This is a genomic window from Pseudomonas sp. JC1203, assembly GCF_056175065.1.
On the sequence record NZ_JBWCAM010000020.1, the window covers coordinates 66,695 to 121,622 of the forward strand.

52 protein-coding genes and 1 tRNA gene are annotated in these 54,928 nt (G+C 63.2%); 28 read left to right on the forward strand and 25 right to left on the reverse strand.

Annotated features, from left to right (window positions below; genetic code table 11):
• Window positions 1–112: 112 nt before the first annotated feature.
• Complete coding sequence (gene recO, locus AC0SZ7_RS25490; protein WP_475506980.1) at window positions 113–796, forward strand: DNA repair protein RecO; 684 nt, start codon at window positions 113–115, stop codon at window positions 794–796.
• A gap of 42 nt (window positions 797–838) precedes the next feature.
• Window positions 839–1,579 (forward strand): pyridoxine 5'-phosphate synthase, encoded by a 741-nt coding sequence (pdxJ, locus tag AC0SZ7_RS25495; RefSeq protein ID WP_416426606.1) that lies wholly within the window; start codon window positions 839–841, stop codon window positions 1,577–1,579.
• Between the two features lie 117 nt (window positions 1,580–1,696).
• On the opposite strand, the gene AC0SZ7_RS25500 is transcribed toward pdxJ, so the two are convergent.
• The 5 genes from AC0SZ7_RS25500 to AC0SZ7_RS25520 all read right to left on the reverse strand — a co-directional run bounded on the left by AC0SZ7_RS25500 (window position 1,697) and on the right by AC0SZ7_RS25520 (window position 8,179).
• Window positions 1,697–2,878, reverse strand: coding sequence for a M20 aminoacylase family protein (locus AC0SZ7_RS25500; RefSeq protein WP_475506981.1), 1,182 nt, complete (start codon window positions 2,876–2,878; stop codon window positions 1,697–1,699).
• A gap of 34 nt (window positions 2,879–2,912) precedes the next feature.
• Window positions 2,913–4,214 carry an MFS transporter gene (locus tag AC0SZ7_RS25505; protein ID WP_475506982.1) on the reverse strand — a complete coding sequence of 434 codons (1,302 nt, stop codon included), beginning with the start codon at window positions 4,212–4,214 and terminating at the stop codon, window positions 2,913–2,915.
• 411 nt (window positions 4,215–4,625) lie between these two features.
• Entirely contained in the window at window positions 4,626–5,546 is a 921-nt protein-coding gene (locus tag AC0SZ7_RS25510; RefSeq protein WP_475506983.1) for a LysR family transcriptional regulator, read from the reverse strand.
• Between the two features lie 86 nt (window positions 5,547–5,632).
• Window positions 5,633–6,886 carry a serine hydroxymethyltransferase gene (glyA, locus tag AC0SZ7_RS25515; protein WP_475506984.1) on the reverse strand — a complete coding sequence of 418 codons (1,254 nt, stop codon included), beginning with the start codon at window positions 6,884–6,886 and terminating at the stop codon, window positions 5,633–5,635.
• A gap of 219 nt (window positions 6,887–7,105) precedes the next feature.
• Window positions 7,106–8,179 (reverse strand): AbrB family transcriptional regulator, encoded by a 1,074-nt coding sequence (locus AC0SZ7_RS25520; protein ID WP_475506985.1) that lies wholly within the window; start codon window positions 8,177–8,179, stop codon window positions 7,106–7,108.
• A 115-nt stretch (window positions 8,180–8,294) separates the two neighbouring features.
• Between AC0SZ7_RS25520 and AC0SZ7_RS25525 the strand changes: the two genes are divergently transcribed.
• A complete protein-coding gene (locus tag AC0SZ7_RS25525) occupies window positions 8,295–9,194 on the forward strand; it encodes a LysR family transcriptional regulator (RefSeq protein WP_475506986.1) in 900 nt (299 codons plus the stop codon).
• Here the strand turns inward: AC0SZ7_RS25525 and nadE are convergent.
• The 3 genes from nadE to AC0SZ7_RS25540 are packed head-to-tail and all read right to left on the reverse strand — an operon-like array spanning window position 9,191 to window position 11,875.
• The gene (gene nadE / locus AC0SZ7_RS25530) at window positions 9,191–10,018 is read right to left on the reverse strand and encodes an ammonia-dependent NAD(+) synthetase (protein ID WP_475506987.1); all 828 of its coding nucleotides are present in this window, start codon (window positions 10,016–10,018) and stop codon (window positions 9,191–9,193) included. The two genes, AC0SZ7_RS25525 and nadE, sit on opposite strands and share 4 nt — an antisense overlap.
• Window positions 10,019–10,040: 22 nt before the next feature.
• Entirely contained in the window at window positions 10,041–11,234 is a 1,194-nt protein-coding gene (gene pncB, locus AC0SZ7_RS25535; RefSeq protein ID WP_475506988.1) for a nicotinate phosphoribosyltransferase, read from the reverse strand.
• Window positions 11,235–11,236: 2 nt separating this feature from the next.
• On the reverse strand, window positions 11,237–11,875 hold the full coding sequence (locus tag AC0SZ7_RS25540; RefSeq protein WP_475506989.1) for a nicotinamidase: 639 nt from the start codon (window positions 11,873–11,875) through the stop codon (window positions 11,237–11,239).
• 188 nt (window positions 11,876–12,063) lie between these two features.
• On the opposite strand from AC0SZ7_RS25540, the gene AC0SZ7_RS25545 reads away from it, so the two are divergent.
• The 4 genes from AC0SZ7_RS25545 (at window position 12,064) to AC0SZ7_RS25560 (ending at window position 15,793) form a co-directional block, all read left to right on the forward strand.
• Window positions 12,064–12,744 (forward strand): NUDIX hydrolase, encoded by a 681-nt coding sequence (locus tag AC0SZ7_RS25545; protein ID WP_475506990.1) that lies wholly within the window; start codon window positions 12,064–12,066, stop codon window positions 12,742–12,744.
• 84 nt (window positions 12,745–12,828) lie between these two features.
• Window positions 12,829–13,974: an ABC transporter substrate-binding protein gene (locus AC0SZ7_RS25550; protein WP_475506991.1), complete on the forward strand. Its 1,146-nt coding sequence runs from the start codon at window positions 12,829–12,831 to the stop codon at window positions 13,972–13,974.
• On the forward strand, window positions 13,971–15,029 hold the full coding sequence (locus tag AC0SZ7_RS25555; protein ID WP_475506992.1) for a FecCD family ABC transporter permease: 1,059 nt from the start codon (window positions 13,971–13,973) through the stop codon (window positions 15,027–15,029). The genes AC0SZ7_RS25550 and AC0SZ7_RS25555 overlap by 4 nt, the downstream gene beginning before the upstream one ends.
• Entirely contained in the window at window positions 15,029–15,793 is a 765-nt protein-coding gene (locus AC0SZ7_RS25560; protein WP_475506993.1) for an ABC transporter ATP-binding protein, read from the forward strand. The genes AC0SZ7_RS25555 and AC0SZ7_RS25560 overlap by 1 nt, the downstream gene beginning before the upstream one ends.
• A gap of 77 nt (window positions 15,794–15,870) precedes the next feature.
• Here AC0SZ7_RS25560 and cmoB read toward each other — a convergent pair whose 3' ends face one another.
• The 4 genes from cmoB to lon all read right to left on the reverse strand — a co-directional run bounded on the left by cmoB (window position 15,871) and on the right by lon (window position 20,584).
• Window positions 15,871–16,827: a tRNA 5-methoxyuridine(34)/uridine 5-oxyacetic acid(34) synthase CmoB gene (gene cmoB / locus AC0SZ7_RS25565; protein WP_475506994.1), complete on the reverse strand. Its 957-nt coding sequence runs from the start codon at window positions 16,825–16,827 to the stop codon at window positions 15,871–15,873.
• Complete coding sequence (cmoA, locus tag AC0SZ7_RS25570; protein ID WP_475506995.1) at window positions 16,824–17,567, reverse strand: carboxy-S-adenosyl-L-methionine synthase CmoA; 744 nt, start codon at window positions 17,565–17,567, stop codon at window positions 16,824–16,826. The genes cmoB and cmoA overlap by 4 nt, the downstream gene beginning before the upstream one ends.
• Before the next feature lie 95 nt (window positions 17,568–17,662).
• On the reverse strand, window positions 17,663–18,055 hold the full coding sequence (locus AC0SZ7_RS25575) for a protease inhibitor I42 family protein (protein ID WP_475506996.1): 393 nt from the start codon (window positions 18,053–18,055) through the stop codon (window positions 17,663–17,665).
• A 111-nt stretch (window positions 18,056–18,166) separates the two neighbouring features.
• Window positions 18,167–20,584: an endopeptidase La gene (gene lon / locus AC0SZ7_RS25580; protein WP_475506997.1), complete on the reverse strand. Its 2,418-nt coding sequence runs from the start codon at window positions 20,582–20,584 to the stop codon at window positions 18,167–18,169.
• 328 nt (window positions 20,585–20,912) lie between these two features.
• On the opposite strand from lon, the gene AC0SZ7_RS25585 reads away from it, so the two are divergent.
• The 4 genes from AC0SZ7_RS25585 to AC0SZ7_RS25600 are packed head-to-tail and all read left to right on the forward strand — an operon-like array spanning window position 20,913 to window position 25,201.
• Window positions 20,913–21,581, forward strand: coding sequence for a methylamine utilization protein (locus tag AC0SZ7_RS25585; protein ID WP_475506998.1), 669 nt, complete (start codon window positions 20,913–20,915; stop codon window positions 21,579–21,581).
• Complete coding sequence (locus AC0SZ7_RS25590; RefSeq protein WP_475506999.1) at window positions 21,565–23,913, forward strand: putative bifunctional diguanylate cyclase/phosphodiesterase; 2,349 nt, start codon at window positions 21,565–21,567, stop codon at window positions 23,911–23,913. The genes AC0SZ7_RS25585 and AC0SZ7_RS25590 overlap by 17 nt, the downstream gene beginning before the upstream one ends.
• A gap of 3 nt (window positions 23,914–23,916) precedes the next feature.
• Window positions 23,917–24,774, forward strand: a complete 858-nt coding sequence (locus AC0SZ7_RS25595; protein ID WP_475507000.1) for a DUF3034 family protein — start codon at window positions 23,917–23,919, stop codon at window positions 24,772–24,774.
• 1 nt (window position 24,775) lies between these two features.
• Complete coding sequence (locus AC0SZ7_RS25600) at window positions 24,776–25,201, forward strand: group I truncated hemoglobin (protein ID WP_475507001.1); 426 nt, start codon at window positions 24,776–24,778, stop codon at window positions 25,199–25,201.
• Between the two features lie 172 nt (window positions 25,202–25,373).
• Here AC0SZ7_RS25600 and AC0SZ7_RS25605 read toward each other — a convergent pair whose 3' ends face one another.
• On the reverse strand, window positions 25,374–27,794 hold the full coding sequence (locus tag AC0SZ7_RS25605) for a glucose/quinate/shikimate family membrane-bound PQQ-dependent dehydrogenase (protein WP_475507002.1): 2,421 nt from the start codon (window positions 27,792–27,794) through the stop codon (window positions 25,374–25,376).
• 95 nt (window positions 27,795–27,889) lie between these two features.
• Complete coding sequence (locus AC0SZ7_RS25610; protein ID WP_475507003.1) at window positions 27,890–29,269, reverse strand: carbohydrate porin; 1,380 nt, start codon at window positions 29,267–29,269, stop codon at window positions 27,890–27,892.
• Between the two features lie 518 nt (window positions 29,270–29,787).
• Between AC0SZ7_RS25610 and AC0SZ7_RS25615 the strand changes: the two genes are divergently transcribed.
• A complete protein-coding gene (locus tag AC0SZ7_RS25615) occupies window positions 29,788–30,024 on the forward strand; it encodes a VF530 family protein (RefSeq protein WP_475507004.1) in 237 nt (78 codons plus the stop codon).
• A gap of 5 nt (window positions 30,025–30,029) precedes the next feature.
• Entirely contained in the window at window positions 30,030–30,686 is a 657-nt protein-coding gene (locus AC0SZ7_RS25620) for a Pr6Pr family membrane protein (RefSeq protein ID WP_475507005.1), read from the forward strand.
• 106 nt (window positions 30,687–30,792) lie between these two features.
• Here AC0SZ7_RS25620 and AC0SZ7_RS25625 read toward each other — a convergent pair whose 3' ends face one another.
• From AC0SZ7_RS25625 to AC0SZ7_RS25640, 4 genes are all read right to left on the reverse strand, one after another.
• A complete protein-coding gene (locus AC0SZ7_RS25625; RefSeq protein ID WP_475507006.1) occupies window positions 30,793–31,578 on the reverse strand; it encodes a siderophore-interacting protein in 786 nt (261 codons plus the stop codon).
• Window positions 31,575–32,159: a PadR family transcriptional regulator gene (locus AC0SZ7_RS25630; protein ID WP_475507007.1), complete on the reverse strand. Its 585-nt coding sequence runs from the start codon at window positions 32,157–32,159 to the stop codon at window positions 31,575–31,577. Before AC0SZ7_RS25630 ends, AC0SZ7_RS25625 begins: the two co-directional genes overlap by 4 nt.
• Before the next feature lie 176 nt (window positions 32,160–32,335).
• Window positions 32,336–35,443 carry a transglycosylase domain-containing protein gene (locus AC0SZ7_RS25635; protein WP_475507008.1) on the reverse strand — a complete coding sequence of 1,036 codons (3,108 nt, stop codon included), beginning with the start codon at window positions 35,441–35,443 and terminating at the stop codon, window positions 32,336–32,338.
• A 223-nt stretch (window positions 35,444–35,666) separates the two neighbouring features.
• Window positions 35,667–37,103 (reverse strand): M48 family metalloprotease, encoded by a 1,437-nt coding sequence (locus AC0SZ7_RS25640; protein WP_475507009.1) that lies wholly within the window; start codon window positions 37,101–37,103, stop codon window positions 35,667–35,669.
• A gap of 129 nt (window positions 37,104–37,232) precedes the next feature.
• On the opposite strand from AC0SZ7_RS25640, the gene AC0SZ7_RS25645 reads away from it, so the two are divergent.
• The gene (locus AC0SZ7_RS25645) at window positions 37,233–37,472 is read left to right on the forward strand and encodes a sulfurtransferase TusA family protein (RefSeq protein ID WP_475507010.1); all 240 of its coding nucleotides are present in this window, start codon (window positions 37,233–37,235) and stop codon (window positions 37,470–37,472) included.
• 35 nt (window positions 37,473–37,507) lie between these two features.
• Window positions 37,508–38,578, forward strand: a complete 1,071-nt coding sequence (locus tag AC0SZ7_RS25650) for an AI-2E family transporter (protein ID WP_416426560.1) — start codon at window positions 37,508–37,510, stop codon at window positions 38,576–38,578.
• A 67-nt stretch (window positions 38,579–38,645) separates the two neighbouring features.
• Here AC0SZ7_RS25650 and AC0SZ7_RS25655 read toward each other — a convergent pair whose 3' ends face one another.
• Complete coding sequence (locus AC0SZ7_RS25655; RefSeq protein WP_416426558.1) at window positions 38,646–39,119, reverse strand: peroxiredoxin; 474 nt, start codon at window positions 39,117–39,119, stop codon at window positions 38,646–38,648.
• Window positions 39,120–39,132: 13 nt separating this feature from the next.
• Window positions 39,133–39,693, reverse strand: a complete 561-nt coding sequence (locus AC0SZ7_RS25660) for a glycine cleavage system transcriptional repressor (RefSeq protein ID WP_475507011.1) — start codon at window positions 39,691–39,693, stop codon at window positions 39,133–39,135.
• Between the two features lie 319 nt (window positions 39,694–40,012).
• Between AC0SZ7_RS25660 and dapA the strand changes: the two genes are divergently transcribed.
• The 8 genes from dapA (at window position 40,013) to AC0SZ7_RS25700 (ending at window position 46,419) form a co-directional block, all read left to right on the forward strand.
• Window positions 40,013–40,891 carry a 4-hydroxy-tetrahydrodipicolinate synthase gene (dapA, locus tag AC0SZ7_RS25665; protein ID WP_475507012.1) on the forward strand — a complete coding sequence of 293 codons (879 nt, stop codon included), beginning with the start codon at window positions 40,013–40,015 and terminating at the stop codon, window positions 40,889–40,891.
• Window positions 40,892–40,908: 17 nt separating this feature from the next.
• The gene (gene bamC, locus AC0SZ7_RS25670) at window positions 40,909–42,027 is read left to right on the forward strand and encodes an outer membrane protein assembly factor BamC (protein ID WP_475507013.1); all 1,119 of its coding nucleotides are present in this window, start codon (window positions 40,909–40,911) and stop codon (window positions 42,025–42,027) included.
• Entirely contained in the window at window positions 42,028–42,786 is a 759-nt protein-coding gene (locus AC0SZ7_RS25675) for an MBL fold metallo-hydrolase (RefSeq protein WP_475507014.1), read from the forward strand.
• Between the two features lie 28 nt (window positions 42,787–42,814).
• Entirely contained in the window at window positions 42,815–43,525 is a 711-nt protein-coding gene (gene purC / locus AC0SZ7_RS25680) for a phosphoribosylaminoimidazolesuccinocarboxamide synthase (protein WP_416426552.1), read from the forward strand.
• 93 nt (window positions 43,526–43,618) lie between these two features.
• Window positions 43,619–43,708: transfer RNA gene (locus AC0SZ7_RS25685), tRNA-Ser, on the forward strand.
• 213 nt (window positions 43,709–43,921) lie between these two features.
• Entirely contained in the window at window positions 43,922–44,539 is a 618-nt protein-coding gene (locus AC0SZ7_RS25690) for a hypothetical protein (RefSeq protein WP_475507015.1), read from the forward strand.
• Window positions 44,540–44,640: 101 nt separating this feature from the next.
• On the forward strand, window positions 44,641–45,141 hold the full coding sequence (locus tag AC0SZ7_RS25695; RefSeq protein WP_475507016.1) for a biosynthetic peptidoglycan transglycosylase: 501 nt from the start codon (window positions 44,641–44,643) through the stop codon (window positions 45,139–45,141).
• Window positions 45,142–45,402: 261 nt separating this feature from the next.
• Window positions 45,403–46,419, forward strand: coding sequence for a restriction endonuclease (locus AC0SZ7_RS25700; protein ID WP_475507017.1), 1,017 nt, complete (start codon window positions 45,403–45,405; stop codon window positions 46,417–46,419).
• A 99-nt stretch (window positions 46,420–46,518) separates the two neighbouring features.
• On the opposite strand, the gene AC0SZ7_RS25705 is transcribed toward AC0SZ7_RS25700, so the two are convergent.
• Window positions 46,519–46,743: a helix-turn-helix domain-containing protein gene (locus AC0SZ7_RS25705; RefSeq protein ID WP_475507018.1), complete on the reverse strand. Its 225-nt coding sequence runs from the start codon at window positions 46,741–46,743 to the stop codon at window positions 46,519–46,521.
• Window positions 46,744–46,953: 210 nt separating this feature from the next.
• On the opposite strand from AC0SZ7_RS25705, the gene AC0SZ7_RS25710 reads away from it, so the two are divergent.
• Entirely contained in the window at window positions 46,954–47,196 is a 243-nt protein-coding gene (locus AC0SZ7_RS25710) for a hypothetical protein (protein WP_475507019.1), read from the forward strand.
• Window positions 47,197–47,469: 273 nt separating this feature from the next.
• Here AC0SZ7_RS25710 and AC0SZ7_RS25715 read toward each other — a convergent pair whose 3' ends face one another.
• The 3 genes from AC0SZ7_RS25715 to AC0SZ7_RS25725 form a co-directional block, all read right to left on the reverse strand.
• Window positions 47,470–47,850, reverse strand: coding sequence for an addiction module antidote protein (locus AC0SZ7_RS25715; protein ID WP_475507020.1), 381 nt, complete (start codon window positions 47,848–47,850; stop codon window positions 47,470–47,472).
• On the reverse strand, window positions 47,843–48,157 hold the full coding sequence (locus AC0SZ7_RS25720; protein WP_475507021.1) for a type II toxin-antitoxin system RelE/ParE family toxin: 315 nt from the start codon (window positions 48,155–48,157) through the stop codon (window positions 47,843–47,845). The genes AC0SZ7_RS25715 and AC0SZ7_RS25720 overlap by 8 nt, the downstream gene beginning before the upstream one ends.
• A 220-nt stretch (window positions 48,158–48,377) precedes the next feature.
• Complete coding sequence (locus tag AC0SZ7_RS25725; RefSeq protein ID WP_475507022.1) at window positions 48,378–49,409, reverse strand: fatty acid desaturase; 1,032 nt, start codon at window positions 49,407–49,409, stop codon at window positions 48,378–48,380.
• A 467-nt stretch (window positions 49,410–49,876) separates the two neighbouring features.
• On the opposite strand from AC0SZ7_RS25725, the gene AC0SZ7_RS25730 reads away from it, so the two are divergent.
• Together AC0SZ7_RS25730 and AC0SZ7_RS25735 are read left to right on the forward strand one after the other, a co-directional pair.
• Window positions 49,877–51,481 (forward strand): response regulator, encoded by a 1,605-nt coding sequence (locus AC0SZ7_RS25730; RefSeq protein ID WP_475507023.1) that lies wholly within the window; start codon window positions 49,877–49,879, stop codon window positions 51,479–51,481.
• Window positions 51,478–52,170, forward strand: a complete 693-nt coding sequence (locus AC0SZ7_RS25735; protein ID WP_475507024.1) for a sensor histidine kinase — start codon at window positions 51,478–51,480, stop codon at window positions 52,168–52,170. The genes AC0SZ7_RS25730 and AC0SZ7_RS25735 overlap by 4 nt, the downstream gene beginning before the upstream one ends.
• Here AC0SZ7_RS25735 and AC0SZ7_RS25740 read toward each other — a convergent pair whose 3' ends face one another.
• Window positions 52,171–53,727, reverse strand: a complete 1,557-nt coding sequence (locus AC0SZ7_RS25740) for a glycosyltransferase family 39 protein (protein WP_475507025.1) — start codon at window positions 53,725–53,727, stop codon at window positions 52,171–52,173.
• A gap of 163 nt (window positions 53,728–53,890) precedes the next feature.
• On the opposite strand from AC0SZ7_RS25740, the gene mntA reads away from it, so the two are divergent.
• Together mntA and hepT are read left to right on the forward strand one after the other, a co-directional pair.
• A complete protein-coding gene (gene mntA, locus AC0SZ7_RS25745) occupies window positions 53,891–54,286 on the forward strand; it encodes a type VII toxin-antitoxin system MntA family adenylyltransferase antitoxin (protein ID WP_475507026.1) in 396 nt (131 codons plus the stop codon).
• On the forward strand, window positions 54,276–54,707 hold the full coding sequence (gene hepT, locus AC0SZ7_RS25750; protein ID WP_475507027.1) for a type VII toxin-antitoxin system HepT family RNase toxin: 432 nt from the start codon (window positions 54,276–54,278) through the stop codon (window positions 54,705–54,707). The genes mntA and hepT overlap by 11 nt, the downstream gene beginning before the upstream one ends.
• Window positions 54,708–54,928 lie beyond the last annotated feature (221 nt).

Genomic DNA, 54,928 nt, shown 5'->3' on the forward strand with positions numbered 1-54,928 from the left:
TATTTTTTTTTGGTGGGGCGTGGGGTGCCCCCCTTGTTTTGCCCCCCAAAAAGCTCGCGGGCAAGCCAGCTCCCACAATTGTTTGGAACGCCTGAAAACCGAGTGCTGACCGATGTCCACCCTCGTCCTTCACCCCGCCTACGTGCTGCACTCGCGTCCCTACCGCGAGAACAGTGCCCTGGTCGACTTCCTCACCCCCGGCGGGCGCCTGCGCGCCGTGCTGCGCAGTGCCCGGGGCAAGGCCGGCAGCCTGGCCCGGCCGTTCGTGCCGCTGGAAGCCGAGTTTCGCGGCAAGGGCGAGCTGAAGAACGTCGGGCGCATGGAAGCAGTGGGGGTGGCGGCGTGGATGGTCGGCGATGCGCTGTTCAGCGGCCTGTACCTCAACGAACTGCTGATTCGCCTGCTGCCCGCTGAAGACCCCAACCAGGTGATCTACGACAGCTACGCCGCCACGGTGCAGGCGCTGGCGGCCGGCCTGCCGCTGGAGCCGCTGCTGCGCGCGTTCGAGTGGCGGGTGCTGGATGAACTGGGCTACGGCTTCGCCATGGACAGCGACGTCAACGGCGACCCGGTAGAGGCCGACGGCCTGTACCGCCTGCAGGTGGACGCCGGCCTTGAGCGCGTGTGGCTGATCCAGCCGGGGCTGTTCAAGGGCACGGAGCTGTTGGCCATGGCCGAGGCCGACTGGACGGCACCCGGTGCATTGAGCGCCGCCAAGCGCCTGATGCGCCAGGCATTGGCCGTGCACCTGGGCGGTCGTCCGCTGGTCAGTCGGGAACTGTTTCGCAAGCCGTGAGCACCACGTATCCTTGGGGTCTCAATTCCAAGGAGCGCTCCCGTGACCACCAGCAATCGCATTCTTCTCGGCGTCAACATCGACCACGTGGCAACCCTGCGTCAGGCCCGCGGCACCCGCTACCCTGACCCGGTCAAGGCTGCGCTGGACGCCGAGGAAGCAGGCGCCGACGGTATCACCGTGCACCTGCGCGAAGACCGCCGGCACATCCAGGAGCGCGACGTGCTGCTGCTCAAGGACGTGCTGCAGACGCGCATGAATTTCGAGATGGGCGTGACCGAGGAGATGCTGGCCTTCGCTGAACGCATCCGCCCGGCCCACGTGTGCCTGGTGCCGGAAACCCGCCAGGAGCTGACCACCGAAGGCGGTCTCGACGTGGCTGGCCAGGAAGCGCGCATCCAGGCGGCGGTAGAGCGCCTGAGCAAGATCGGTTGCGAGGTGTCGCTGTTCATCGACGCCGACGAGCGCCAGATTGCTGCGTCCAAGCGCGTTGGCGCGCCGGCCATCGAACTGCACACTGGCCGTTATGCCGATGCCGAAACCCCGGCGGAGGTGGCTGAAGAGCTTAAGCGCATCGCCGATGGCGTGGCGTTCGGCGTGGCCCAGGGGTTGATCGTCAATGCCGGCCATGGCTTGCATTACCATAACGTGGAAGCGGTGGCGGCCATCAAGGGTATCAACGAACTGAACATCGGCCATGCGCTGGTGGCCCATGCGTTGTTCGTTGGTTTCAAGGCGGCGGTGAGCGAGATGAAGCAGTTGATCGTGGCTGCTGCTCGCTGATCGCGTAGGCCTTGGACGCGGCCTGCGGCCGCTGCTACAGGTTGCGGTTTCGGACGCGGCCTGCGGCCGCTGCTACGCGGATCCCCGTAGCAGCGGCCGAAGGCCGCGTCCGCGATCTCAACCTTTCAAATAACCTTCCACCAACCCCACCCAGCACGCCGCGCCCAGCGGAATCACCGCGTCATCGAAGTCGTAGTGGTCGTTGTGCACCGAGCACCCGGTGAACTCGCCGGTGCCGTTGCCCAGGATGAAATAACAGCCCGGCTTCTCGTCCAGCATCCAGGCGAAGTCCTCGCTGCCCATGATACGCACCGGCATTTTCTCCAGCACGTTCTCGGCGCCCAGCACATCGCGGGTAACCCCCAGCATGCGCTCGGTCTCGGCTGCGCTGTTGACCAGCACCGGGGCCAGCAACTGGTAGTCGATAGCGGCCTTCACGCCAAAGCTTGCGGCTTGCCCCTCGACGATCTCGCGAATGCGCTTCTCCACCCGCTCACGCACGGCCGGGTCGGCGGTACGCACGCTGAGCATCACCTTGGCGGTCTCGGGAATGATGTTATAGGCAGTGCCGGCCTGCACCATGCCCACGCTGAGCACGGCGGCGTCATCGGTGGACAGGTTGCGCGAGATAACTGTCTGCAGCGCGGTAATGATGCTGGCCAGCGCCGGCACCGGGTCGATGGCGCGCTCGGGCATGGCGCCATGGCCGCCACGGCCGGTCAGGGTGATGGTCACGCGTTCGGAAGAGGCCATGAAGCCGCCGGCCTGCACCACCGCCTTGCCCACCGGCACGCCCGGCATGTTGTGGTAGGCGTACACCGCGTCGCAGGGGAAGCGTGTGAACAGGCCGTCGTCGATCATCTGCTTGGCGCCGCACAGGCCTTCTTCATCCGGCTGGAAAATCAGGTTCAAGGTGCCGTCGAACTGCGCGTGCAGCGCTAGCTGTTCAGCCGCTGCCAGCAGGGTTGCAGTGTGGCCGTCGTGGCCGCAGGCGTGCATGCGCCCCTGGTACTGGCTGGCCCAGGGCAGGCCGTTCTTTTCCAGGATGGGCAGGGCGTCCATGTCGGCGCGAATACCCAGGCTGCGGGTGCCGTTGCCACGTTTCAGCACGCCCACCACACCGCAGCCGCCCACCCCGGTGTGCACCTCGTAACCCCAGGCACCGAGCATCTCGGCCACCAGGCCGGCGGTGCGTGGCACCTCGCCGCCCAGCTCGGGGAAGCTGTGGATGTCGCGGCGAATGGTGGCGAAATGTTCAGCGCTGGCTTGCAGTTTCTGGTTGATGATCAGGTTGCTCACGGTTGCTTCCTTTTTCTGGCAGTAAAGGGGGGAGTCAGTCGCGGCCCGGATGTTCCGGGAACAGGCGCAGGGCGATCAGGCTCATGATCAGGGTAGCGATCAGGTACAGGGCCGGGGTCAGCGGGTTGCCCGTCAGGCCGATCAGCCAGGTCACCAGCAACGGCGAGAAGCCGCCGAACAGGGTCACGCCGAAGCTGTAGATCACCGACAGCCCGGTGACGCGCTGCTCGCGGGGGAAGGCCTCCATCAGCATGGCGAAGCTGGCACCCACGCCTACGGCCATGGGCATGATCAGCAGGGTGATGGCCAGCATGCACAGCCAGGTGCTTTGCAGGCCCAGCAGCAGGAACGCGGGGTAGGCGAACACCAGCGCCAGGCCGGCTATCCAGTACAGCAATGGCTTGCGCCGGGGCAGGCGGTCGGCGTAGCGCGAGGCAATGGGCGGAATCACCGCCAGCAGGGCGCTGGCCAGGCCCACCAGGGCGAAGGCGAAGCTGCTCGGGTAGTGCAGGGTGCGCACCAGGTAGGTGGGCATGTAGAACACCACCATGTACATGCTCACGGTGGAGGCGGCCATCCACATGATGCCCAGCAGCAGCGTGCCTTTGTGCTCGCGCAGCAGTTGCATCAGCGAAGGCGTGTTGGTGGTTTCAGTATGGGTTTCCTCCAGGTGCTGGCGAATGAACCAGCCCACTGGGCCAATCAGCAGGCCGATCACGAACGGCACGCGCCAGCCCCAGCTTTCGAGCGCTTCGGGGCTCAGGTTGCTGCTCAACAGCAGCCCGGTAAGTGCGCCCAGCAGCGCCGCCGCGCCTTGGCTGGCGCCCTGCCAGCTGACCATGAAGCAGCGGTTGGCGGTACTGCCCGATTCCATCAGGAACGCCGAGGCGCTACCCACCTCGCCACCTGCCGACAGGCCCTGCAGCAGCCGGCCGAACACCAGCAGCAGGGTGGCGGTGATGCCGATGCTCGAATAGGTGGGGGTGAAGGCGATGATGCCGGTGCCCAGGGTCATCAGCGCGATGGTCAGCGACAGCGCCGCCTTGCGGCCTTTGCGGTCAGCCACCCGGCCGATCACCACTGCGCCCAGCGGGCGCATCAGGAAGCCTACGGCGAAGGTGGCCAGCGACATCAGCAGCGAGGCCAGTGCCGACTCGCCAGGGAAAAACAGCTTGCCGATGATCACGGCGAAGAAGCTGTACACGGTGAAATCGTAGATCTCCAGGCCGTTGCCCAGGGACGAGGCGACCACCACGCGGCGCATCTTGCGCGCTTGCAGCGACGCCATGGCGGGGCTGGGTTGAAGGGGCAAATCACTGGCGGGGGTGCTCTTCATGGCGATGTTCCTGTACCCGGGATCGTGGTGGTCCGCAGTGTTGAACAGCGCCGGGGAAAGTGCACATCGCTTTTATGCAAGCCCCCAACCGTTGGTGCGGGTCAGGGGCGGGGCGCAAAACGCCAGGCGCGTGGGCTGGGCACTTTCCACCCGGGATGCGCGAATGTGGTGCCCTTGAGGTGGGCAGATGGGTAACGCGAGACGTCTGGTTGGCAGGGCTGCGGTGTCGGCGTATCAGAGCAAGGCCCGTGACAGAGGCCCCAACCACCTCATCCGGCGCTCCGCGCAACCCCTTGCGCAATGCTCCATCGGATGTTGCATCGTGTTGGTGGGAGCTGGCTTGCCAGCGAGCTGTTCAGGCCCCAAAAGCTCGCTGGCAAGCCAGCTCCCACCCTGTGTCGTTGTTACGCGTCAGACGATGGCGGGTTTGCCGGCGAGCTGCTCTTGCAACTGGGCAAACAGCTGCCCGGCGGTCTTGGTCAGGTAACTGCGGTTCACGCACACCAGGTTCACCGAGTACTCGGGCACCGGTTCCTGGATGTCGACCTTGAGCAGGTGCTTGGACATGTCACTCATCCCCACCAGGTCATGCCCCAGCGCCGGCTGGCTCATGATCATCACCGCGTCGCTGTCGATCAGCATCTTGATCGCCAGGTTCATGGCCGTGCACTCGAACACCTTGCGCGGGCGGCCCAGGGCGCTGCCCTCGAACAGCTGGTTGAACTGCGACTGGCTGTCGGTGAGCGGGTCGACGCTGATCCAGTGCGCCTGCTGCAGCAGCCGCAGCGAGCGCACCATGCGCAGTGGGTGGTCCTTGCGCACCACCACCACGCCGGGGATGCGGCACAGCGGCTGCCAGTCCAGGCCCACGGCGTTGGCCGGCACCTGGGAGGTCAGGGCGAAGTCCAGCAGGCCGTCGCGCAGGTGCTGCAGCAGCTGGGTGGGGCGCATCTCCAGCACCTTCAGCGTGGCGTTGGGGTAGCTGTGCTGGAAGTCCAGCAGGCTCTGCTTGAGGGGTTGCAGCAAAGCGGTGACCGGCGTCACGCCGATGGTGATCTCGCTCACCACCAGGCCCTTCATGTCTTCGATTTCCTGGCGCGCGCGGCGCACGCTTTCCAGCGCCTGGCGGGCGTGGCCAAGCATGCGCTGGCCGTATTCGGTGAGGGTCATGCCCTTGTTGGAACGCACCAGCAAGGTGATGCCCAGCTCGTTTTCGAGCTCCTTGATGGCCCGGCTCAGGGCCGACTGGGTCAGGTGCAGCACTTGCGAGGCGTCTTGCAGGCTACCGGTTTCGTGGATAGAGACTAATGCGCGGAGTTGATGCAGTTTCATTGTTATTCCCGACAACGGCCCGCAGGCCTGTTAGGTTGCCCTTCTGGACACTTGGGGGAAGTGTGCCAGAGGGCAACCCGGCGCGACTAGCGGCCGTACACGGGGAAGTCGCGGCTTAGTGCCGCAACCTGGGCGGCAACCTCGGCCTCCACGTCGGCGTCGCCCAGATGGTCCAGCACATCGCAGATCCAGCCCGCCAGGCGCGTGCACTCGGCCTTGCCGAAGCCGCGGGTGGTGACCGCCGGGGTGCCGATGCGCAGGCCCGAGGTCACGAACGGCGACTGCGGGTCGTTGGGCACGGCGTTCTTGTTGACGGTGATGTGTACGCGGCCCAGGGCGGCGTCAGCGTCCTTGCCGGTGATGCCGCGGCGAATCAGGCTGACCAGGAACAGGTGATTGTCGGTGCCACCCGACACCACGTCGTAGCCGCGTGCCACGAACACCGCGGCCATGGCCTGGGCGTTGTCGATGACCTGCTGCTGGTAGGCGGTGAACTCAGGCGCCAGGGCCTCCTTGAAGCACACCGCCTTGCCGGCGATGACATGCATCAGCGGGCCGCCCTGGCCGCCGGGGAATACCGCCGAATCAAGCTTCTTCTCCAGCGCCGGGTTGCTGCGCGCCAGAATCAGCCCGCCGCGCGGGCCGCGCAGGGTCTTGTGCGTGGTGGTGGTGACCACGTCCGCGAACGGCAGCGGGTTGGGGTACAGGCCGGCGGCAACCAGTCCGGCCACATGGGCCATGTCGACGAACAGGTAGGCGCCGACCTTGTCGGCAATGGCGCGGAAACGGGCGAAATCCAGGGTGCGGGAATAGGCCGAGAAACCGGCAATCAGCAGCTTTGGCTGGTGCTCCACGGCCAGGCGTTCCACCTCGTCGTAGTCGATCAGGCCCTGGTCATCGATGCCGTACTGCACGGCGTTGTACAAGCGCCCCGAGAAGCTCACCTTGGCGCCGTGGGTCAGGTGCCCGCCGTGGGCCAGGCTCATGCCCAGCACCGTGTCGCCCGGTTGCAGCAGGGCCAGGAAGACCGCGGCGTTGGCCTGGCTGCCCGAGTGCGGCTGCACGTTGGCGTAGTCGGCGCCGAACAGCTGCCTGGCGCGGTCGATGGCCAGTTGCTCGACCACGTCGACGAACTCACAGCCGCCGTAGTAGCGCTTGCCCGGGTAACCTTCGGCGTATTTGTTGGTCAGCACCGAGCCCTGGGCCTCGATGACCTGCGGGCTGGTGTAGTTCTCGGAAGCGATCAGCTCGATGTGCTGCTCCTGGCGGCGCGCCTCCAGGGCGATGGCGTCGTGCAGGGCGGGGTCGAAATCGGCGAGGGTGAGGCTTTTGGAGAACATGGCGCGGTCCTTGTGTTCTGTCTGGAATGAAAATGAACAAAGCAAAGGCGGTGCCATAAATTAAATCTATATAAATCAACTAGTTACGTTTTAATGTTTTTAAGATCGGAATGAAATCATTACGTCTGCAAAGCTACCGAGGCCTGGTATCGCTCGATAAGCCGGACGCCTGGTTCATTTCGTATTGATTTCATTCCTGTGGAGTGAAATCAATACGAGCTACCGCTCCGACAACCGAATCACCCACCGCGCCAGCCATGCGCCGGTCACGATCACCCCGAACAACCGCAGCGTCTGCATCGCCAGCACCAGCCCCACGTCCGACTGGGTATCCACGGCGATGATCGCCATCGAATCCAGGCCGCCCGGGCTGGTCGCCAGGTACACCGAGAGGAAATCCTTGCCCAGCAGCCCCGCCACCAGCCACGCCGACAGGGCGCACAGCACAATCAGCAGCAGCGAGCCGCTGATCATCGCCGGCAGCCGCTTGAACACGTAGCGGATGGTGCTGCGGTCAAAGCGCAGGCCCACGTAGCAGCCCACCGTGGCATAGGCCAGGCTCAGCACCGGCGCCGGCAGCACGATGTGGATCAGCCCGCACAACTGCATCACGCCGCCCAGCAGCAACGGCCCCAGCAGGGCGCCGGCCGGCAGGCGCGCGCCCAGCAGCACGCCGGTGACAATCACCGCCAGGCTCAGCGCCAGGTCCGGCAGCGGCGCGCCCTGCAGGCTGAACACCGCGCCGTGGGCCTGGGTGCCGCTGCCATCGGCGCCCAGCAGGCGGCTGACCAGCGCGCCGATCATCACCACGCACACCACCCGCACGTACTGCATGGTGGCGACGATACGGCCGTCGGCGCCGTTGTCCTCGGCCATGGAAACCATGGCCGAAGCGGCGCCGGGCGAGGTGCCCCAGGCCGCGGTGCGGGCGCCGATGCCGCCATAGCGGGCCATCACCAGGCCCACCGCGGTGCTCAGCAGCACCGTCAGGGCGGTGGCGAACAGCATCACCGGCCACGACTGCACCAGGGCGCTCAGCACCGCCATGCTGATGGAATGCGCCACCAGCAGGCCGATGGTGCCTTGGCATAGGCGGAACGCCTGGCGGTGGATGCGCAGGGTGGTGCCGCACACGCCAAAGCCGATGGCCACCAGCATGGGGCCGACGAATTGCCCGGCGGGTAGTTGCAGGTGGTTGAGCAGTTGGCCGGCGCTGCCAGCCAGGATGATCAGGGCGAGCCACTGGGCCCAGGTGGGCCAGTAGCGTAGAGCGAGGGAAGGGGCACGCGACACGATTTCAAGTCTCCAGGCGCCCCGGTCAAGGCGGGGCGCAAGAGAATTATCGACGTGGCAACCGATCAAGTCTATTTTCTAATACTGATGAAACGATAACTGGCAGTTATGAATTATGGACCTGCGCGACCTTACGTATTTTGAAACCATCGCCGAACTGGGCCACCTCGGGCGTGCCGCCGAGAAGCTCAACCGCAGCCAGCCGGCGCTGACCAAGAGCATCCAGCGCCTGGAAGAATCGCTGGGTACCCAGCTGTTCCGGCGCGAAGGGCGTGGCATCAAGCTCACCGACGTTGGCGAGCTATTGCTGGCGCGTGGCCGCGAGCTGCGCCAGAGCATCGCCGAGACCGAACGCGAGGTGAAGGACTTTGCCAGCGGTGCGGTGGGTACCATTCGCCTGGGCTGCGCGGCGTCCATGGCCGACCACCTGCTGCCGCAGCTGACCGCAGCGTTGTTGGCGCGCGCGCCGGACATCACCCTGAGCCTCACCATCGGCCAGGACGACGTATTGCGTGAATCGCTGGTGGCGGGGCGCCTGGACATGATCATCAGTTCGTTCATCGCCAGCGAAGGGCCGCTGGCCAGCTACCCGTTGCTGCGCGACGAGGCCGTGGTGGTGGCCAGCGCCAGCCACCCGATCTTTGCCGGGCCCTACACCCTGGCCGACCTCAACCGCTACCGCTGGGTGCTGCCGGGGCCCACGGTGTCCTCGCGGCGCTGGCTGGACAACCTGTTCACCAGCCGCGAACTGCCGCCGCCGGTGGTGCAGGTGGAAAGCAACACGGTGTCGGTGCTGCCCCGGCTGATCGCCCACACCCACCTGCTCAGCTTCTTCTCGCGCGAGTCGCTGGAGCACGGTATTGGCATGAATTTACTGCGTGAGGTGGTGCTGGCGGAGACCACGGTGACACGCACCATGGGGGTCACGGTGCGCATCGATGGCTACCTGTCGCCGGCGGCGCAGGTGCTGCTGGCCTTGCTCAAGGAGCGCGGCCAGCACCTGCTGGCGGGTTAAGGCGCGAACGGCAGCTCGCGTTTGTGCTGGCTGTTGTCGTAGGTGCGGACGATGATGGCGTAGGCTTCGTCGCTGACCTTCAAGCCGTGCAGGAAAGCGTCGATCTGCGCGTAGGTAACGCCGTGGGCTTCTTCGTCGGGCTTGCCCGGGCGCAGTTCTTCGAGGTCGGCGGTAGGCACTTTCTCCACCAGGTTTTCCGGCGCGCCCAGGTGCCGGGCAATGGCCCGTACCTGGTGTTTCACCAGGCCGCTGAGTGGCGCCAGGTCGCAGGCGCCGTCGCCGAACTTGGTGAAGAAACCCATCACCGCTTCGGCGGCGTGGTCGGTGCCGATCACCAGGCCGTTGTTGGCGTTGGCGATGGTGTACTGGGCCACCATGCGGATGCGCGCCTTGGTGTTGCCGATGACGAAGTCGCGGCGGGCGTCGGTGAGGCCGTGCAGGTGGGCTACCTGCTCGGACAGGCCCAGCACGGCGCCGGCGATGTTCACGGTGTCTTCGACGTCGGCGCGGATGAACTGCATCGAGGCGGCCGCGTCGTGCTCGTCGTGCTGGATGTTGTACGGCAGGCGCACGGCGATGAATTTATAGCCCTGGTCGCCGGTCTCGGCGCGCAGCTCTTCCACCGACAGCTGGGCCAGGCGGCCGGCGGTCAGCGAGTCGACGCCGCCGCTGATACCCAGCACCAGTACCTTGACGTGGGCGTTGCGCAGGCACTGCTTGATGAAGGCCTTGCGGCGCTCGACCTCGGCTTCCAGCGCCGTGGCGTCGGCGAACGGCGGCACGACGTTGAGGGCCTTGGCGATTTCGATTTGACGGTTGCTCATGTCGAACTCCTGAGTGTGCAATTCAGACGCGAAATACATGTTTGAGGTAGGTGACGAAGTTCTCGTCCAGGCATTGGGTCTTGCCTGGCGTGTCGGAAATCTTTGCCACCGGATGGCCGTTGCAGGCGGTCATCTTGATCACGATGTTCATGGGCTCGACCCCGGGTATGTCGCAGGTCAGGTTGGTGCCGATGCCGAAGCTTACATTGATCCGCCCGTGCAGCGCTCTATACAGTTCCAGCGCCTTGGGCATGTTCAGGCCGTCGGAGAAGATCAGGGTTTTGCTCAGCGGGTCGATGCCCAGCGTTTCATAGTGTTGGATGGCCTTTTCCGCCCACTGCAGCGGGTCGCCGGAATCGTGGCGCAGGCCGTCGAACAGCTTGGCGAAGTACAGGTCGAAGTCGCGGAGGAAGGCGTCCATGGTGATGCAGTCGGTCAGGGCTATGCCCAGCAGGCCTCGGTATTCGCGCACCCAGCAGTCGAGGGCGGCGATCTGGCTGTCGATCAGCCGCGGGCCCAGCTGCTGGTGGGCCATGAACCATTCGTGGGCCATGGTGCCGATGGGCTTCACGTCCAGCTCGCGGGCCAGGTGCACGTTGCTGGTGCCGACGAAGCGGCCAGGGAAGTCGCGCTTGAGGATGTGCACCACCTCTTCCTGCACCCGGTAGCTGAAGCGCCGGCGGGTGCCGAAGTCGGCCAGCTGGAAGCCGGCCAATTCGCTGGTGCTGGCTTCGCCTTTCAGCCAGTCGAGCTTCTTGTACAACTGCTCGCTGACTTGCTCCATGATGATGTTGCCGTAGCGCTGGCGGTTGCGCACCTCGCTGATGATCGCCAGCAGCGGGATCTCGTAGAGGATCACGTGCAGCCACGGCCCGCGCAGGCGGATGCATAACTGGCCGGCCTCGATGCTGGTGTGCACGTAGCGCAGGTTGAAGCGGAACAGGCTGAGGAAGCGGATGAAATCCGGCTTCATGAACGGGATGCGCTCAAGGAACGCCAGCTGGTCGTGGGTGATGGAAATGTCGGCCAGGCGTTCGATCTGGTAGCGGATCTCGGCAAGGTAGGGGGTGAGGTCCTCGGCGTTGCGGCAGCGAAACTCCCACTCCACCTCGGCATTGGGGTAGTTGTGCAGTACCGCCTGCATCATGGTCAGCTTGTAGAAGTCGGTGTCCAGCAGGTTCTGCACGATACGGTCGGCAAATACGCTCTCGGCCATGCTCAGGCCTCCTTGTTCACGGCCGCGGCCAGGTCGGTGGCGCTGGCGTAGAGTTCAATACCGGCGGCCTGCATCTGTTCGCAGGCGGCCTGCGCGGTGGGTTCGGCAATGGCGCGGCAGGCGGGCAGGTACACGCCAACGCGAAAACCGGCGTTGCGCAGTTGCAGGGCGGTGGTCTTCACGCAGTAGTCCAGCGCCAGGCCGCCCACCAGCACGAAGCCCACCGTGTGCTGGCGCAGGAACTCGATGGCGCCGGTGCTGCGGGTGTCGGCCAGGTCGTGGTAGCAGGCGCCGTAGGGGTGCAGGTCGGGCTCGATGCCTTTCCACACGAAGAAGTCGTAGTCCAGCGGCTTGGGCAATTCGTCCAGCAGTTCGAAGCCGGGGGTGCCGGGTACGCAGTGGCTGACCCAGGTGATGTCGGCGTTGGGCAGGCCCAGCGGTTGCAGCATCTGCGCCGGGCTGTCGACCACCCAGGCGGCCTGCGGCGAGTGCGCGTCCTTGCTGCCCAGGCGCAGGCTGGCGAAGCTGGCCAGATGGTTGAGCGCCGCGCCGATCAGATGGCCTTCGGGCACCGGCAGCTCGGCCGGGCAGAGGGGCGTGAAGCCCTTTTGGGCGTCGATGTCGAAACTGGCGATCTTCATGGGGCAACTCCTTGCTTCGCTGTGCGTGACTACATATTCCACCTGATGTAATATGTGGTCAAGCAATTTCATCATGATCACCCCCAACCCCGTAGCAGCTGCCGCCAGGCGGCGTCAGCGTTCTACGGGTACCGCGGGGGTGTCAGTGGACGCGGCCTGGCGGCCGCTGCTACGAGTAGGGGATGCCCATGAACAACGCCCAGATACTGGCCAGCGTCGACATCGTCGCCTTGCGCCTCAACCCGCAGCAGCGCCTGGAGCTGCTGCTGATACGCCGCGCCCGCGAGCCGTTCAAGGACCAGTGGGCGTTGCCCGGCGTGCTGGTGAATGGCCGCTGCGCCGACGCCAGCCTGGACGCCGCCGCCACCCGTGCCCTGGACGAGAAGGCGCGGGTAGTGCCACGGCACCTGGAGCAGGTGGCCACCGTGGGCAGCGCCACGCGCGACCCGCGCGGCTGGTCCATGAGCACCATTTACCTGGCGCTGCTGTGCCCGACCACCGTACTTGAGGGCGACGACCTGCGCTTCTTTGCCCTGGACGCCATCCCGGCGCTGCCCTTCGACCACGCCGAACTGGTGGCCCAGGCCCACGCCCGCCTGTCGGCAAAAGCGGTGTACACGGCGTTGCCGCTGCACCTGTTGCAGCCGCGCTTCACCGTCACCGAGGCCCTGGCCGCCTTCGAGGCCAGCCTGGGCCAGGCGGTGCAGCACACCACCTTGCGCGGGCGCCTGGAACGCATGAAGGACAAGGGCTGGATCGTCGACACCGGGGCCAAGAACCGGCCGCCCATGGGCCGCCCGCAGACGTTGCTGGAGCACCGGCCAGAGCCGGGCAAGGTGTTCGTGTTCGACCGCAGTGTGCTGGTGTGAGCCGCACCTGACGCATGTTTCACGTAGTTGGGAATCATTGGCAGTTAAAATCGGCGGCGTTTTTCATCCGACCGAGGTGTCCCGATGCAACGCCGTGCTACCCGTTCCACCCGCGCCAAAGGCCTGCTGGCCGCCTTGGCCCTGAGCCTGTTCAGCCCGTTGCTGCTGGCGCAGACGGTCACAGACATCGCCGGGCGCACGGTGCAGGTGCCCGATAACCCCCAGCACGTGCTGCTGGGCGAGGGGCGGATGATCTACGCCTTGGCGCTGCTGGAAGGTAAACAGCCGTTCAAGCGCGTGGCCGGCTGGCAGGGTGAGTTGAGCTCGGTGGACAAGCCTGGCTACGAGGCCTTCAAGGCCATCTACCCGGCCATTGCCAAGGTACCGACCATCGGTACCACTTCGGAAGCCAGCGTCAGCGCTGAGAAAGTCCTGGCGTTGAACCCCGACGTGGCTATCTTCGGCATCGCCGGCCACGGCCCAAGCCTGGACAACCCCATCGTCAAGCAACTGCAGGACGCCGGCGTGCCGGTAGTGTTCATCGACTTCCGCCAGCACCCGCTGCAGAACACCGTGCCGAGCATGCGCCTGCTCGGCCAGGTACTGCACCGCGAGCCCCAGGCCAAGGCCTACGTCGATTTCTACCAGCAGCACCTGAAGCGGGTGCAGGATGTGGTGGCGACGATTCCGCGCGAGCAACGCCCCAGCGTGTTCATCGAGATGCTGGCCGGCGTCGGCAAGGGCGGCATTCCCTGCTGCCACACCGCCGGCAACGGCAACATGGGCGAGTTCATCGAGGCCGCCGGCGGCAACAACATCGCCGCCGGGCTGCTGCCGGGCATCATCGGTGACATCAACCTGGAAAAACTCATCGCCGCCGACCCGCGCTTCTATCTGGTCAGCGGTACCCGCGACAACACCGCCACCGACGCCGGCTACAAGGCCGGTGGTGGCGTGAGCGTGGCCAACGCCCGCGCCAGCCTGCAGACCCTGGTGGCCCGCGAGGGCATCAGCAGCCTGACCGCCGTACGCGAGGGCCGGGTGCATGGCGTGTGGCACAACTTCTACAACTCGCCGCTGAACATCATGGCGGTGGAAGCCATGGCCAAGTGGTTCTACCCGCAGCAGTTCAAGGACCTTGACCCGCTGAAGACCCAGGCCGAGCTGCAGAAAATGCTGCCTGAAGACATCAGCGGCGCCTTCTGGGCCGACCTGCAGGCCACGCCATGAACATGGAAGTCATGACGCAGCAGGCGATCACCGACGACTACCAGCGCGTGCTGCGTCGGCGCCTGATGCTGCTGGGGCTGTTCGTGGTGGCCATCGTCGCCTCGCTGCTGCTGGACTTCACGTTGGGGCCGTCGGGCCTGACCCTGCATGACCTGTGGCAGACCCTGCTGCACAAGGCCTCGGTGAACCCCGGCCAGCAGGTGATTGTGTGGAGCATTCGCCTGCCCCAGGCGCTGATGGCGGTGCTGGTGGGCGCGGCCCTGGGCCTGGCCGGCGCCGAGATGCAGACCATCCTCAACAACCCGCTGGCCAGCCCGTTCACCCTGGGCGTGTCCCATGCCGCGGCGTTTGGCGCGGCGCTGGCAATTGTGCTGAACCTGGGCATTCCCGGCGTGCCGGACGAGTGGCTGGTGGCGATCAACGCCTTCATCTTCGCCCTGGTCGCCACCCTGGCGCTGGACCTGCTGGCGCGCTGGCGCAAGGCCGACACCAGCGTGGTGGTGCTGTTCGGCATTGCCCTGGGCTTCACCTTTGGCGGGCTGGTGTCGCTGATTCAGTTCGTGGCCACTGAGGACTCGCTGCAGGCCCTGGTGTTCTGGACCCTGGGCAGCCTGGCCCGGGCCAGCTGGATGAAGGTCGGCCTGTTGGCGCTGGCAGTGGCGGTAGCACTGCCCATGGCCCTGCGCCGGGCCTGGCAATTGACCGCGCTGCGCCTGGGTGAGGACCGCGCGGCCAGCTTCGGCATCGACGTCAAGCGCCTGCGCCTGGGCACCTTGCTGCGGGTCAGCGTGCTGTCGGCGCTGGCGGTGGCTTTCGTCGGCACCATTGGTTTCATTGGCCTGGTAGGCCCGCACATCGCGCGGCTGCTGTTTGGCGAGGACCATCGTTTCTACCTGCCGGGCAGCGCCCTGGCCGGCGCGTTGATTCTGTCGCTGGCCTCGGTGGCGTCGAAGAACATCATTCCCGGGGTGCTGATTCCGGTGGGTATCGTCACCTCGCTGGTGGGTATCCCGTTCTTCCTGTCGATTGTGCTGCGCCGCAACGGAGGCCACTGATGTTTGAAGTACGGCAACTGGACGTCAGCTACGGCAAGCGTCGCATCATCGAACAACTGTCCCTGGCCAGTGTTGGCCGTGGCCAGGTCACGGCGCTGCTGGGCCCCAACGGCTGTGGCAAATCCACCCTGCTGAAGGCAATCGCCGGCCTGACACCCGCCAGCGGCCAGGTGTTGCTGGAAGGTGAAGACCTGCTCAAGGCCAGCTACGCCGCCCGCGCCGAGCGCGTGGTGTACCTGCCCCAGAGCCTGCCGGCCAGCGTGCACCTGCGGGTGTTCGAATCGCTGCTGGTGGCCCGCCGCGCCAGTGGCAACACCCCGCGCCAGCAGGACATCGACGAAGCGCAAGCGCTGCTGGAACGGCTGGGCATTGCCCACCTGGCCATGAGCTTCCTCGACCAGCTGTCGGGCGGCCAGAAGCAGCTGGTGGGCCTGGCCCAGGCGCTGATCCGCAAGCCCCTGCTGCTGTTGCTGGACGAGCCGCTGAGTGCGCTGGACCTGAACTACCAGTTTCACGTGATGGAGGTGATCGGCCAGGAGACCCGCGAGCGCAACATGGTGACCTTGATCGTGCTGCACGACATCAACATCAGCCTGCGCCAGACCGACCGGGTACTGATGCTCAAGGGCGGGCAACTGATTGCCCACGGCGCGCCGGCCGAGGTCATCGACAGCGCGACGCTGGCCACGGTGTACGGCGTGCGTGGGCGGGTGGAACGCTGCTCGCAGGGCAGCGCCCAGGTGATGATCGACGGGTTGGTGTAACCCTTGTGGGAGCTGGCTTGCCAGCGAGCTTTTCGGGGCAGCCACAGCTCGCTGGCAAGCCAGCTCCCACAGGTGGATTACTTGCGGGCCTTGATCACCGCGCGCATTGGCGCCGGCAGGCCTTCGATGGTGCGGCTGTGGTCGTTGGGGTCGAGGAAATCGCCCAGCGACTGGTACTTCATCCACTCGGTGCTGCGCTGTTCTTCCACGGTGGTGACGCTCACGTCCACGCACTCGACGTCAGTGAAACCGGCGCGCCGCAGCCACAGCTCCAGGGCTGGCACCGACGGCAGGAACCACACGTTGCGCATCTGCGCGTAGCGGTCCTCGGGCACCAGCACCTGGTGCTTGTCGCCTTCCACCACCAGGGTTTCCAGCACCAGCTCGCCACCTTTCACCAGGCAGTCCTTCAGCGCCAGCAGGTGCTCGATGGGCGAGCGGCGGTGGTAGAACACGCCCATGGAGAACACCGTGTCGAAGCCTTCCAGGTTCGCTGGCAGGTCTTCCAGGGCGAACGGCAGGTGCCAGGCGGGCAGCTCCGGCAGGTAGCGCTGCACGGCCTGGAACTGGCAGAAGAACAGCCAGTTGGGGTCCACGCCAATAACGCTGTCGGCGCCGGCGCCGAGCATGCGCCACTGGTAGTAGCCATTGCCGCAGCCCACGTCCAGCACGCGCTTGCCTTTGAGGTCGAGGTGCGGGGCCACCCGCGACCATTTCCAGTCCGAGCGCCATTCAGTGTCGACGTGCACGCCGAACAGGTTGAACGGGCCCTTGCGCCAAGGCGACAGGCCCATCAGCGCGCTGCGCATCTGGGCGCGGGTGGCGTCTTCGCAGGCGCAGTCCAGGGTCAGGCTGCTGGCCAGCTCGATTTCGCTGGGTACCAGGGCGGGCAGGGCGTCCAGGGCCGCTTGCCAGCGCTCCAGGTCACCGTGGCCTTTTTCCATCTTGGCGTCGAGCTGGGCCTGCAGGCCCTCGCTCCACTTGGCCAGGGGCGTGCCCGCCATGCGGCGGACCAGGGGGGCTAGATCAATCATGGCAGGGCAATCAACGAGGCAAAGTTAAGGCATTGGAACCAGGGCACTACCTTGGTGAAACCGGCGGCCAGCAGGCGCTCGCGGTTTTCCTCCAGGCTGTCGGGCTTCATCACGTTCTCGATGGCGCTGCGCTTCTGGGCAATTTCCAGTTCGCTGTAGCCATTGGCACGCTTGAAGGCGATGTGCAGGTTGGTGAGCAGTTCGTGTTCCTGTTCATCGGCGAAGCGCAGCTTCTCCGACAGAATCAGTGCACCGCCGGGCACCAGGGCCTGGCGGATACGTTGCAGCAGGCCCAGGCGCTGGTCGGGGGCGATGAACTGCAGGGTGAAGTTCATGGCGATGACCGACGCCGGGGCGAAGTCCAGGCTGAGGATGTCGCCTTCGATGACCTGCACCGGCAGCAGCTCCTGGAACATCGAGTCCTGGGCGTTGAGGTATTCGCGGCAGCGCTCGACCATGGCGCTGGAGTTGTCCACCGCAATCACCCGGCAACCATCGGTCCGCACATGGCGGCGCAACGATTGGGTCACGGCGCCCAGGGAGCTGCCCAGGTCGTACAGCGTAGTGTGCGGCTGGGCAAATTGCGCGGCCAGCACGCCGAGGTTCTCGACAATGGTCGGGTAGCCGGGCACCGAGCGCTTGATCATGTCCGGGAACACCCGCACCACGTCTTCGTTGAAGGCGAAGTCGGGCACCTGGGCCAGGGGCTGGGCGAAAATGCGGTCGGGTTCTTTGCTCACGGCGGTTCCGGCGGGTCGGTAAAAAACGAAGGCCGGGATTTTACCGGGATTGGCGGTTTATTGCAGGTGAGATAGACAGGCAGCTCCCACAAGGGCTAATTGACCTTGATGGAACAATCAAACACCTGCACCGGCTTCACCTCCGGCGCCCACGGCTGCTGCAACACCAGCAGCAGATGCCCCTCGCCCGCAGCCTTGGCCTGGAAGCGCCACACCGACTGGCCTGCAGCGCCCACCAGCCCCGCGTCCTCGGGGTTGGTGTAGACCTCCGGGCTCAGCACCTGCAGCACGTTGGGCGCAGGGTTCTGCACCAGCCAGCGGTAGCCGGTGGTGGGGTTGCTGGGCAGGGCCAGGGTCAGGGTCTGGCCGGTGACCAGTTTCAGCGGGCATTGGCTTTGCTTGGCCAGGTCGACGTTGTGCGTTGGTTGCTGGGCGCAGGCGGCCAGCAGCGCAAGGCTGGCGGGCAGGAGGAGGCGGGCAGCGGTCATGGGCGGCTCCAGGTGAACGGGATGGCCGTCAGCATAACTGAAGATGTGCGTCATGACGCGACCTGCGGCCGCTGCTACGGCTGTAGCAGCGGCCGCAGGCCGCGTCCGCGGTCAGAACAGCACTTTCGCTACATCAGCAAAGCGCTTGGCGAAGTGCACCGTCAGTCCCTGCTTGAGGTAATCGGGCAGCTCCTCGAAGTTGCCACGGTTGGCCTCCGGCAGAATCAGTTCGTTGATCTTCTGCCGGCGCGCGGCGATGACTTTCTCGCGCACCCCGCCAATGGGCAGCACGTGCCCGGTCAGGGTCAGCTCGCCGGTCATGGCCACGCCCTTCTTCGGCGCCTGGTCGCGGGCCAGGGACAGCAGGGCGCTGGCCATGGTCACCCCGGCGCTGGGGCCGTCCTTGGGCGTGGCGCCCTCGGGCACGTGCAAATGCACGAAGGCTTCGTCGAAGAAGGTGGTGTCGGCGCCGAACTGCTTGAGGTTGGAGCTGATGTAGCTGTGGGCGATTTCCGCCGACTCCTTCATCACCTCGCCCAGCTGCCCGGTCAGCTTGAAACCGCGGTTGTGGGTGTGGATGCGTGTGGCCTCGATGGGCAGCGTGGCGCCGCCCATGCTGGTCCAGGCAAGGCCGGTGATCACGCCCTTGCCCGACAGCATCTGCTCGCTGCGGAACACCGGCATGCCCAGCGACGCCTCCAGGTCCTTGGGCCCCAGTTTGATCACCGCGTCGGGTTCATCCAGCAGTTTCACCACGGCCTTGCGCACCAGCTTGCCCAACTGTTTCTCCAGCTGCCGCACCCCTGCCTCGCGGGCATAGCCCTCGATCACGGTGCGCAGGGCACTGTCGCTGATGCTCAGCTTGCTCTTGTCGACGCCAGCCTTTTCCAGCTGCTTGGGCCACAGGTGACGCTTGGCAATGGCCAGCTTTTCCTCGGTGATGTAGCCCGACAGGCGAATCACTTCCATGCGGTCCAGCAACGGCCCGGGAATGGAGTCCAGGGTGTTGGCGGTGCACACGAACAGCACCTTGGACAGGTCCAGGCGCAGGTCCAGGTAGTGGTCGAGGAAGTCGACGTTCTGTTCCGGGTCCAGGGTTTCCAGCAGCGCCGAGGCCGGGTCGCCCTGGTAGCTCTGGCCCATCTTGTCGATCTCGTCGAGCATGATTACCGGGTTCATCACCTCCACATCCTTCAGCGCCTGCACCAGCTTGCCCGGCTGGGCGCCGATGTAGGTGCGGCGGTGGCCCTTGATCTCGGCCTCGTCGCGCATGCCGCCAACGCTGAAGCGGTAGAACGGCCGCCCCAGCGATTCGGCGATGGACTTGCCGACGCTGGTCTTGCCCACGCCCGGCGGGCCCACCAGCAGCACGATGGAACCGCTGATCTCGCCCTTGTAGGCGCCCACGGCGAGGAATTCGAGGATGCGGCTCTTGATGTCATCCAGGCCAGCGTGGTGCTGGTCCATTACCTTGCGGGCGAACTTGAGGTCCAGCTTGTCCTTGCCATACACGCCCCAGGGCAGGGCGGTGGCCCATTCCAGGTAATTGCGGGTAACGGCGTATTCCGGCGAGCCGGTTTCAAGAATCGCCAGCTTGCCCATTTCCTCGTCGATGCGCTTCTGCGCCTGGGCGGGCAGGGTCTTGCCTTCCAGGCGCTGCTGGAACTGTTCGAGGTCGGCGCTGCGGTCGTCCTTGGTCAGGCCCAGCTCCTGCTGGATGACCTTGAGCTGTTCTTTCAGGAAGAACTCGCGCTGGTGCTCGCCGATCTGCCGGTTCACCTCGGCGGAAATCTCTTTCTGCAGCCGCGCCACTTCCACTTCCTTGCGCAGCATGGGCAGCACTTTTTCCATGCGCTTGAGCATCGGCACGCAGTCCAGCACCTGCTGCAGCTCGGCGCCGGTGGCCGAGGTCAGGGCCGCGGCGAAGTCGGTAAGCGGCGAGGGGTCGTTGGGGCTGAAGCGGTTGAGGTAGTTCTTCAGCTCTTCGCTGTACAGCGGGTTCAGTGGCAGCAGCTCCTTGATCGCGTTGATCAGGGCCATGCCGTAGGCCTTCACCTCATCGGTGGGCTCGGCGGGCTGGTGCGGGTATTCGACTTCCACCAGGTACGGCGGGCGGTGGTGCTTGAGCCACGAGCGAATACGCACCCGCGACAGGCCCTGGGCCACGAACTGCAGCTTGCCGTTCTCGCGGCTGGCGTGGTGGATCTTCACCAGGGTGCCGTACAGCGGCAGGTTGGAGGTGTCCAGGTGGCGGGTGTCCTGGGGCGTTTCCATGAAGAACAGCGCCAGCGAGTGGTGCGGCTCCTTGGCCACAAGGTCGAGGGTCTCGGCCCAGGGTTCCTCGTTGACGATCACCGGCAACACTTGGGCCGGGAAGAACGGCCGGTTGTGGATAGGGATGATGTAGACCTTGTCCGGCAGGTTCTGGTCGGGCAACGCCAGCTCGGTGCTGGAATGGGTCGAGTGCTCGATGTGGTCGTTTTCCAGATGATCGTTCGGGTGTTCGGGGAAATCCTGCTGGTCGCTCATGGGGCACCTGCGCAAATGACTATGGCGGTTAGATGGGGCAGATGCCCGGTGGTTTCAATGGCGGCACTCCAGCTTTACCAAAAGCTGACGATAACCTTCATATACCCCCGGCACCTGCACACAAGCTGCCGTGCAGGCCGCGAAATAGACGATCAAGTGCTATTCTCGCCGGCCTGGCTCGCCGCCTTTCGTCGGGAAAATTCAGTGATGGCTATTTGCCGCTTTTTTCCGCGTGATCTCTTTGTCCGGTACGGTTAACCTGCCGGGGCACGCGATTGCCAAGGCTGGCGCATTCTGATTTCTGACCTTGGGTGCCGCTATGGCGAAAATGTTCAAGCATGTTGCTGCAACGCTCCTGGGCCTGTACGTGTCCGCCGCGTGCGTGGCCGCGCCATTGAAAGTGCAAATCGTCGACCCCGCCGGCAAGCCGCTGCCCGGCGCCGTGCTCAGCCTGCAGGGCCAGGGCCCGGGCAACGCGGTGGCCAACGCCGACATGGACCAGGTCAAGCAGGAGTTCGTGCCCCACGTGCTCGCCGTGCACACCGGCACCAACATCAAGTTTCCCAACAGCGACAACATCCGCCACCAGGTGTATTCGTTCTCAACCCCCAAGCGTTTCGAACTACGCTTGTACGAAGGGACGCCGACCAAGCCACTGCTGTTCGATAAACCCGGGGTAGTGGTGCTGGGTTGCAACATTCATGACTGGATGCTGGGTTATATCTACGTGACCGATGATCCGTGGTTTGCCGTCAGTGGTGCCGACGGCAGCCTGAGCCTGGACGTGCCGCCAGGCCATTATCAGGTCACCCTGTGGCACCCGCAGTTGCCCGACATGCAAACCGTCAGCGGTGGCGCCATCGACGTCGCCGCCAGCGGCCTGCAGCGTTCCTGGAACCTCACGGTGGCGCCGTCCGCGGCCGACACCCCCCATGCTCCTGAAACGAGTGGCTTCGGCGATGCCTTCAATAAAGCTGTCCGTGAAACTGAGAAGTAGTTTCCAGGCACGCATTGCCTGCGTCCTGATTCTGTTGCTGCTGGTGGTGATTGCCGCGCTGACCCTGTCGGTGAAGTTGGCCACCACCGACGCGGTGCGGTCCCAGGCCACCGATCAGCTGCAGCTGGGTGCGCGGGTATTCGAGCGCCTGTTGGACGCGCGCGGCAAGCGCCTGAAGGACGCCGCGCAGCTGCTGGCCGCCGACTTTGGCTTCCGCGACGCGGTGGCCAGCGGCGACTCGGCCACCATTCGCTCGGCCCTGGCCAACCACGGTTCGCGCATCGGCGCCAGCGACATGATCCTGCTAAGCATGGACGGCAAGGTCATGGCCAGTACCGTTGCCGAATTGCAGGATGGCAGCCCCTTCCGTTTCGACCAGGCGCTGCGCGATGCGCGGCGGCAGAACCAGTCGATGTTGATCGTGCCCTTGCGCGGTGAGCCGCACCTGCTGGTGGAAGCGCCGGTGATGGCGCCGCTGCCCATCGGCCGGGTGGTGGTGGGCTTCGTCATGGACGCCGCGCTGGCGCAAGAGCTGCATACCCTGACCAACCTGCAGGTGTCGTTCCTGTCCCGTGACAGCGGGCAACTGGGCAAGCTGGTCAGCACCCAGCCCGACGAGCTGCAGGGCTCCATCACCGAGTGGATGCTGGCCAACGGCGCCAGCCACCAGGTGTCGCTGGCCACCCATGACCACCGCCGCTACCTCAGCCAGCCGCTGATGCTCGATGACAGCGACGGCGGCCAGGTCATCGCCCTGCTGCAAAGCCCGCTGGACGAGGCCCTGCATGCCTTCGCGACGCTGGATAACACCATTCTGGTGATCGCCCTGGCGGCGCTGGCGGCGTCCCTGGCCGGCGCGCTGCTGCTGGCGCGCAGCGTCTCGCAGCCGGTGCAGGTGCTGGCCCAGGCGGCCCAGCGTATCGGCAATGGCGACTACCAGAGCCCGGTGGACCTGGAACGTCGTGACGAGCTGGGGGTACTGGCCAAGGCCTTCAACCACATGCGCGAAGGCATTGCCGAACGCGAACAGCAGCTGGCCCACAACGCCCTGCATGACAGCCTCACCGGCCTGCCCAACCGCACGCTGGCCATGGAACGCCTGAGCAGCGCCATCGCTGCCAACCGGCCCATGGCCCTGCTGTACCTGGGCGTGGACAACCTGCGGGCACTGAGCGAAGGCGCCGGCCCGGCGTTCGTCGACGGCCTGCTGAAACAGGTGGGGCAACGCCTGCAAGCCACGCTGACGCCCGGCGACACCCTGGCGCACTTGATCGCCGATGAATTCCTGCTGCTGTTGGAACACACCGACAGCGACAGCGCCGTGGCCCGCGCGGACAAACTCCAGCAGCTGCTGCTCAAGCCCCACCGCTTCAACGGCCACGACGTGGCCCTGGACTGCCGCATCGGCATTGCTGCGTTCCCCGCCGATGGCGCCAATGCCGAAGAGCTGCTGGGCCGCGCCGCCGTGGCGCTCAAGGATGCCTCGCAGATGCCCGGCCGCCTGCAGGTGTACGAGCAGGGCCGCGACCTGGCGCACCAGCGCCAGATTCGCCTGATCCGCGACCTGCGCCGCGCTGCCGACAACGGCGAGCTGCTGCTCAACTACCAGCCCAAGCTGGACATCCGCCAGGGCCAGGTGCGCCAGGCGGAGGCGCTGCTGCGCTGGCACCACCCGCAGCTGGGCATCGTCTCGCCCGGCGAGTTCATCGAGCTGGCCGAGCGCACCGGCAGCATCCAGTTGCTGACCCGCTGGGTGATCGAGGAAGGTATCCGCCAGCTCAGCGAATGGAACGGCCGCGGCATGCGCGTGCAGCTGTCGCTAAACATCTCCGCCGATGACCTGCTGGGCCAGGACCTGGCCGACCGCGTCTCGGCGCTGCTCAAACTGTACAGCGTGCCCGCCGGGCAGCTGATATTCGAGATCACCGAAAGCGCCATCATGCGCGAGCCGGAGTCGGCCCTGAAGGTGCTTCACCGCCTGCGCGAGTGTGGCATCAGCCTGTCGGTGGACGACTTCGGCACCGGCTATTCGTCGCTGGCGCACCTCAAGCGCCTGCCGGTGCAGGAGCTGAAAATCGACCAGTCGTTCGTGCGCAACCTGGATGAAACCAGCGAGGACGCGGTGATCGTGCGTTCCACCATCGAGATGAGCCACAACCTGGGCCTCAAGGTGGTGGCCGAGGGCGTCGAATACGAACACAGCCTGCGCCTGCTGGAGCGCTGGCACTGCGACACGGCCCAGGGCTACCTGATCAGCCGCCCGCTCACCGCCGCGGCCTTCGAGGCCTGGCTGAAGAAACCCCTGCCTTCCTTGTCTGCCATGGTCCATTGAAATATGACACGTCGATTGTCCCTGCTGCTGTGTTCGTTGTGCCTGTCTTCGGTCGCCGTGGCGGACCAGGGGCGCCTGTTGGCCACCGGTGGCGCGTCCAGCCTGGATGGCGCGGCGGGTGGTGGCATCAACCCCTGGGCGGTGCTGGCCGGCTATGGCGAGCAGGGTGAGTGGGGCGCCACGGCGTTCGGCACCCATGTCGACCTGCCCGACTACAACCTCGATGTGGTGGGGTTGGCGGCCAGCTACGACAACCGCGTGGAAGTCTCCTACGCGCACCAGCGCTTCGACCTCGGCACCCTGGGGCACCAGCTCAACCTGCCGCAGAGCAGCCTGGGCCAGGACATCTTCGGCGTGAAGGTGCGCCTGTTCGGCGACCTGATCTACGACCAGTTGCCCCAGGTGTCCCTGGGGCTTGAGTACAAGCACGACAACAACTTCGAGATCCCGCAGATGGTCGGCGCCAAGCGCGACTCCGACGTCGAGGGCTACCTGGCGGCCAGCCGCCTGTTCATCGGCGGCGCCTTCGGCTACGACCTGCTGGTGAACGGCAACCTGCGCTACAGCCGCGCCAACGAACTGGGCCTGCTGGGTTTTGGCGGTGACCGCCGCGACACCCGCAGCGTGCTCAAGGAAGGCTCGGTGGCCGTGCTGTTCAACCCGCGCTGGGCAGTGGGCCTGGAGTACAAGGAAAAGCCTGACAACCTGTCGTTTTCCGGTGAGAGCGATTGGGCCGACCTGTTCGTAGGCTGGTTCCCCAACAAACACGTGTCCGTGGTGCTGGCCTACGCGCGCCTGGGCGAGATCGCCACCCTGGACAACCAGAACGGCACGTACCTGTCGATTCAGGGGAGCTACTGACATGCGCCGCCTGTTGCTTGCCACCGCCTTGCTGCTCGGCGCCTGCACCGCGAACACCCAGCCACCCAAGGACGATAGCCTGTACCGCGACCTGGGCGCCAAGCCCGGCATCACCCGGATTGTCGAGGGCATGCTGCTGCACATCGCCCATGACGAGCGCATCGTCGAACACTTCCGCAACATCAACATCACCCGCCTGCGTGACAAGCTGATCGAGCAGTTCTGCGTCGAGGCGGGCGGGCCCTGCACCTACACCGGTGACACCATGGCCGAGTCGCACAAGGGGCAGCACCTGACCCGCAGTGATTTCAATGCGTTGGTGGAGGACCTGATCAAGGCCATGGAAGACCAGGGTGTGCCGGTGACGGCGCAGAATCGGTTGATTGCGCGGTTGGCGCCGATGCGTGGGGAAGTGATCGAGAAGTAGCGGAGGCGGCGCTTCCTGGGGCCAGGCGCTAGATTTTTAGCGTTCATCAGATCGAGCGCCGCGCGGGCGGCGCTCGATCTGATGACCACCACAAAAATCAAGCCTGTCCGCCAAAAAACCAACCCATAAAAAAACGGCTCCCTGGGGAGCCGTTTTTCGTTACATCAAAGCCTTACTTGGACAGCTTGTAAGCAATGATGTAGTCGTCCATCTTGGTGCCCAGCGAGCCATGGCCGCCGACAACCGACAGCACATACTGCTCGCCGTCCTTGCCGGTGTAGGTCATAGGCGTCGACTGACCGCCAGCCGGCAGGCGGCTTTCCCACAGTTTCTTGCCGGTCTTGACGTCGTAGCCACGGATGTACTGGTCCAGGGTGCCGCTCAGGAAACCAACACCACCGGCAGTGATCATCGAGCCGCCCATGCTTGGGACGCCCAGGGTCAGGCCCAGTGGGATCGGCGAGCTGTCACGGCTGGTGCCGTTCTTGTGCTTCCAGATCACCTTGCTGGTGGTCAGGTCGACACCGGCAACGTAGCCCCAGGCAGGTGCCTGGCACGGTACGCCGAACGGCGACATCAGCGGGTGCATGATCACGGCGTACGGGGCGCCACTGTTCGGCTGCACGCCGCTGGTTTCGCTTTCACGCTTGCTGCCGGCTTCCACCTGGGCACGTGGCACCAGCTTGGAAACGAAGGCCATGTAGTTCGGGCTGGCGAACAGCATCTGGCGCACGGGGTCGATCGAGACCGCACCCCAGTTGAACACACCGACGTTGCCTGGGTAGATGATGCTGCCCTGGACCGACGGAGGGGTGTACTGGCCTTCATAACGCAGCGACTTGAACTGGATGCGGCACAGCAGCTGGTCGAACGGCGTCACGCCCCACATGGCCTTTTCATTCAGCTCAGGTGGCAGCATGTTCAGTTCCGAACGAGCCTGGGTTGGCGAGCTGTGGTCGCCTTCCACGGCACCTTTCGGCGCGTCGACTTCCTGGATCGGCACGATCGGCTGGCCGGTTGCGCGGTCCAGCACGTACAGGCTGCCTTGCTTGGTCGGCTGGATCAGCGCCTGTTTCACGCCGCTCGGGGTTTTCAGGTCGATCAGCGACGGCTGGGCCGGCACGTCCATGTCCCACAGGTCGTGGTGGGTGAACTGGTAGTTCCACTTCAGCTTGCCGGTGTCGATGTCCAGGGCCACGGTGCCGGCACTGAATTTCTCCGACTCTGGGGTGCGGTTGCCGCCCCATTGGTCAGGCATCTGGTTGCCCAGTGGCAGGTAGATCATGCCCAGCTTCTCGTCGACGCTGGCCAGCGACCACATGTTCGGCGAGTTGCGGGTGTAGAACTTGCCTTCGGCGATTGGAGCGGTTTCGTCCGGGTTGCCGGCGTCCCAGTTCCATACCAGGTGGCCGTCGTGCACGTCGTACGCACGGATCACGCCCGAAGGCTCGTCAGTGGATTCGTTGTCGGTCACGTGGCCGCCGATGATCACCAGGTTACGGGTGATGGCAGCAGGCGAGGTGGCGTAGTAGCCGCCCGGGGTGAACTTGCCGATGTTGGCGCGCAGGTCCACGGCACCTTTGTTGCCGAAGTCTTCGCAGACCTTGCCGGTGTCGGCGTTCAGCGCGATCAGGCGCGCGTCGGCGGTCGGCAGGTACAGGCGGCGTGGGCAGCTGGTGGCCACGGCCTGGCCGGCGGCCGACAGGGCAGCCGGCACGCTGATGGCGTCGGACTTGCTGTAGGCGGCTTCGTCGTAGTACGAAACGCCACGGCAGGTCATGTGCGCCCAGCCACGGAAGTCGTTGTCGTTAGGACCCTGCAGTTGCGGGTCGTAGCGCCAGATTTCCTTGCCGGTGTCCGGGTCCAGGGCCAGCACCTTGCTGTGGGCAGTACATGCGTACAGCATGCCGTTGACCTTCAGCGGGGTGTTTTCGTTGGTCAGCTCTACCGGGTCTTTCGCGGTCGGCAGGTCGCCGGTGCGAATACGCCAGGCTTCAGTCAGCTTGCCGATGTTGTCCGGGGTGATCTGCTTGAGCGGCGAGTAGCGCTCACCGAACTCGGTGCGGCCGTACGACTGCCAGTCGCCATCAGGCTGGGCAGGGGCGGCGCTGGTGGTGTCGGCAGTGTCGCGACCCAGGTCGCCGCTGATGTCACCGTAGCTGGTGAACTGTGCGGCAACGGCGCAGGCACCGGCCAGTACAACGGCAACGCCCAGTACCGAGGTACCTTTTGGCGCGGCTTCACGCAGTACCAGTGGCTTGCGGAACCATGGCAGCCACAGCAGCAGGCCCAGCACGAACCACAGCGACAGGCGTGGCACCAGTTGCCACCAGTCCAGGCCGGTTTCGGCCAGCGACCAGACGGTGCTGCCCAGCAGGAAGATGGCGTAGACGCCCAGCGCGACGGAACGACCCGTCAGCAGCAGGACGCCAGTAACCACCAGGAAAAGTCCGGCGATGACGTAGTACAGGGAGCCGCCCAGGGTGGCGAGCTTGACACCTCCGGCCAGCAGGCCGAGGCCCATTAGCAGCATCACCAGGCCGAGCAAGCTCGGCGCGAGGCGACCCCGACTGAAAGCACTTTCAGTGCTCATAGTGTGGTTTCTCCGTTACGTTTGAGTAAGCGAGCGTAGTTCAGGTGCCCTACGCCCGTGGTCTGGTTAACTTCTTCCGTAAAGTTGAATTGTTGTTAGAAAGAGCTCTGCACCTTGATGCCGGCGACCAGTGCGTTGTCGACTTCATCGACGCCACCCGGGTGCTTGATGTATTGCAGGTTCGGGCGCACGGTCAGCCAGTTGGTCACGTGCACGCCGTAGTTCAGCTCGACGCTGGTTTCGGTGCGCTGGATCGGCATGTACGCAGGGTCGTTGTAGTCAGTCACGCCATTGGCGGCGTTGGTGGCTTCTTCGTTCTTGCGGTAGGCAGGGTTCACGTGGATGCGTGCCACGGCGATGCCGACGTCGTCTTTCGGACGGGCATCGAGCAGGCCTTTGTAGACGACGCCGGCCTGGACATAGTTGTCGACCATGTTGGTCTTCTTGTCGTGGACGGTGACGTTGCCGAACACGCTCAGGCCGCGCGACTGGTCGCTGGCCTGGGAGGTCAGTTGCTGGTTCAGGGTCAGCCAGTAGCCATGCTTGCTGGAGCTGGAGCGGTAGTCGTCACCGGTCAGCGCCGCTGGTTGGCCGTTGCTGTCCTTGTAGACGTCCTTGGCGTTGGCGGTGCTGTAGTAGTAACCCACGCGGTATTCGCCCGGCAGGCCGTTGACCTTCGGCGTCCACACCAGCTCGACCGGCAGCACGGCGCCTTCGTTGCCGGCGTTGTTCAATTTGAAACCGTTACCATTTTCCAGGTTCGACGGGTTCAGGGCATAGGCGCCAACCTGTGCGTACACTTCGTCGTTCAGGTGGTATTTGACGCGTGCAGCCCATTGGCTGACCGGCCAGTTGTACCAGATGCCAGTGGCCCAGTTACCCACCTGCGAGCCGCAGAAGCCCAGGTTCTGGAAGTCGCACTGGAAGCTGTTGAAATCTTCGCCTTCGCCAAAGCGGCCGACCTTGATGTCGAGCTTCTGGTCGAAGAACTTCTGCTCGTAGTACATCTGCGTGAGGCGCACGATGCTGCCACGGCCATAGACTTCCTGGGACGAGCTGATGCCGCCGGTGCGTGGGTCGGCCACGCGGTCGTTGGTGATGTTGTCACCGTTGCGGTCGGTCAGGGTCAGCTGGAACTCGGCGTCGTGCCAGCCCAGAATCTTCTGCAGGTCCATGTGCACGCCCAGCGCGAACTGGTCGCTGTAGCGGGTGGCGTGGTCATGGTTGTAGCCACCGTGCAGGTTCGAACCCGACTCGCCCACGTACTCCATCTTGAAGTCGTAGCCCAGGTCGTGCAGCTCGGTGCGCTTGCCGCCCCAGTCGCCCAGCATGTAGGGCGAGTCGGCGTCGAAGGCCGGCGCGGCCTGTACGCAGGAGGCCAGGCCCAGGGCAGTCATGCCGCCCAGCAGGCGCAGGGCAGGCGATACGTTGATGCGGCCGGCGACGCGGGCGCGGCGAAGTTCGAATTTTGGCATTTATTAAGGATCTTTAATTATTAACCAAACGGTACATTCTTCGATGGCATTAATGTCAATGGAGAATGTAGGTTTTATTACGCAAAAAAATCGTTTCAGTTGCGGGTGGCGGAGGATATAGAGGTTTTTTTGTTATTAAAAGACGCTTATGCAACATGCATAGTTGCTAGTGGCGTAACAATAGCCGGGGCCCGCCGAACCGCCTGAATATCGACCTTTCGCAGCCATGAAAATTTCTTCAGTGTCCATGGGCGAACGTGCGCGGTGGCTTAATCTTTAGTAATGCGCAGTCGAACAAGCGCCGCCCGCCCGTGTAGCAGCGGCCATAAGGCCGCGTCACGCCGCCGCGGTTAAATCTGCCAGCCACGGCCACGCCCGCCGCGCAGTGGTAAATTAGGAAATATCCTACAAGGTACGCAGAAAACGCCGATTAGACCGACCGCGCCGGGGCGCTAAGGTCTTCCCGCTGCCGTATGGCTCGGCTATGGTGCGCACCCCTCACACGGCTGGAGCCAGGCATGACCCAAACCACAAACAACCCGCTGCACGGTGTCACGCTGGAGCAGATCCTCAACGCCCTGGTTACCCACTACACCTGGGAAGGGTTGGCGGAGCGCATTGATATCCGTTGCTTCAAAAGCGACCCCAGCATCAAGTCGAGCCTGACTTTCCTGCGCAAGACGCCCTGGGCGCGCGAGAAGGTGGAGCGCCTGTACGTGAAGCTGGCCCGCACCAAACGACCTGTCGAGGACTGACCTGTATGCATTACCCCCTGCAATCGCGCCCCCAGCGGCTGTTCGTCACGGTAGCGGCCTGGGCCGCCTGGCTGGCGTTGACGGTGCAGCTGCTGTTGATTCTGCAGGGGCGCCTGGCTGACCAGGCGAGCCTGGTAGGCGGGGTGCTGCACTTTTTCAGCTACTTCACCATTCTCACCAATACCCTGGTGGCCATCGTGCTGACAGCCACCGTGCGGGCGCAGCGCAGCCGCGCGCCGTCGTTCTGGCTGCGGCCATGGGTGAGTTCGGGGGTTGCGGCGAGCATCATTCTGGTGGGCGTGGCGTACAGCCTGCTGCTGCGCAACACCTGGCATCCGCAAGGGCTGCAGTGGGTGGTGAACGAGCTGCTGCATGACATTCTGCCGCCGGTGTTCGTGGCGTTCTGGTGGTGGTGCGTGCCCAAGGGCAGCCTGCAGGCCCGGCACGTGGTGGCGTGGATGGTCTATCCCATCGTGTATTTCGGCTATTGCCTGCTGCGCGGCAACGAGATCGGCGTGTACCCCTATCCGTTCATCGATGTGGGGACGCTGGGGTATGGGCGGGTGGTGGTGAATGCGTTGGTGATTCTGCTGGGGTTCGTGGCCATTTCCTTCGCCTTGGTGGGCGTGGACCGCTGGCAAGCCCGCCGCGCACTCGCGTAGCAGCGGCCTGACGCAGCCTCCGCAGCAGCGGCCGCAGGCCGCGTCCCAGGCGCCGCGGTTTTGCGGGTGGCCTCGGACGCAGCCTTCGGCAGCTGCTACGGCGGCATCAGCCTTCGTCGTTTTCGTCCAGGCGCCAGTAGCCCACGGCCTTGACCTCGGCGGACTCGCCCAGGTTGTGGTGGTCCAGCAGCACCTTGCGCACCTGCCGCGACAGCGCCGCTTCGGTGGCTACCCAGGCGTACAGCTGGCCTTCTGGAATGGTCAGCGCAGTCACGGCATCCAGCAGGGCGTTTTCGCTGGCATGGCGTTCCACCCAGATCACTTCCACTTGGGCGGCGCTGTGCAGCACCTGCTGTTCCTGGGCGTTCTCGATCTCGATCACCACCAGCGCCTTGCGGTTGGCTGGCAGTTCTTCCAGGCGTCGGGCAATGGCCGGGATGGCAGTTTCATCGCCGATCAGCAGGTAGCTGTCGAAGATATCCGGGACGATGGTGGAGCTGCGCGGGCCGCCGATGTACAGGTGTTGCCCCGGTGCGGCCTGTTCGGCCCAGGTGGAGGCAGGGCCGTCACCGTGAATCACGAAGTCGATATCCAGCTCACCGGCGGCCAGGTCAATGCGCCGTGGGGTGTAGTCGCGCATGGCCGGTTTCGGCCCTTCGCTGGGGCCGCCCAGCTTCAGGGTCAGCAGGGCGGCCTGCTCCTCGGCGTTGCGGGCAAACATCAGCTTGATGTGGTCGTCGGCGCCCAGGCTCAGGAAGCCTTCCAGCTCCGGGCCGCCCACGGTGATGCGGCGCATGCGCGGGGTGAGCTGGGTGACGCGCAGCACATCCAGGCGGCGGCGTTTGATTTCGTGCATCACGCGATGTACGCCTTGGGTGTTCTCAACCTTCATACGGACTTCTCCTGAGCGGTATAGGCAGTGGCGGGGCCATCGACGATGGCCTTGGCGGTACTGGTGAGCAGGTCGCGGACCCGCACGATCTCATCGGGGCTCCAGCGCCCATGGTGCAGTTGCAGGGCGTGGCGCAGGTTATGTACGGCTTCGTGAATCTCGGCTGGGCGGTCATGGCCGCGCAGGGCGCGCTTGCTCACATCGATGCGGGTGCGCACGCCTTCCAGGGCAATGGCCTGATCACCCAGCGAGGCACGGCCGGCGTCGGTCACGGTGTAAAGCTTCTTGCCACCCTGGGCGTCGCCCTGGACCAGTTCGCTTTCTTCCAGGAAGGTCAGGGTGGGGTAGATGACGCCAGGGCTTGGGCTGTAGGCGCCGTCGAACATGCCTTCGATCTGGCGGATCAGGTCGTAGCCGTGGCAGGGCTGCTCGGCCACCAGGGCCAGCAGCAGCAATTTCAGGTCGCCGGGGGCGAACACGCGCGGGCCGCGGCCACCGCGTTCGCGGCCGGGGCGGCGTTCCAGGCCGTCGTGGCCGTCACCGAGTTCGCGGCGGGGGTGTGGGTGATGGTGGTCTCTCATCGTCTTTTTCTCTTCGCTTGGTTAGTTAAGATATACCGTAAGATATATCTTAAGATTGTGCAAGCACAAAATACGAATGGTTCTCAACACGGTCCCTGTAGCAGCGGCCACAGGCCGCGTCACAGGCGCCGCATTCGTGTTGGCGTTGGACGCGGCCTGGCGGCCGCTGCTACAGGTTACCGGGCGGCGGTGCTTTGCTGGGGCACCTTGCATTGCGTGGCTGCGCCCGGCTGCACGTACGGCGTCAGCATCGGTGCCATGCCCTTGAGCACCTGCACCGGCAGCGCCGAGGTGAAGCGGAAGCCTTCGGCGGCGCGGCCGGGAACGAAGGCGGTGAGGGTGCCGAAGTGGTTCTGGCCAATGTAGAACACGAACGTGGCGGTGCGGTTGATGGCCTTGGAGCCCAACAGCCGGCCACGCGCGCCAAAGCTTTCGATGCGGTTGTCGCCGGTGCCGGTCTTGCCGCCCATTACCAGCGCGGTGCCGTCGGCAGTCTTGAAGCTGCCCGACACGCGCCGCGCGGTACCGGCGTCCACCACCTGCGACAACGCTTCGCGCATGGCCTGGGCGATTTCCGGCTTGAGCACCTGGCGGGCCTTGTCCGGCGCTGCCATCACCTCGGTTTCATACGGGGTGCCGGCGGCGAAGTGCAGGCTGTCGATGCGCAGCACCGGCAGGCGCACGCCGTCGTTCTGGATGATGCCGATCAGCTCGGCCAGGGCGGCGGGGCGGTCGCCGGAGCTGCCGATGGCGGTGGCCAGCGACGGCACCAGGTGGTCGAAGGGGTAGCCCAGGCGTGCCCAGCGCCGGTGAATGTCGAGGAATGCCTCGATTTCCAGGATGGTGCGGATGCGGCTGTCGCGGGCGCTCTTGTGGCGGCTTTTGAACAGCCAGCCATAGACCTCCTGGCGCTCGAAATGGCTGGCGGTCACCGCTTCGCTGAATTTGGCGTCCGGGTGTTGCATCAGGTAGCCCACCAGCCACAGGTCCAGCGGGTGCACGCGGGCAATGTAGCCCTGGTCGGGCAGGTCCCAGTGGCCGGGGCCGTAGCTGTCGTAGTACTCGCCCAGGCGTTTTTCGGTGACGGTCTCGCCCTTGCCCAGGTGCGAACGCACGAAGCTTTCGAAAGTGGCCTGGCTGGCCGTGGGGTACAGGTAGCGATGCACGGCGGCCAGGTGCGAGGCGGTGGGGTGCAGGCCGTCCAGGAAGGTGTCCAGGCGTTCCTGGGCGCTTTTGCCCTGGTAGCGCTTATAGAAGCGCAGCAGGAAATCGCTGCCTTCCTTGTCGGCGAAACGTGCCAGGTATTCCTGGCGGCGCGGGTCGCCGTCGTCCTTGAGCAGTTCGGCGCTGTTGTTGGGGCCGTTGTAGGTGGTGTAGCGGACGATGTCGCGCATCAGCCGAATGAACGGCAGGTTGATGGATTCGCGCAGGGCTTCCTTGAGCGTGGGAATGCGCCCGTTGTCTTCGTTGCGGAAGTTCTTGAAGGTGTGCATGCCGCCGCCGGTGAAGAAACTTTCGCCGGGGCTGGCGGAGTATTTGCGCTCCAGGGCGGCGTCGAGCATGGGCTTGAGGGCGTGGTCCTTGTTCTGGATCAGGTAGTCCACGGCCCAGCGGCTGAGGCGGTCCTGTTCGTTGATGTCGGCCTTTTTCAGCTCGGCAGGGGCCTGCGCGGCATAGCGGTCGTGCAGTTCGCTGACGATCTCCAGGTAGCTGGTCATCACCCGCATCTTCGCCGTCGAGCCCAGTTCCAGCTTGCTGCCCTCGTTGATGTCGAAGGGCTGGTCGGTGTTGTCGGTCTGCACCCGCACGCGCGAGCCGTCGGCGGTGCGCTCCATCAGGGTGAAGCTGTATTTCACCTCGGGGGTGCTGGCGGGTGTCAGCAGGTGTTCGCCGATCAGCCCCAGTTGCTGGGCGTATGCCGGGTCGGCCAGGTGCTTGAGGTAGTCGGTCACTTGCACTTGCAGGTCGTTCTGCAAGGTGCTGGTGGCCGACAGGTCCAGCCGGTCGAGGTCGTACAGCGGCCGGTTGAGCAAGGTGGACAGCCGCGTGCGCGCGACGCTGATGCCCTTGTTGGTCTCGATGGGTTGAATGGTCGGCTCCAGCACCCAGTCGCGGTAACTGACCTTGCTGGCCAGGGCGGCATCGGCCAGCGGCTGGTCGATGACATTGTTGGCGGCCAGCAGGCGGATGTGGCTGTCGGTGAGCTGCGCCAGTTCGTCATGGCCCTTGGACAGGAAGTGCGAAGGCCGGCGCTGGGCAATCATCAGCGACAGCACTTCACGCAGCGCCTTGCCGCGTTCGGCCATTATTTTCGGGCTGTTGTCGCTGGACGCCAGCACCTGGTTGACCCGGTTGAAATCGGCGCCGTACCACACGCGCAGGCCCTCGGCCATGCCGTGCACTTCGCCATGGCCGGGCACCGCCGACAGCGGCACGCTGTTGAGGTAGTCACGCACGATGCGCTGGCGCGCTTCCAGGGTGTCGGGGCCGTCCTGGTAGGCGCGCACGCTGGCCGAGATCATCTGGCGGATCTTCTCGCCGCCGGACACGGTCAGGCCGTCGGGGGAGTGGCGGTATTTCTCCAGCTGCGTGGCCAGGGTGCTGCCGCCAGCGGACTGGCCGGGTAGGGAAAATACCTTCGCCACCTGGGTGTAGGCCGCCTTGCCGAAGCGCGGCCAGTCCACCGCCGGGTTCAGCGCCGGTTCGCGCGGGTCGAGCAGGCTGCGGTTCTCCACGAACAGCAGGCTGTTGACCACCACCGGGGGAATGTCCTGGAACTGCGCGTACAGCTGCTGCGGGTAATGGAATTCATAGAGTACGTCGGCCTTGCAGTCGGTGATCGACAGGCCCGCCTGGATTTTTTCCGAGTAGGGAATGAACAGGCCGCGATCGTAGTAAGCCATCAGCGAGGGCGAGAAGCGGGTCTGGGCCTGGATGGCGTAGTCACGCTTGAGCAGGCGCGGCAGGAACTGGCCCAGGTCGCTGTAGCCAAGACGCTTGTCGAACGGGCCTTCACCGGGGTAGGCGATGGAGTCGCTGGGGCCCGGCTGCAAGGTGTATGTCAGGTCTTTGGCGTAGCGGCTGAATTCGCGCGCCTGCAGCTTCGAGGTGCGCATTTCCGCACGCATGGCGAACGCCAGGGCCACCAGGGCGATCAACACCAACAGCCAGAACAGGCGCCGCCACAAACGGCGCTGGCGTGGGGTTTTCGGTGGTGGTGGTTCAGCCGGACTCTCGGTGGGTACCGCAGTCTTGGTGGGTTCTGTTTGCCACAAAGCGCCCATAGTCGTCAGCCCGGTCAGGTCATTTCATCGTACCTGTCTGAAGCTTAGACGCTGGCCGTCACTGGTGAAAAATTTGTCGAATGTGCCGCGAAAAAAACCGTTGGCGCGGCTAACTCCTTCGCTGGCGGGGAAAAATTATAGCTGAAGGTTACGGACGCGGCCTGGCGGCCGCTGCTACGGGAATTTGGGTGTAGCAGCGGCCGCAGGCCGCGTCCGGGAAGCATCAGCCGCGCATCATTTCCTTGACCATGCGCTCCTGCTCGGCCAGGTCTTTCTGGCGGGCGTCGATGCGCGAGGCCAGCTGGAAGTTGTTGGCCGCCCGCCGCTTGGCGAAGTCCAGCTGCTGCTGGGCCTGGCGGAAGTCGCCTTCCAGGGCGAAGTACTCGGCGCGGGCCTGGTGCAGGCCGATGATGTTGCCGTTGGCGCCGCGGGTGTCGGCTACCTGGTTCCACACGTCCGGGTCATTGGGGCGCGAGCGCAGCAGGTCTTCCAGGGCTTTCTCGGCGTCGGCGGTACGGTTCTGCTTGATCAGCAGGTCGACGCGCACCTGGTTGAGCGGGAAGTTGCCGGGGTACAGGCCCAGCAGGCGGTCGACCCGCGCCTGGGCGTCGCCCAGCTTGCTGGCGGCAACGTCGAGGTCCACTGCGGCCAGGTTATAGGTGATGTCGTTGGGCGCCTTGGCCAGCAGCGGCTTGAGGTTCTCGCGGGCATCGTTCAGCTGGCTGCCCTTGATCTGGGCGATGGCCAGGCCATAGCGGGCCGGGTCCGACTTGGGGTTTTCGTCCAGCAGGGCGCGGAAACGCTTGGCGGCCATGCCGGGAGTGTCTTCGTAGATGAGTTCGACGCGCTTCTTGATCAGCTGGAAGCGCAGGCTGTCCTCGATGCCGCCCTTGGGGAACTGTTCGGCACGGTTGCGGGTGTCGGCGATACGCGCCTCGGTCACCGGGTGGGTCAGCAGGAATTCCGGCGGCTTGGCGTCGAAGCGGTACTGGCGGGCGAGCTTCTCGAACATGTCGGGCATGCTGCGCGGGTCGTAGCCGGCCTTCTGCAGGGTGACCAGGCCGACACGGTCGGCCTCGCTCTCGTTTTCACGCGAGAACGCCCGCTGCGACTGGATGGCGGCGGCCTGGCTGCCCATGATGGTGGCGATGCCGGCGTCACCGGCACCGGTAGCCGCCAGCACGATGCCCGTCAGCAAGGCGGCCATCACCGGCATCTGCATGCGCTTCTGTTCTTCCACGCCGCGGGCGAAGTGCCGTTGCGCCAAGTGGGAAAGTTCGTGGGCCATCACGCCGGCGTACTGGCCTTCGGTGTCAGCATTGAGAAACAGCCCGCCGTTGACGCCGACGATGCCGCCGGGGGCCGCGAAGGCGTTCAGTTCCTTGCTGTCGATCAGGATGAATTCCAGCCGGTGGTCCTGCAGTTGGCTGCTTTCGGCCAGGCGGTACACGGTGGTTTCGACGTAATCCTTGAGCTGCGGGTCGGACAATTGGCCGACCTGGCTGCGCAGCAGGCCCAGCCAGGCACGGCCCAGGTCATGCTCCTGCTGCGGCGAGACAATGGCCGAACTGGCGTCGCCAAGCGACGGCAGGTCGTCGGCATGGCCCGGCAGGGCCAGCAGGCAGGCAAGCGTCAGCAGGGTGGGGCGCAATAAAGACATGCACTGGGCTCTGAGTCGAGAAAGACCTTACTGTAGCCGGGTCATCCTTCCACGACCAGAGGGCGGCACGCATGAGGTATTCTAGGCGGCTAGCCCCGCCTGCCTGCCGTGCCCAGGAGAAAAAAGCCCATGACCGACGCTGTACAGTGTGACGCCGAGCTCGACGCCAGCGGTCTCAATTGCCCATTGCCATTGCTCAAGGCCAAGATGGAGCTCAACCGCCTGGCCGCCGGCGCGGTGCTGAAGGTGATTGCCACGGACGCCGGTTCCCAGCGCGATTTCCAGACCTTCGCCCGGTTGGCAGGTCATGCCCTGTTACACGAAACTGTTCAGGACGGCGTCTATACCTACTGGCTGAAGAAAGCCTGAGCGTGCGTGCCCGCTTTTCATAACAAGGAAAACTGATGTTCAAAGTGCTTCGCGACTGGATACAGCGTTACTTCTCGGACGAAGAAGCGGTGGTGCTCACGGTATTGCTGGTGCTGGCGTTCACCGCCGTGCTCACCCTGGGCGGCATGCTGGCGCCGGTGCTGGCGGGCATGGTCCTGGCGTTCCTGATGCAGGGCCTGGTTACCGGCCTTGAGCGCCTGCGCGTGCCTTCCGGGGTGGCGGTGGCGTTGGTGTTCGCGCTGTTCATGAGCGCCCTGGCGGTGTTCATGCTGGTGCTGGTGCCGCTGCTGTGGCACCAGCTGATCACCCTGTTCAACGAGCTGCCGGGCATGCTCGGCAAGTGGCAGTCGCTGCTGTTGCTGTTGCCCGAGCGCTACCCGCACCTGGTGTCGGACGAGCAGGTGCTGCAGGCCATCGAGGCGGCGCGCGGCGAGATCGGCAAGTTCGGCCAGTGGGCGCTGACGTTCTCGCTATCGAGCCTGCCGCTGCTGGTGAACATCATGATCTACTTCGTGCTGGTGCCGATCCTGGTGTTCTTCTTCCTCAAGGACCGCGTCATGATCGCCCGCTGGGTAAAGGGCTACCTGCCGCGCGAACGGGCGCTGATTACCCGGGTGGGGCAGGAAATGAACCGGCAGATCGCCAACTACATTCGCGGCAAGGTGATCGAGATCATCATCTGCGGCGTCGCCACTTATATAGCCTTCGTGGCGCTGGGGCTGAACTACGCCGCGCTGCTGGCGCTGCTGGTGGGGCTGTCGGTGGTGGTGCCCTATGTGGGCGCGGTGGTGGTGACCGTGCCGGTGACCCTGATTGCCCTGTTCCAGTGGGGCTGGGGCGACCAGTTCATCTACCTGATGGCGGTGTACGGCATCATCCAGACCCTGGACGGCAACGTGCTGGTGCCGCTGCTGTTCGCCGGTGCGGTGAACCTGCACCCGGTGGCGATCATCTGCGCGGTGCTGTTGTTCGGTGGGTTGTGGGGGTTCTGGGGGATTTTCTTCGCGATTCCGCTGGCCACCTTGTTCAAGGCGGTGCTGGACGCGTGGCCGCGTAACGAGCCGCAGGTGTCGCCCATTCTGTAGCAGCGGCCGAAGGCCGCGTCCCAGGCGCTGCGATGTGGGACGCAGCCTTGCGGCAGCTGCTACGGAGTCAGGCGCTGTGCAGGGCTTGGGCGGCGGCCAGCACCGCATCCACATGCCCCGGTACCTTCACGCCGCGCCATTCCTGGCGCAGCACGCCGTTCTGGTCGATCAGGAAGGTGCTGCGGTCAACACCCAGGTATTCCTTGCCATACAGCTTCTTCAGCTTGATCACGTCGAACAGCTGGCACAGGGCCTCGTCCTTGTCGCTGATCAGCTCGAAGGTGAACGCCTGCTTGGCCTTGAAGTTCTCGTGGCTCTTGATGCCGTCGCGGGACACGCCGAACACCACGGTGTTGGCCGCCGCGAAGGCTTCGTGCTGGTCACGGAAACCCTGGCCCTCGGTGGTGCAGCCCGGCGTGCTGTCCTTGGGGTAGAAGTAGATCACCACCTGGCGGCCTTTCAGCGCGCTGAGGCTGACCGACTGGCCGCCAGTGGCCGGGGCTTCGAAGTCTGCGACCGGCTGGCCGATTTCAACTGCCATGGGCAAATCCTTGTCAGATGGGGTTGGTTGGGCGCCAGGGCTCGATCAGCGCGTCCAGGTTCAACGCGTCGGCGAAGTCCAGGAACTGGTCGCGCAGCCAGCTGATCTGCACGCCGGCAGGCAGGGTCACGGTGAAGGTGGCGTTGAGCATGGTGCCGCCGGTCTGCGGAGCCTGGTAGGTGTCGCAAGTCAGGTTCTCCAGCTCCACGTGGTGGTCGATGAAGAACTGGCACAGCTCGTTGATGATGTCCGAGCGGTACACCGAGCTGACGTAGGCCACGTAGGGCAGCGACAGCGGGCGGGTCTCCAGGGTGGCGCTGCGCACCAGGTTGACGGTGAAGCCGTGCTTCTTGGCCAACGAGCCGAGGCTGGTTTCCAGGCGCGCCAGGGCGTCCCAGTTGCCCGACACCTGCAGCACCAGGGCGCTGCACTCGCCGTGGCGGGTCAGGCGCGAGGTCACCACCGAGCAGCGACTGTCGTGGCTGGCCCGGCACAGGACGTTGGTCAGCTCCATGGGGTTAGGGCCAAGGGCACTGATGACAAGGAATTGTTCGCGAACTGTGGGGGTGGACATGCAGCATTCCTAAAGCGATGAGCGGTCAGTACACAAATGGACATGATGGCTGGCCCGCGTGACCCCATGGTAACCGGGCACGATGCCGGCAACGGCGCGCAAAACGCCCGTTGGCAGGGGATCGGCGGCTCAGGATCAGGGGTTTGCAGTGCTTCGGGCACGTTGCAAACCGGACATACACAGCCACTGGTACCGATCAAAGTCTGAAGGGTAGCGAAAAGCGGCGCCAAGGGGAATGCTCGCAACGTGGTACTTCGCTTGTGCAAGGCACATGGCCCCAGTACCATTACCGCTCTCTTTTTCCGGCAGGAGCGGTTGCATGATTGCGGGCAGTATGGTGGCACTGGTCACACCCATGGACGCAGAAGGTCGTCTCGACTGGGACAGCCTCAGCAAACTCGTGGACTTCCACCTCAAGGAAGGCACTGATGCCATCGTCGCCGTGGGCACCACCGGCGAGTCCGCGACCCTGGACTACAAGGAACACATCGACGTCATTCGTCATGTGGTCAAGCAGGTCGCCGGCAAGATCCCGGTCATCGCCGGTACCGGCGCCAACTCCACCCGCGAGGCGGTCGAACTGACCCGCAACGCCAAGGAAGCCGGTGCCGACGCCTGCCTGCTGGTAACCCCGTACTACAACAAGCCGACCCAGGAAGGCCTGTACCAGCACTTCAAGCACATTGCCGAGGCCGTGGACATCCCGCAAATCCTCTACAACGTGCCAGGCCGCACCGCCTGCGACATGAAGGCCGAGACCGTCATCCGCCTGTCCACCGTGAAGAACATCATCGGTATCAAGGAAGCCACGGGCGACATGCAGCGCGCCAAGGACATCCTGGCCGGCGTGCCCGGCGACTTCCTGGTGCTGTCCGGTGATGACCCGACGGCCGTCGAGCTGATCCTGCTGGGTGGCAAGGGCAATATCTCGGTCACCGCCAACGTCGCGCCGCGTGCCATGCACGAACTGTGTGCCGCCGCCCTGCGTGGCGAGGCCGAGCAGGCCCGCGCCATCAACGAACAACTGATGCCGCTGCACAAGAACCTGTTCCTGGAAGCCAACCCGATTCCCGTGAAATGGGCACTGCACGAAATGGGCCTGATGCCTGAAGGCATTCGCCTGCCGCTCACCTGGTTGAGCGCCCCTTATCACGAAACGCTGCGTCAGGCCCTGCGCCAGACCGGCGTCCTGGTCTAATTGAGGAAGTACAACGCATGAAGCGATTGGCCGGTCTTTCCGCCCTTGCCCTGGTGATTTCGAGCACCAGCGGCTGCAGTTGGCTGTGGGGCGAGAATGGTTACTTCCGTGACCGTGGCAGTGATTACCTGGAAGCCCGTCAGACGGCCCCCATGCAGACGCCTGAAGGCGTAGCCCTGGACAAGCGCCTGGACCCGCTGCTGCCGATTCCGCGCAACGTCGCCGATGAAGCCCAGCGCACCGGTGAATACCAGGTGCCACGCCCGCTGCCACTGCAGGCTTCCCAGGAAGCCACCGACTACACCCTGCAGAAGAACGGCGACGCCCACTGGATTCTGTCCGAGCACCCGCCGGCTGAAACCTGGCCGGTGGCCCACCAGTTCTTCGAGGACAACGGCTTCCGCATCGCCGACGAGCGCCCGCAGACCGGTGAATTCACCACCAGCTGGCAGCGCTACGACGAACTGTCGGCGTCCATGGCCAAGCGCCTGCAAGCTTCCGCCGCCAGCGGCGACAGCGAAACCCGCGTGCGCGTGCGCATCGAGCCGGGCGTGCAGCGCAACACCAGTGAAGTCTACGTGACCACCGTCAGCCGTCCTTCGGGCAGCAGCCAATCGGTCGACTTCCCGAAAATGCCGAGCAACTCCGGTGCCGACGTGGCCCTGGTGGACGAAATGCTCGCCAGCATGACCCGCAGCGCCCAGAAGGGCGGTTCGGTGTCGCTGCTGGCCGCGCGTGACTTCGACGCCCCGAGCCGTGTGGCCCTGAGCGAAGACGGCAGCGGCAACCCGGTGCTGAACGTGGGCACCGACCTTGACCGCGCCTGGTCCAGTGTTGGCCGCGCCCTGGACCATGGCCAGTGGAAGGTGGAAGACATCAACCGCAGCCTGGGCCTGTACTACATCAACCTGGCGGAGAAACCCGTCAAGAAGGATGACAAGCCGGGCTTCTTCAGCCGCCTGTTCGGCAGCGAGCCGAGCAAGGAAGAGATCGAGGCACGCGCCGAGCGCTACCAGGTTCGCCTGAGCAAGGTGGGTGACAACATCCAGGTTACCGTCGAGAAGAACATCAATACCGTGGCACCGGCCGATGTGGCCCGTCGCGTGTTGAGCGTGATCCAGGACAACCTGGGTTAAGTGCGCTTCGCCATTCTCGGTAGCGGCAGCCAAGGGAATGGCACGCTGGTGGTTCACCAAGGCACTTACGTGCTGGTCGACTGCGGTTTCTCCCTGCGTGAAACCGAACGTCGGCTGGCCCGCCTGGGCGTCAGCCCCGAACAATTGAGCGCCATCCTGGTGACCCACGAACATGCCGACCACGTGCATGGCGTGGGTTTGCTGTCGCGGCGCTACAATATTCCGGTGTACCTGAGCCGCGGCACCCACCGCGCGCTGCGCAAGCCAGTGGAGCCCACGGGTTTCGTGGCCTGCGGCGACGTGCTGGAAGTCGCCACACTGAAAATCAACGTGGTGGGCGTGGCGCATGACGCGCTGGAGCCCACCCAGTACGTGTTCAGCGATGGCCAGCGGCGCCTGGGCGTGCTGACCGACCTGGGCTCGTACTGCGGGCGTGTCATGGACAGTTACCAGGGCCTCGATGCACTGGTGATCGAGTCCAACCATTGCCGCGACCTGCTTGCCCGGGGCCACTACCCGATGTTTCTGAAACAGCGGGTGGGCGGCTCCCTGGGGCATTTGAACAACCACCAGGCCGCGAACCTGGTGTCGGAGCTGGGCTGGCAAAACCTGCAACACCTGGTGCTGGCCCACCTCAGCAGCAAGAACAACCTGCCGCAGCTAGCCCGGCAATGTTTTGTCGACACCTTGGGGTGCGACCCGGACTGGCTGCAACTGGCCGATCAAGATGCAGGGCTCGACTGGCGCGAAATCGCCTAGCCCATCTACTTAGCAAGCGGAGCCCATCATGGAAAAACGTGAAGAACTCTACCGTGGCAAAGCCAAATCGGTTTACAAGACCGACGACGCCGACCGCCTGATCCTGCTGTTTCGCAACGACACCTCGGCGTTCGACGGCAAGCGCATCGAACAGCTGGACCGCAAGGGCATGGTGAACAACAAGTTCAACGCCTTCATCATGCAGAAGCTGGAAGAAGCGGGTATTCCTACCCAGTTCGACAAGCTGCTGGGCGACAACGAGTGCCTGGTGAAGAAGCTGGACATGATTCCGGTCGAGTGCGTAGTGCGCAACTACGCCGCCGGCAGCCTGGTGAAACGCCTGGGTGTCGAAGAAGGCCTGAAGCTGAACCCGTACACTTTCGAGCTGTTCCTGAAGGACGACGCCAAGGGCGACCCGTTCATCAACGAATCCCACGTGGTGGCATTCGGCTGGGGCACCGCCGAGCAACTGGCGAAAATGAAAGAGCTGTCGCTGAAGGTCAACGAAGTGCTGAACAAGCTCTTCGACGACGCCGGCCTGCTGCTGGTGGACTTCAAGCTGGAGTTCGGCCTGTTCCACGGCCAGATCGTCCTGGGCGACGAGTTCAGCCCTGACGGCTGCCGCCTGTGGGACAAGGACACCAAGAAGAAAATGGACAAGGACCGCTTCCGCCAGGGTCTGGGCGACGTGATCGAAGCCTACGAAGAAGTCGCCAAACGCCTGGGCGTGCCGCTGTAATTCGGCAAGCTCACGCAAGCGTTTGATACCACGCAAATTTTTTTCAAAAAAGGTTTCGCCTTTTCAGAAAACGCTGGTATCATGCGCGCCACTGGAGAGATGCCGGAGTGGCCGAACGGGACGGATTCGAAATCCGTTGTACTGGCGACAGTACCTAGGGTTCAAATCCCTATCTCTCCGCCATATATCGAAGAGCCCCGCAGCTGAAAAGCTGCGGGGTTTTTTGTTTGTGCGCATTTTACGTAGAAATCTTATATGGCCTTGCTTGAGCGTGGACATTACCTCTAGCGCAATGTCTCTGGTCGTCTTCTCCTTGCCAAAGGCTCTAGTCCAATATTGTCCGATGATGGTAATGTGCCACTCTATGTTCATCTCAGATGAGTGCAGTGAGGCTATATGACCTTTCCTGATGCGGTGCTAGATACCTTCTCCGTCCTGCAAGACGCTACGACCACCGCGATGGCTGAAATCGACAAGTTTGGTGGTGAGTCCACTAACTATGGTTCTCTCGTCGCAGCTCTGATAGCAGCAGCATTGCTGTTCATAATTCGAGAGTTTTTCATTAAGGCTGCTAACTACTCGGGAACCTTTTACATAAAGACCACGGTGGAAGAAACGGCTAGAAATCCCTACCGAGGGATGGAGGTATTCTATACCTTGGTTGTTTATTCGGATGGGCATATAGTTGCAGGCACGTCTGAGAAGACGGGTGAGGTGTGTGCGGCCCACTCTATGGAATACGAAGGTAAGAATAAGAAGCGCGGGGTTGTCAGCGGAGTTGTCGAAAGGAATTATTTTCGTTCTAGTGTTATGAATATTCATATCGTAGAGCAAGGTCAGCAGCGTGAATTTACGACGTACATGTCCGTCAAAATCCGGCGTTATCGATTCGCCAAAGGGCCGTATTCTGGCGCGTTCTACTCAACCGCTGCAAATTCAAAGGGAAGCGTCCTTTGTGGAAGAAACGTCTTCAACGAGCATCCTATCGGCTATTCACAGCTCCAATCTACCTAGGAGTTGCCGCTGTAAAAATAATAGGATATCAATCTGTGTTGACGGATTATCACGAGTGTTGTGCCGTGGTGGAGGGGCTCCGAGGGCGTAATGAGCGTGATGTGACCCCCTCTTTGATTACGGCTCTTGTCGTGGCTGAAGATCATCGGAACGCGTTACACGGTGGTGTTGATCCTTTAGCAATCCTACGCTCTATAAAAGTCCGACTTCTTGATGGGCAGAAGCAGGGTGCAAGCACTATCGAACAACAGCTAGTTCGAACGATTACTCGGCGCTATGAAAAGACGCCGCGACGTAAAGTGAGAGAGCAAATCTTGGCAGTGATGCTGAATTCGAGGTTTAGCAAGCGAGAGTTGGCGGCTTGTTATCTTAAGGTCGCCTACTACGGAAAATCGCTCGCGGGATTTCGGGGTGTCGAAAGTATTAAGTCGACAAGTTTGGGGGATGCAGATGCTGTTGTAGTTGCTTATTTGAAGTATCCTCGCACTTCAGAATGTGATGGGCTAATGGCAAGGAAGCATATGGTGCGAGTTCGGCATATTACTAAATTGCTCAGCCAAGTCAGTAATAGCTCTATGTCGACCGATGCTCAGTCAGCTTGACGATGGTGTGCATCTTATGGTGTTCGTATTATAAATGCCTTCATGGATGTGAGGCGCGGATGCCTCTTACCAACCTAGATATCCTAGCACGGGCTTTAGGTCAGCTATGCTTCTTGAATATTGGGCCGCCAGAAGGGTGAACGGAATTTTACCTTGTGTCGAGGTGGTTCGCTCTTCACAAAATGTTGCATAATGACTACTCTCGTACGCTAAATCTGCATGGCGGCACAGTTAACGTTGTTTTATTTTTCAGGATGAAGTATGCCAGTTCGAAGGCGCTCAAAAAAAGCGGTAAGTTTAAAGCAAAAAACGAAATTTATATTTTTGCTTTTTGCCTTGTGCTATGCCTTAAAAATAATTTCTGAGGTTCGCAGCAGGATTGAATCTAATTCCGAGTTGATCAGTGCTTGGATATTTGGGGTGCTGGTTATTTCATTTGTAGGGTTGTGCTGCTTTTCGTTTTGGTTTTATCCGATGTTGGTAGAGTGGCGGATTAAAGAAAAAAGAAATAATTTAAAGCTGTTGGCGGACGCGATCGTCTCTATCTCGCCACGGCATCCGGGTTACGATTTGACAGCCTTTAAGTCTGCTACCAATTATGATGCGATCAGGAGCGGTCTTGCCAGGAAGGTCGTAGAAGCAATTGCATATAAGGCGATTGAGCCGCGCCTAAAGACCCTCCAGCGTAAAAAGAACCAGTTAACTTATCTGGATGACTACGGTAAGCGGGTTGAGTCAAAGTGGAAAAAAGAACTCGATTACTTTGCTACGGAGGTAATGCTTCCTCTCGATGAACGTGTCGTTTCAGAGCCAGTTTTGCGGTTGCTTGGCGGGTGGCGGGACTACATGTCTGATGCCAAAGATAAATCAGTTAGGCTCCATTGGGTGGATTGGCTTGATGGAGTTGTACCTGAAGATCAATGCGAAACGCCGTTCGATGAGTACATGACGGGGCATCAATATGAATATTTTGTTGCTGGACTTGTTCGAGGCTTGGGGTGGATTGCTAATGTCACGAAAGGTTCAGGTGATCATGGTGCGGACATTATTGCCGAGAATAAAAACGTCCGCTTGGTGATCCAATGTAAACAGTATTCATCTGCGGTTGGAAATAAAAGCGTCCAAGAAGCATACTCTGCCCAAGGGTTTTACGATTGTGATTATGCTTGCGTAGTCACAAATTCCAGTTTTACACCTGCGGCAAAGCAGGCTGCTAAAAAGCTTGATGTACGACTGCTCCATCACGACGAGTTAGCGGAGTATCTGGCCGGACTTTAAATTTGAGTCTGCCCATGGGGCTGTTTAGTTACCGATGTAGCTCCTCGCGCGAGATTAAACCTGCAGCATATGCTGCAGGCTCCGCTAAAACATCTGGTCCTACAACTGCTTAATGATGCTTTCTGGCGGTTGCCCTAACGCTTGGCAAATCGCCACGAACTCAATCACATCCAATCGTCTATCCCCATTCTCGATCTTTGCAACGAATGACTGAGGCCTATCGAGCATCACGGACACCTGAGCCTGCGTCAGTCCAGCTGTTTTCCTGGCCGCCACCAGCAGCATGAGCAGGTGCTGATATCGTTCCATGTAGATGGTTTTCATTAGATTGCCGATTCGGGGAGTCGACACCTTCAATAAACCTATTTCAGGATTATCCCAAAGTGGGATATTTGGTTTAGGATAGACCCTCAACGTATCTCAGGCAGAGAGGATCAGGTCATGGACCGCCAAGCCCCCCGTTTTCCCCGCACCCCACGCCCATTCAAACGCCCACCCGGCGCCCGCTCGATCAAACGCAGACCGGGCACCCGGATGTCGCCCCGCTGCTTCAATTCTCGCCAACGCATCGTCGACGCGCTGCACAGCTACCTGCTCGACGGCTGGAAGCAACTGCCCGAACGCAACCGTCGGCTGTTGGGCCTCGATCATCAGGCTGGCGAGCTTCATGACGAAGAGGCGCTGACCTACCTGGCGTACATCTTCATCGATTGTGCCAACCTGACCCTGGACAGGGCCGTGGCGGCAAAGCGCGCACGGGCGGCCCAACACCCGTAGCAGCTGCCGCAGGCGGCGTCAGGCGGTATGGAGGGTAGGCCTGGCGCACCGCGGCGCCAATGACGCGGCCCGCGGCCGCCGCTACAGGGGTGGCGTTGTAGCAGCTGCCGCCAAGCTGCGCTGGCGCGCGAATACTCTGAAGATTTTCAGCGTGGAGAAAGGCGATCGCAGCCTATGGCAGCGGTTACAGCGCCTGTCGCGGCAATCTCAAGCTGACGCTATCGCCGCCAAGGCCGACTCCTACGGATGACCTCAAGGCGAACGCCGCTGGTGCTACGGTCTTTGGGGGGGATGAAAGAAGTTGGTCGCTGTGCCGGAAGTGCTTGGCTGTGCCGTCAATTGCAGGCCCAGCGCACCAATGACCTTCAACACGGTGTCGTATCGAGGTTTTGCGCCTTCCTGCAGCGCTTTATACAGGCTTTCCCGGCTCAACCCGGTCTCCTTCGCCAACTGCGTCATCCCTCTCGCCTTGGCGACTTGCGACAAGGCTTTCAAAAACGCGTTTGGGTCAGCCTCTTGCAGGCTGGCGGAGAGATAGGCGCTGATGGTTTCGTCGTTATCCAGGTACCGTGACGCTTCGAACGGGATCGTGCTGGATTCGGCGATGGAGATGATCGGCATGTCTTCCGGATCAAAAGGCTTGGATTTAGCCATGTGGCTGCTCCTGGAGTTCGGCCAAGATAAGTTTGGCTGCTTTTATGGCGCGGTGTTGATCGGCCTTGTCGCTGCCATTGAGCAGCATGTAGAGGATTGTGCCGAGGCGGGCAAAATAGATCCTGTAGCCCGGCCCTACAAATACGCGCATTTCGCTGATTCCTGTGCCGACAGGTGCGCAGTCGCCCCAATTGCCGTTTTCTGCCTGCTCTATGCGTCTGATTATGACACCTCTGGCATGACGGTCCTTCAGGCTGGAAAGCCAGGAATCGAAATGTATCGTCGTCCTTATCGTGTATTGACTCATCAGCTTTAACTGTATCCGAACGGCTACGCCTTTGTCGATCGTTTGAGCGCATGGGAGGCGAGCGCGGCGAGAGTGGTTGGGGCGGGGACTTTATGAGCAAGAGTGAGGGGGTGTCGTTAGGACAGTGGCTATTTTGGGGTGGGACCTTTCTGAGTCGACGCTGCGCAATCTAAGTGTCTCTGAAAAATTGGGGTAAGCCTGGCTCACCCCATAGGTTGAATCACGCTTTGGGCTTCCACCTATTAGCCCGCCCAAACGTCCCGAAATCATTAAACCTTACCCCATTCTCCCGCATCGCCCGGTACGCCGCCGGCACGCTCAATTGGCGGATGTAAAACGGCTCCATCACCACGAAGTGGTGAATCACGTGGGTGCCGCCGAAGTTGCAGCAGAACGCCTGCAGCGGCCACAGCCACCAGGGGTTGAGCACCTGCACTTGCTGGGTAAGGTCCTTGGGGTTTATATCGCCATAGTAGTGAATGTTCGAGGTAATGAAGTTCAGGCAGAAGTTGCGCAGGATGTTGGGGGAGATAATGATTACGACAGCAGCGTCGAGCCATTGCATGGCTGCCAGCAATGAAGGTGAAGAGTGGAACGGTAGTGCAGATAAATAACCGACGCCCTGAATAAGATGAAAAATCAGGAATACATACCAGGCTGCCCACGTCAGTGCGGTCAGCGGTAAATAGGCTTTCAAGCCAGTGTCGAGCAATTGTTTGCGTTCACGCCATGTCTTGGCACGCGCCACCATTACCGCTGCGCCGATCATCAAGTCGCTGACCATCAACCCTCGCAGTATTCCCCAGGGCGTTCCGTTGGACAGTGTCAACTCTTCAAGGTCGCTTTCGGTGCCCGAGGCCATGTGGTGGTTGATGTGCAGCTGCCGCCGCACCCAGGGGTTGATGGCGGTGGGGCGAGTCAACCAGCAGGCGGCCAGCATCAGGTTGTGGGCAAGGGGGCGGGTGCGGAAGTAGAGCCGGTGGATCAGGTCGTGCTCCAGTTCATGGGTAAACGAGGTGAAGAAGGCGTTCAACAGCACGCACGCCCACCACGGTATATACCCGCCCAGGTACAGCCCCGAAGTGCAGAGTATGACCGCCACGGCGGCGAGCAGAATACTTGCACCCAAGGCGTCCTGATGTTTCAGCGCCGGGTAGCGGCGCCGAAGTTCTGCGCCATAGGCCATGACGCGCTGGCGAACATCAAATACGCGCCGGTTGATATCGCTGGTACGTTCTATGGTTGCGTGCATGGTGCAATCCCTCATCCTTGCAGAAAGGGCAGGTGAAAGTTATTTGCCGGAAATGAGCGGCGGTGCACAATGTTTTAATAAAGTCAGGTGGATCATGAAAGGGCAGGGTAGAGTGCCGAAACCGTTCCGTATATGTTTATTTCGGCATGATAAAGATAGCCATAAAGTCTGTTTGTATTATTTCGGATACTTGTTTTTTGTTGCGCAAGTTGCAGAATGCTCTGCAGGACGGCTGGGCAATTCTGGCCTAACGTTTTAGCCGTGAGGCAATCGGCCGCAGCTGGGTCGGCTGATGGCTATATAATGGCATTTGGTGTGACCTCGCACGGTTCGGGGTGGTCCCACACCCGGGCCAAACGCGCGGTTTTCATGGGGTGAACACCCTCTAGAAATTTCCCGCCATGCCGATAGCCCACGTATTGGAAGGCCCCCACGGGCTCATATTCATTCCCCTGACGGGATCGCGAATGCTGGCGTATAACCAAAAATCGTTTCTTATCGTCGATGACTTCTCCGACTTCCGCAGTTCGGTGCGCTCCATGCTGCGCGACCTTGGCGTGAAGGACGTGGACACGGCGGACACCGGCGAACAGGCGTTGAAGGCGTGCGCGCAGAAGCGCTATGACTTCGTGCTGCACGATTTCAACCTGGGCGATGGCAAGAAGAACGGCCAGCAGGTGCTCGAAGACCTGATGCTGGACAAGCTGCTGAGCCATGAAAGCGTGTTCATCATGGTGACCGCCGAAAACAGCCAGGCCATGGTAATGAGCGCGCTGGAGTGGGAGCCTGATGCCTACCTGACCAAGCCCTTCAACCGCGCCGGCCTGGCCCAGCGCCTGGAGAAGCTGGTGCAGCGCAAGACACTGCTCAAGCCGATTCTGCAGGCGCTGGACAAGAACCTGCCCATGGAAGTGCTGGCTGCGTGCACGCGCCTGACCCAGGAAGACGCCCGCTATGCGCCGCTTTGCCACCGCTACAAGGCCGATGCGCTGCGTGACCTGAACCAGCATGAGCCGCTGGAAGCCTTCCTCAAGACTATCCTCGCCGACCGCCCCACGCCGTGGGCGTTTGGCGCGTTGGGCAGCCTGCTGTTCAAGCGCAAGAAGCTGGCCGAAGCCCAGGATGTGTACGAGCGCGCGTTGAAAACCTTCCCCATGCTGCCGGCGCTGTACGACGGCCTGGCCGAGGTGCTGGTGGCGCGCAACGACGGCAAGCGCGCGCAGCAGGTGCTGGAAGACGCGGTGAAGCTGTCGCCGTTAGCTGTGCGCCGGCAGAGCCTGCTGGGCAAGCTGGCCATGGAGAACGAGGACTTTGACACCTCGTCCCGCGCTTACCGCCAGGCGGTCAACCAGGGCCAGTATTCACGCTTCAAGAACCCGGAAACCAACCTCGGCTTTGCCCAGGCGCTGATCAGCAAGGGCGGCGATGCCGGCCTGGATGCCCGCAGCCGCGTGGAGCTGAACCAGACCCTGGTGGACGTGGCCAAGGACAACGGTGACGACCAGGGCATTCAGGTGCGCACGCGCCTGATCAAGGCGACCAGCCTGCAGCGTTCCGACCCGGAAGCCGCGGCCAAGCTGGCCGAGGAGGCCGTGGGCAGGCTGCAGGGCATGGACCAGTTCCTCAGCGCCGAAGCGGCGTTGTCGGTGGCTGCGCAACTGCAGAACCTGGGGCAGGCAGACGCGGGCGTGGGCGTGCTCAAGAGCTGCGCCGAAATTTACGGTGACGACCCGGTAGTGATGCAGAACATCGCCAAGCAGACCGATGACCCCACGATTCTGGGCGCCAACAAGGTGGCCATCGACGTCAACCAGGAGGGCGTGCGCGCCTACCGCGAAGGCCGCTTCGCCGAGGCGCAGGCCCTGTTCCGCAAGGCCCTGGCGCTGCAGCCGAAGAACATCAGTATTGCCCTGAACCTGGCCCAGGGCCTGCTGCATGCCAAGGGTGTGCCGATTACCGCAGCCGGCCTGGCCGAATGCCGCGAGGCCTTGCGCACTGTGGGCCACATGCCCGAAAGCGACGCACGCTTCGAGCGTTATCAAAAACTGCGTAACAGGGCGTTTGGCGCATGAGTGAAGAAAAAGCGGGTCTGGACTTTTCCATGGTCATCGCGTCCATCGTGCATGACATGAAGAACTCGCTGGCGTCGGTGATGACCGCCCATGGCAAGTGGTCGCAGGGCTTGCCTGCACCGCTGCGCGAGAACGCCGAGCGCGGGGTGATCGATTATGAGTTTGCCAACCTCAACGGCATGATGGTGCAGCTGCTGGGCCTGTACAAACTGGGCGTCAACCAGCTGCCGCTGCGGCCTGAATACCATGAGATGGACGATTTCATCGAGTCGCAACTGGCCTGGCACCAGGAAGTGCTGGCCAGCCGCGGCATCAGCGCCAGCTACGACGTGGACGTGCTGTGCCCGCTGGGGTTCTTCGACCGCGAACTGGTGGGGTCGGTGGTGGCCAACGTCATCATCAATGGCATCCGCTTTGCCCGCGAGGCCATTCATATCACCGCTGCCGAGGAAGAGGGGCAACTGGTGATCAGCGTCAACGATGACGGGCCTGGTTACCCGCAGGCGCTGATCGAGTCGCAGTCGGCGTACGTGCAGGGCATCAACCCGGTCAGCGGCAGCACCGGCCTGGGCCTGTACTTCGCCGCGCGCATCGCCGAGCGGCACGAGCGCAACGGCGTGGTCGGCCATGTGCGGCTGGCCAACGGTGGCAACCTGGGCGGCGGCAACTTCAAACTCTACCTGCCCTGATCAGGGGCGCTCGTACAGCCGGGCCTCGGTGTCGCCCACCACGGTCTGGTCGACCTTGCGCCACTGGGCGGGTATCGAGGCGAAATCATCGGTGTCGCCGGTGCCGCTGATCAACCACACCCGCTGGTGGTCGGCGGGTAGGTCTTGCAGGGCGTCCACGTAGATGTGGTCGCCTGCCTCGTCCACCAGGTTGCCAAAACCGTAGTCAGTGGGGTGGCCGGAGCTGCCATCCGCCTGTTTCGGCGTGTACAGCAGCGGCTCGGCGCCGGTGGTGTTGTAGTACAGGTAGCCGAAATACCAGAACAGGTCGCTGACCACGATGCGGTCGCCCGGCTCGAAGCGCTGGTTGACGAAGGCCACCATCTTGTCGAATTGGTCATCGTCCACGTCATAGTTGCGTTGCAGGCCCACGCCCTGCACGGCCACGTAGGCCAGCACCGCGGCCATTGCCAGCGGCCGCGAATAACGCGCCAGGCGGTCCGCTGCAACGCCCAGCACCAGCGGCAGCGCCAGGGCCGAGAACATCATGTAGCGGTCTACCAGCAGCGGTGTCTTGAACGAAATCAGGAAAATCAGCAGCAGCGGCAGCACGCAATAAATCACCAGCATCGACGGCAGGCGCAGGGGGTGGCGGTCGGCGCATAGCACCCACGCCAGAATGGCCGCCAGCAACACCGGCACGCTGATGAATAGCGCCACCGGCAGGTCGAACCCGTCGCTGAGGATCAGGTACTGCCACACCATCGACGGCAGCGAGCCCAGCGTTACCGCGCCGATCCAGCCCACATCGTTGCCCGCTTCCAGTTCCGGCAGGTGCTCCACCAGGCCGATCAGGCTGGGAATCCATGGCAGGTACAAGGCGACGATGGCCACATTCGCCAGCCACCACGCCGGGCGCTGCACCAGGCGGTTGCCGCGGGTGCGCAGCAGCGCCAGCCAGGCCCAGTGGGCCAGCACGCACAGGCTGGTGAAGTAATGCGTGTAGAAACTGGCAGCCATCAGCAGCGCATAGATCACCAGGTAGCGATGCCGGTGCGGCTGCCGGGCCCAGTGCACCAGCGAAAGCGTGGCGGCCAGCAGCCACATGCCCATCAGCGGGTACATGCGTATTTCCTGGCTGTAGTGCACGGCAATCGGCAGCAGCGCCAGCATTACCCCGCCCAGCAGCGCCGCCCGGCGCCCGGCCGCCAGTTGCAGCAGCCACACCCCCAGGCCCACGCTGGCGATGCCGGGCAGGGCGCTGATTACGCGGATTGAAAACAGGCTATTGCCGAACAGCGACATCCAGCCATGCAGGATCAGGTAGTAGAGCGGCGGGTGCACGTCATGGGCGGCGTGCAGCCAGATCTGCGCCGGGGGGTACTGGCTGATCACCAGGCTTGAGCCCTCGTCACACCAGATGGCCGAGGCAGTCAGCTGGTACAGCCGCGCCACCGTGGCCAGCAGCATGATCGGCCAGAACCACAAGCCCGCCGGGGCGTTGGCCAGCCTTTGCAGCCACGCGTTGTGGGGCAGGCGGTGCAGGTCGGTCAGCGGAGGGTCATTCTGGGCGGTCATCGTTCCTCCATCCGGGAGACTACAGAGATCGCGCCGGTTTGTGCTTTTGGTGGGGGGTATCGTAGCAGTCGGCACGCGTCGTGTAAGTGGCTGGCGTGCCGGGAAAGCACTGTCTTTGGGGTTGGGCGTGCCTTATCGGACAAAACGTGGTTGGATAGACCGCATGAACATGGAAAAGATTATCGACCTGCTTCAACAGCGCCTGCCAACGTTGCAGGCGGTTTACTGTTTTGGCAGTTACGCCACTGGTCATGCTGGGCCGCAAAGTGATCTGGACCTTGCCGTGCTTATGCCGAAAGCGGTTGATCCTGTGCAGCTGTGGGAGTTGGCCGGGCAAGTCGCCGATTTGGCCGGCGTCCCGGTTGACTTGATCGATTTGCGCCCGGCAAGCACAGTCTTTCAGCTTCAAGTCATCACCCACGGCCAACGCCTATGGGCCCAGGGTTTAGCCGCCGGGTTGTTCGAATGCCTGGTCGTCAGCGAGAAATGGGCGCTTGATGCTGCGCGGGACGGCGTGCTCTCGGATATATTGAAGGACGGAAGGGTGTATGGTCGATGATGTAATACTGAACAAAGTCGCGACTATTCAGCGATGCGTTGCCAGGGTGCGGGAAGAGTATGACAAAGGGGCGGAGACATTCACGCTCGATTACACGCGCCAGGATGCGGCGATTTTGAATATCCAGCGTGCCTGTGAAGCCTCCCTTGATATTGCCCAGCACATCGTCCGCCGCGAAAGACTTGGTGTTCCGCAAAGTGCCCGCAGTGCGCTGGATTTACTGGCGAAGGCGGGATGGTTGGCCGAGCCGCTGTTAAGTAGTCTCAAGAACATGGTCGGTTTTCGCAACATAGCCGTGCACGAATACCAGACGCTGCAACTGCCGATTCTGGTGTCGATCATCACCAAGCACCTGGATGACTTTTTAACCTTCAGCCGCTCGATCTTGCAGCAGGATGCCTCCCGGGATACACCCGCGTAGCAGCAACTGTCTTGTGGGAGCTGGCTTGCCAGCGAGCTTTTATGGCCCCAACAGCTCGCTGGCAAGCCCGCTCCCACAGGATGTAGCAGCAACTGTCTTAGCAACTGTCTTGTGGGAGCGGGCTTGCCAGCGTGCTTTTATGGCCCCAACAGCTCGCTGGAAAGCCAGCTCCCACAGGATGTAGCAGCAACTGTCTTAGCAACTGTCTTGAAACCGCGTTG

Bases quoted from the DNA above. Each gene is read 5' to 3' on its own strand.
- AC0SZ7_RS25710 (WP_475507019.1), top strand. From the start codon at position 46,954: ATGTCGCCCCGCTGCTTCAATTCTCGCCAACGCATCGTCGACGCGCTG.
- AC0SZ7_RS25640 (WP_475507009.1), bottom strand. From the start codon at position 37,103: ATGTCTTTATTGCGCCCCACCCTGCTGACGCTTGCCTGCCTGCTGGCC.
- AC0SZ7_RS25550 (WP_475506991.1), top strand. From the start codon at position 12,829: ATGCAACGCCGTGCTACCCGTTCCACCCGCGCCAAAGGCCTGCTGGCC.
- AC0SZ7_RS25740 (WP_475507025.1), bottom strand. From the start codon at position 53,727: ATGACCGCCCAGAATGACCCTCCGCTGACCGACCTGCACCGCCTGCCC.
- lon (WP_475506997.1), bottom strand. From the start codon at position 20,584: ATGAGCGACCAGCAGGATTTCCCCGAACACCCGAACGATCATCTGGAA.
- AC0SZ7_RS25655 (WP_416426558.1), bottom strand. From the start codon at position 39,119: ATGGCAGTTGAAATCGGCCAGCCGGTCGCAGACTTCGAAGCCCCGGCC.
- AC0SZ7_RS25650 (WP_416426560.1), top strand. From the start codon at position 37,508: ATGTTCAAAGTGCTTCGCGACTGGATACAGCGTTACTTCTCGGACGAA.
- AC0SZ7_RS25595 (WP_475507000.1), top strand. From the start codon at position 23,917: ATGACACGTCGATTGTCCCTGCTGCTGTGTTCGTTGTGCCTGTCTTCG.
- AC0SZ7_RS25720 (WP_475507021.1), bottom strand. From the start codon at position 48,157: ATGAGTCAATACACGATAAGGACGACGATACATTTCGATTCCTGGCTT.
- cmoB (WP_475506994.1), bottom strand. From the start codon at position 16,827: ATGATTGATCTAGCCCCCCTGGTCCGCCGCATGGCGGGCACGCCCCTG.
- AC0SZ7_RS25705 (WP_475507018.1), bottom strand. From the start codon at position 46,743: ATGAAAACCATCTACATGGAACGATATCAGCACCTGCTCATGCTGCTG.
- bamC (WP_475507013.1), top strand. From the start codon at position 40,909: ATGAAGCGATTGGCCGGTCTTTCCGCCCTTGCCCTGGTGATTTCGAGC.
- AC0SZ7_RS25575 (WP_475506996.1), bottom strand. From the start codon at position 18,055: ATGACCGCTGCCCGCCTCCTCCTGCCCGCCAGCCTTGCGCTGCTGGCC.
- AC0SZ7_RS25585 (WP_475506998.1), top strand. From the start codon at position 20,913: ATGTTCAAGCATGTTGCTGCAACGCTCCTGGGCCTGTACGTGTCCGCC.
- AC0SZ7_RS25600 (WP_475507001.1), top strand. From the start codon at position 24,776: ATGCGCCGCCTGTTGCTTGCCACCGCCTTGCTGCTCGGCGCCTGCACC.
- AC0SZ7_RS25545 (WP_475506990.1), top strand. From the start codon at position 12,064: ATGAACAACGCCCAGATACTGGCCAGCGTCGACATCGTCGCCTTGCGC.
- hepT (WP_475507027.1), top strand. From the start codon at position 54,276: ATGGTCGATGATGTAATACTGAACAAAGTCGCGACTATTCAGCGATGC.
- AC0SZ7_RS25610 (WP_475507003.1), bottom strand. From the start codon at position 29,269: ATGCCAAAATTCGAACTTCGCCGCGCCCGCGTCGCCGGCCGCATCAAC.
- AC0SZ7_RS25630 (WP_475507007.1), bottom strand. From the start codon at position 32,159: ATGAGAGACCACCATCACCCACACCCCCGCCGCGAACTCGGTGACGGC.
- AC0SZ7_RS25730 (WP_475507023.1), top strand. From the start codon at position 49,877: ATGCTGGCGTATAACCAAAAATCGTTTCTTATCGTCGATGACTTCTCC.
- AC0SZ7_RS25540 (WP_475506989.1), bottom strand. From the start codon at position 11,875: ATGAAGATCGCCAGTTTCGACATCGACGCCCAAAAGGGCTTCACGCCC.
- AC0SZ7_RS25620 (WP_475507005.1), top strand. From the start codon at position 30,030: ATGCATTACCCCCTGCAATCGCGCCCCCAGCGGCTGTTCGTCACGGTA.
- purC (WP_416426552.1), top strand. From the start codon at position 42,815: ATGGAAAAACGTGAAGAACTCTACCGTGGCAAAGCCAAATCGGTTTAC.
- AC0SZ7_RS25505 (WP_475506982.1), bottom strand. From the start codon at position 4,214: ATGAAGAGCACCCCCGCCAGTGATTTGCCCCTTCAACCCAGCCCCGCC.
- AC0SZ7_RS25635 (WP_475507008.1), bottom strand. From the start codon at position 35,443: ATGGGCGCTTTGTGGCAAACAGAACCCACCAAGACTGCGGTACCCACC.
- AC0SZ7_RS25555 (WP_475506992.1), top strand. From the start codon at position 13,971: ATGAACATGGAAGTCATGACGCAGCAGGCGATCACCGACGACTACCAG.
- dapA (WP_475507012.1), top strand. From the start codon at position 40,013: ATGATTGCGGGCAGTATGGTGGCACTGGTCACACCCATGGACGCAGAA.
- AC0SZ7_RS25725 (WP_475507022.1), bottom strand. From the start codon at position 49,409: ATGCACGCAACCATAGAACGTACCAGCGATATCAACCGGCGCGTATTT.
- recO (WP_475506980.1), top strand. From the start codon at position 113: ATGTCCACCCTCGTCCTTCACCCCGCCTACGTGCTGCACTCGCGTCCC.
- AC0SZ7_RS25645 (WP_475507010.1), top strand. From the start codon at position 37,233: ATGACCGACGCTGTACAGTGTGACGCCGAGCTCGACGCCAGCGGTCTC.
- AC0SZ7_RS25660 (WP_475507011.1), bottom strand. From the start codon at position 39,693: ATGTCCACCCCCACAGTTCGCGAACAATTCCTTGTCATCAGTGCCCTT.
- AC0SZ7_RS25735 (WP_475507024.1), top strand. From the start codon at position 51,478: ATGAGTGAAGAAAAAGCGGGTCTGGACTTTTCCATGGTCATCGCGTCC.
- AC0SZ7_RS25615 (WP_475507004.1), top strand. From the start codon at position 29,788: ATGACCCAAACCACAAACAACCCGCTGCACGGTGTCACGCTGGAGCAG.
- glyA (WP_475506984.1), bottom strand. From the start codon at position 6,886: ATGTTCTCCAAAAGCCTCACCCTCGCCGATTTCGACCCCGCCCTGCAC.
- pncB (WP_475506988.1), bottom strand. From the start codon at position 11,234: ATGGCCGAGAGCGTATTTGCCGACCGTATCGTGCAGAACCTGCTGGAC.
- nadE (WP_475506987.1), bottom strand. From the start codon at position 10,018: ATGAGCAACCGTCAAATCGAAATCGCCAAGGCCCTCAACGTCGTGCCG.
- AC0SZ7_RS25510 (WP_475506983.1), bottom strand. From the start codon at position 5,546: ATGAAACTGCATCAACTCCGCGCATTAGTCTCTATCCACGAAACCGGT.
- AC0SZ7_RS25525 (WP_475506986.1), top strand. From the start codon at position 8,295: ATGGACCTGCGCGACCTTACGTATTTTGAAACCATCGCCGAACTGGGC.
- AC0SZ7_RS25605 (WP_475507002.1), bottom strand. From the start codon at position 27,794: ATGAGCACTGAAAGTGCTTTCAGTCGGGGTCGCCTCGCGCCGAGCTTG.
- mntA (WP_475507026.1), top strand. From the start codon at position 53,891: ATGAACATGGAAAAGATTATCGACCTGCTTCAACAGCGCCTGCCAACG.
- AC0SZ7_RS25715 (WP_475507020.1), bottom strand. From the start codon at position 47,850: ATGGCTAAATCCAAGCCTTTTGATCCGGAAGACATGCCGATCATCTCC.
- AC0SZ7_RS25700 (WP_475507017.1), top strand. From the start codon at position 45,403: ATGCCAGTTCGAAGGCGCTCAAAAAAAGCGGTAAGTTTAAAGCAAAAA.
- AC0SZ7_RS25690 (WP_475507015.1), top strand. From the start codon at position 43,922: ATGACCTTTCCTGATGCGGTGCTAGATACCTTCTCCGTCCTGCAAGAC.
- AC0SZ7_RS25560 (WP_475506993.1), top strand. From the start codon at position 15,029: ATGTTTGAAGTACGGCAACTGGACGTCAGCTACGGCAAGCGTCGCATC.
- AC0SZ7_RS25625 (WP_475507006.1), bottom strand. From the start codon at position 31,578: ATGAAGGTTGAGAACACCCAAGGCGTACATCGCGTGATGCACGAAATC.